42 protein-coding genes and 1 tRNA gene (1 of these 43 only partly in view) are annotated in these 54,165 nt (G+C 42.4%); 23 read left to right on the top strand and 20 right to left on the bottom strand.

Going from position 1 to position 54,165, the window contains the following annotated elements; translation table 11 throughout:
- Positions 1-340: 340 nt before the first annotated feature.
- The 3 genes from ACSX1H_RS10540 to ACSX1H_RS10530 all read left to right on the top strand — a co-directional run bounded on the left by ACSX1H_RS10540 (position 341) and on the right by ACSX1H_RS10530 (position 3,696).
- Entirely contained in the window at positions 341-1,228 is an 888-nt protein-coding gene (locus ACSX1H_RS10540) for a hypothetical protein (RefSeq protein WP_439183833.1), read from the top strand.
- A 127-nt stretch (positions 1,229-1,355) separates the two neighbouring features.
- On the top strand, positions 1,356-2,054 hold the full coding sequence (locus ACSX1H_RS10535) for a hypothetical protein (protein WP_439183832.1): 699 nt from the start codon (positions 1,356-1,358) through the stop codon (positions 2,052-2,054).
- 331 nt (positions 2,055-2,385) lie between these two features.
- The gene (locus ACSX1H_RS10530) at positions 2,386-3,696 is read left to right on the top strand and encodes a DUF2254 domain-containing protein (RefSeq protein ID WP_439183831.1); all 1,311 of its coding nucleotides are present in this window, start codon (positions 2,386-2,388) and stop codon (positions 3,694-3,696) included.
- A 518-nt stretch (positions 3,697-4,214) separates the two neighbouring features.
- On the opposite strand, the gene ACSX1H_RS10525 is transcribed toward ACSX1H_RS10530, so the two are convergent.
- The 4 genes from ACSX1H_RS10525 to ACSX1H_RS10510 form a co-directional block, all read right to left on the bottom strand.
- Complete coding sequence (locus tag ACSX1H_RS10525) at positions 4,215-5,708, bottom strand: glycoside hydrolase family 130 protein (protein ID WP_439183830.1); 1,494 nt, start codon at positions 5,706-5,708, stop codon at positions 4,215-4,217.
- 12 nt (positions 5,709-5,720) lie between these two features.
- The gene (locus ACSX1H_RS10520; protein ID WP_439183829.1) at positions 5,721-6,734 is read right to left on the bottom strand and encodes a glycosyltransferase family 4 protein; all 1,014 of its coding nucleotides are present in this window, start codon (positions 6,732-6,734) and stop codon (positions 5,721-5,723) included.
- Between the two features lie 151 nt (positions 6,735-6,885).
- Positions 6,886-7,812, bottom strand: coding sequence for a glycoside hydrolase family 130 protein (locus ACSX1H_RS10515; RefSeq protein ID WP_439183828.1), 927 nt, complete (start codon positions 7,810-7,812; stop codon positions 6,886-6,888).
- A 48-nt stretch (positions 7,813-7,860) separates the two neighbouring features.
- The gene (locus ACSX1H_RS10510; RefSeq protein ID WP_439183827.1) at positions 7,861-10,083 is read right to left on the bottom strand and encodes a glycosyltransferase family 4 protein; all 2,223 of its coding nucleotides are present in this window, start codon (positions 10,081-10,083) and stop codon (positions 7,861-7,863) included.
- Positions 10,084-10,632: 549 nt separating this feature from the next.
- Here ACSX1H_RS10510 and ACSX1H_RS10505 point away from each other — a divergent pair.
- The 3 genes from ACSX1H_RS10505 (at position 10,633) to ACSX1H_RS10495 (ending at position 13,143) form a co-directional block, all read left to right on the top strand.
- Positions 10,633-11,193, top strand: a complete 561-nt coding sequence (locus ACSX1H_RS10505) for a helix-turn-helix domain-containing protein (protein ID WP_439183826.1) — start codon at positions 10,633-10,635, stop codon at positions 11,191-11,193.
- A gap of 194 nt (positions 11,194-11,387) precedes the next feature.
- Positions 11,388-12,875 (top strand): B12-binding domain-containing radical SAM protein, encoded by a 1,488-nt coding sequence (locus tag ACSX1H_RS10500; protein WP_439183825.1) that lies wholly within the window; start codon positions 11,388-11,390, stop codon positions 12,873-12,875.
- Positions 12,853-13,143: a cupin domain-containing protein gene (locus tag ACSX1H_RS10495; RefSeq protein ID WP_439183824.1), complete on the top strand. Its 291-nt coding sequence runs from the start codon at positions 12,853-12,855 to the stop codon at positions 13,141-13,143. Before ACSX1H_RS10500 ends, ACSX1H_RS10495 begins: the two co-directional genes overlap by 23 nt.
- A gap of 59 nt (positions 13,144-13,202) precedes the next feature.
- On the opposite strand, the gene ACSX1H_RS10490 is transcribed toward ACSX1H_RS10495, so the two are convergent.
- The gene (locus ACSX1H_RS10490) at positions 13,203-13,676 is read right to left on the bottom strand and encodes a universal stress protein (protein ID WP_439183823.1); all 474 of its coding nucleotides are present in this window, start codon (positions 13,674-13,676) and stop codon (positions 13,203-13,205) included.
- A gap of 153 nt (positions 13,677-13,829) precedes the next feature.
- Positions 13,830-13,988 carry a hypothetical protein gene (locus ACSX1H_RS10485; RefSeq protein ID WP_439183822.1) on the bottom strand — a complete coding sequence of 53 codons (159 nt, stop codon included), beginning with the start codon at positions 13,986-13,988 and terminating at the stop codon, positions 13,830-13,832.
- Positions 13,989-15,058: 1,070 nt separating this feature from the next.
- Between ACSX1H_RS10485 and ACSX1H_RS10480 the strand changes: the two genes are divergently transcribed.
- The 8 genes from ACSX1H_RS10480 (at position 15,059) to ACSX1H_RS10445 (ending at position 25,780) form a co-directional block, all read left to right on the top strand.
- Positions 15,059-16,102, top strand: coding sequence for a winged helix-turn-helix domain-containing protein (locus ACSX1H_RS10480; RefSeq protein WP_439183821.1), 1,044 nt, complete (start codon positions 15,059-15,061; stop codon positions 16,100-16,102).
- 53 nt (positions 16,103-16,155) lie between these two features.
- Complete coding sequence (locus ACSX1H_RS10475; protein WP_439183820.1) at positions 16,156-17,691, top strand: LuxR C-terminal-related transcriptional regulator; 1,536 nt, start codon at positions 16,156-16,158, stop codon at positions 17,689-17,691.
- Positions 17,692-17,832: 141 nt separating this feature from the next.
- Positions 17,833-18,084: a DUF8691 family protein gene (locus ACSX1H_RS10470; protein ID WP_439183819.1), complete on the top strand. Its 252-nt coding sequence runs from the start codon at positions 17,833-17,835 to the stop codon at positions 18,082-18,084.
- Positions 18,085-18,105: 21 nt separating this feature from the next.
- Positions 18,106-19,779 carry an amidohydrolase family protein gene (locus ACSX1H_RS10465; RefSeq protein ID WP_439183818.1) on the top strand — a complete coding sequence of 558 codons (1,674 nt, stop codon included), beginning with the start codon at positions 18,106-18,108 and terminating at the stop codon, positions 19,777-19,779.
- Between the two features lie 68 nt (positions 19,780-19,847).
- Entirely contained in the window at positions 19,848-21,269 is a 1,422-nt protein-coding gene (locus ACSX1H_RS10460) for a DcaP family trimeric outer membrane transporter (protein WP_439183817.1), read from the top strand.
- Positions 21,270-21,329: 60 nt separating this feature from the next.
- Positions 21,330-22,997: a M81 family metallopeptidase gene (locus ACSX1H_RS10455; protein ID WP_439183816.1), complete on the top strand. Its 1,668-nt coding sequence runs from the start codon at positions 21,330-21,332 to the stop codon at positions 22,995-22,997.
- A gap of 155 nt (positions 22,998-23,152) precedes the next feature.
- On the top strand, positions 23,153-24,154 hold the full coding sequence (gene bla / locus ACSX1H_RS10450) for a class A beta-lactamase (RefSeq protein ID WP_439183815.1): 1,002 nt from the start codon (positions 23,153-23,155) through the stop codon (positions 24,152-24,154).
- A gap of 117 nt (positions 24,155-24,271) precedes the next feature.
- Positions 24,272-25,780, top strand: a complete 1,509-nt coding sequence (locus ACSX1H_RS10445; protein ID WP_439183814.1) for a serine hydrolase domain-containing protein — start codon at positions 24,272-24,274, stop codon at positions 25,778-25,780.
- A gap of 106 nt (positions 25,781-25,886) precedes the next feature.
- On the opposite strand, the gene ACSX1H_RS10440 is transcribed toward ACSX1H_RS10445, so the two are convergent.
- Both ACSX1H_RS10440 and ACSX1H_RS10435 read right to left on the bottom strand, forming a co-directional pair.
- Positions 25,887-25,960: transfer RNA gene (locus ACSX1H_RS10440), tRNA-Arg, on the bottom strand.
- A 411-nt stretch (positions 25,961-26,371) separates the two neighbouring features.
- Complete coding sequence (locus ACSX1H_RS10435) at positions 26,372-27,124, bottom strand: NigD1/NigD2 family lipoprotein (RefSeq protein WP_439183813.1); 753 nt, start codon at positions 27,122-27,124, stop codon at positions 26,372-26,374.
- A 169-nt stretch (positions 27,125-27,293) separates the two neighbouring features.
- Here ACSX1H_RS10435 and ACSX1H_RS10430 point away from each other — a divergent pair, with 169 nt between their 5' ends.
- The 3 genes from ACSX1H_RS10430 (at position 27,294) to ACSX1H_RS10420 (ending at position 33,294) form a co-directional block, all read left to right on the top strand.
- A complete protein-coding gene (locus tag ACSX1H_RS10430; RefSeq protein WP_439183812.1) occupies positions 27,294-29,039 on the top strand; it encodes a M23 family metallopeptidase in 1,746 nt (581 codons plus the stop codon).
- A 127-nt stretch (positions 29,040-29,166) separates the two neighbouring features.
- Positions 29,167-31,290 carry a tetratricopeptide repeat protein gene (locus ACSX1H_RS10425; protein WP_439183811.1) on the top strand — a complete coding sequence of 708 codons (2,124 nt, stop codon included), beginning with the start codon at positions 29,167-29,169 and terminating at the stop codon, positions 31,288-31,290.
- On the top strand, positions 31,291-33,294 hold the full coding sequence (locus ACSX1H_RS10420) for an AAA family ATPase (protein WP_439183810.1): 2,004 nt from the start codon (positions 31,291-31,293) through the stop codon (positions 33,292-33,294).
- A 37-nt stretch (positions 33,295-33,331) separates the two neighbouring features.
- Here the strand turns inward: ACSX1H_RS10420 and ACSX1H_RS10415 are convergent, their stop codons facing one another.
- Positions 33,332-33,970, bottom strand: coding sequence for a trimeric intracellular cation channel family protein (locus ACSX1H_RS10415; RefSeq protein WP_439183809.1), 639 nt, complete (start codon positions 33,968-33,970; stop codon positions 33,332-33,334).
- Positions 33,970-34,569 carry an HAD family hydrolase gene (locus ACSX1H_RS10410; protein ID WP_439183808.1) on the bottom strand — a complete coding sequence of 200 codons (600 nt, stop codon included), beginning with the start codon at positions 34,567-34,569 and terminating at the stop codon, positions 33,970-33,972. The genes ACSX1H_RS10415 and ACSX1H_RS10410 overlap by 1 nt, the downstream gene beginning before the upstream one ends.
- Before the next feature lie 154 nt (positions 34,570-34,723).
- Here ACSX1H_RS10410 and ACSX1H_RS10405 point away from each other — a divergent pair, with 154 nt between their 5' ends.
- The gene (locus ACSX1H_RS10405; RefSeq protein WP_439183807.1) at positions 34,724-35,551 is read left to right on the top strand and encodes a mechanosensitive ion channel family protein; all 828 of its coding nucleotides are present in this window, start codon (positions 34,724-34,726) and stop codon (positions 35,549-35,551) included.
- Positions 35,552-35,615: 64 nt separating this feature from the next.
- The gene (locus ACSX1H_RS10400; RefSeq protein ID WP_439183806.1) at positions 35,616-36,506 is read left to right on the top strand and encodes a DUF3078 domain-containing protein; all 891 of its coding nucleotides are present in this window, start codon (positions 35,616-35,618) and stop codon (positions 36,504-36,506) included.
- A 114-nt stretch (positions 36,507-36,620) separates the two neighbouring features.
- Here ACSX1H_RS10400 and ACSX1H_RS10395 read toward each other — a convergent pair whose 3' ends face one another.
- Positions 36,621-36,827, bottom strand: a complete 207-nt coding sequence (locus ACSX1H_RS10395; protein ID WP_439183805.1) for a DUF3820 family protein — start codon at positions 36,825-36,827, stop codon at positions 36,621-36,623.
- Positions 36,828-37,012: 185 nt separating this feature from the next.
- Here ACSX1H_RS10395 and ACSX1H_RS10390 point away from each other — a divergent pair, with 185 nt between their 5' ends.
- Both ACSX1H_RS10390 and ACSX1H_RS10385 read left to right on the top strand, forming a co-directional pair.
- The gene (locus ACSX1H_RS10390; RefSeq protein WP_439183804.1) at positions 37,013-39,427 is read left to right on the top strand and encodes a S9 family peptidase; all 2,415 of its coding nucleotides are present in this window, start codon (positions 37,013-37,015) and stop codon (positions 39,425-39,427) included.
- A gap of 59 nt (positions 39,428-39,486) precedes the next feature.
- Positions 39,487-40,239, top strand: a complete 753-nt coding sequence (locus ACSX1H_RS10385; protein WP_439183803.1) for a creatininase family protein — start codon at positions 39,487-39,489, stop codon at positions 40,237-40,239.
- 54 nt (positions 40,240-40,293) lie between these two features.
- Here the strand turns inward: ACSX1H_RS10385 and ACSX1H_RS10380 are convergent, their stop codons facing one another.
- On the bottom strand, positions 40,294-41,343 hold the full coding sequence (locus tag ACSX1H_RS10380; protein ID WP_439183802.1) for a nucleoid-associated protein: 1,050 nt from the start codon (positions 41,341-41,343) through the stop codon (positions 40,294-40,296).
- 152 nt (positions 41,344-41,495) lie between these two features.
- Positions 41,496-41,822: a hypothetical protein gene (locus tag ACSX1H_RS10375; RefSeq protein ID WP_439183801.1), complete on the bottom strand. Its 327-nt coding sequence runs from the start codon at positions 41,820-41,822 to the stop codon at positions 41,496-41,498.
- A 177-nt stretch (positions 41,823-41,999) separates the two neighbouring features.
- Between ACSX1H_RS10375 and ACSX1H_RS10370 the strand changes: the two genes are divergently transcribed.
- Both ACSX1H_RS10370 and ACSX1H_RS10365 read left to right on the top strand, forming a co-directional pair.
- Positions 42,000-44,987, top strand: a complete 2,988-nt coding sequence (locus ACSX1H_RS10370; protein WP_439183800.1) for a TolB family protein — start codon at positions 42,000-42,002, stop codon at positions 44,985-44,987.
- Between the two features lie 183 nt (positions 44,988-45,170).
- On the top strand, positions 45,171-46,457 hold the full coding sequence (locus tag ACSX1H_RS10365) for a metallophosphoesterase (protein WP_439183799.1): 1,287 nt from the start codon (positions 45,171-45,173) through the stop codon (positions 46,455-46,457).
- Between the two features lie 22 nt (positions 46,458-46,479).
- Here ACSX1H_RS10365 and ACSX1H_RS10360 read toward each other — a convergent pair whose 3' ends face one another.
- From ACSX1H_RS10360 to ACSX1H_RS10330, 7 genes are all read right to left on the bottom strand, one after another.
- The gene (locus ACSX1H_RS10360) at positions 46,480-47,346 is read right to left on the bottom strand and encodes a patatin-like phospholipase family protein (protein WP_439183798.1); all 867 of its coding nucleotides are present in this window, start codon (positions 47,344-47,346) and stop codon (positions 46,480-46,482) included.
- 3 nt (positions 47,347-47,349) lie between these two features.
- A complete protein-coding gene (locus ACSX1H_RS10355; RefSeq protein WP_439183797.1) occupies positions 47,350-48,621 on the bottom strand; it encodes a hypothetical protein in 1,272 nt (423 codons plus the stop codon).
- 167 nt (positions 48,622-48,788) lie between these two features.
- Positions 48,789-49,466, bottom strand: a complete 678-nt coding sequence (locus ACSX1H_RS10350; RefSeq protein WP_439183796.1) for a hypothetical protein — start codon at positions 49,464-49,466, stop codon at positions 48,789-48,791.
- The gene (locus ACSX1H_RS10345; RefSeq protein ID WP_439183795.1) at positions 49,466-50,272 is read right to left on the bottom strand and encodes a metallophosphoesterase family protein; all 807 of its coding nucleotides are present in this window, start codon (positions 50,270-50,272) and stop codon (positions 49,466-49,468) included. Before ACSX1H_RS10345 ends, ACSX1H_RS10350 begins: the two co-directional genes overlap by 1 nt.
- Positions 50,273-50,633: 361 nt before the next feature.
- Complete coding sequence (locus tag ACSX1H_RS10340) at positions 50,634-52,541, bottom strand: pyruvate carboxylase subunit B (RefSeq protein ID WP_439183794.1); 1,908 nt, start codon at positions 52,539-52,541, stop codon at positions 50,634-50,636.
- Between the two features lie 87 nt (positions 52,542-52,628).
- On the bottom strand, positions 52,629-52,814 hold the full coding sequence (locus ACSX1H_RS10335; RefSeq protein ID WP_439183793.1) for a hypothetical protein: 186 nt from the start codon (positions 52,812-52,814) through the stop codon (positions 52,629-52,631).
- A gap of 12 nt (positions 52,815-52,826) precedes the next feature.
- A protein-coding gene (locus tag ACSX1H_RS10330) for an acyl-CoA carboxylase subunit beta (RefSeq protein WP_439183792.1) crosses the window boundary here: on the bottom strand, positions 52,827-54,165 show its 3' portion. The gene runs 218 nt beyond the window's last position; only the last 1,339 of its 1,557 coding nucleotides appear in the window; the start codon falls outside the window, past its right edge; the stop codon is at positions 52,827-52,829.

Genomic DNA, 54,165 nt, shown 5'->3' with positions numbered 1-54,165 from the left:
AATATCCTAAAACCAAAAGAAATACAGAATTAACACAGAAAAGAATAAAACACGGGTACTAACAAGCCGCAATAATGCATAGCAGGGCGCAGCTCACTTTGGGTGGGCAGATTCTCGCCTCGATTGTCTGTCCTGCCGGACGGACAATCAGCACCGTGAATCTGCTACTGCATCATGCGGCAGGCCGTTAGCAACAATTCCCCTTAAAAAACCTACAGTATTGACTTTAAGGCAAGGTACTCAATCCCTATTAGGTTTATTTATTTCGTTTACTTACATGCATTTTCTCAAGAGAATGTAATTTATGAAATTTGAGTTTAATCAGAACAAAAAACGTATAATGAAGAAAGTAAAATTATTTGGACTCCTCTTAATAACATTAGTTTTTAATGCTTGTGAGTTTAATAAATCCGTTAATAAAGATTTGACAACTGGAGCATATTCTAGAGGAGATGGAATCGGTTGCGATGAAATTAAAATTCAAATAAATGGAAAAATTGAAAATAGAAATAAATTTATTTATGGCGAAAAATTAAATATCATTTTTAACAATATATCAGGATTGACTAAAGAAAATGGAAATGTATTTCCTGGTCTTTCAATGTTCATAATAAAAAATAAAATAGATACAGTTTTGCAGCACCAAGACTTGTTATCTAAAATGGAAAATGGAATAGACTTATCTCCTTTACAACTTCAAGCAAATTTTATTACTGCATTAACAAATAAAAACAATGAGAAATACCAAGTCTATATCAAGATTTGGGATAAAAAGGGAAAAGGAACATTTCAATATGAATTGCCTTTTTCGGTAAAGAAGAGCGAACTTTTGAAAATAAATGCATCAAATATTGACTACACTAACATTTACCTTTGGGATAAAACTCAAAAAATGGTGGTTATTAATAAAGAAGTTAGTGTTAAAAGCACTTTAATGCTGATTTTAGAAGGACTAAATGGACTAGAAATAGTGGATAATAAGGTGTACCCTTCCCTCTCCATAAACATTACCGACCAGAAAGGAAATCAGATTTTATCCAATCCTAATATTTTAGAACAATACAAGAATGAGGGAGTTAACTATAGAGCATTTAAAAATGGACAAATACCAGTTACGATAACATTTACTTCTGGACAGATAAATAATCCATGTCAAATAAAGGCCTCTTTAACCGACTTAAATTCAGAAAGAAGGATAGACATAACTGGCGAATTAGAAATTAAATAAAGTTGCTTACAATGGGTGCTTGAGGAAAGACCGAATGCGGTGGATTTTTCATTTGATATGATGGAAAATATATTATTTATTTGCGGCCGAAAGAACCTTTATTATGTATGAATTAAATCATTAATTGATGACTCTAAAAAATTATTTTCCATTTTTCTTAATACAATTATTATTGTGTTTTTCAAGTATTGCGTTTGCTCAGGACGGAAATAACTCATTCAACCATGAATTGGCTGCTGAAGGATTAGAGGAGATACAGACGAAATTAAAAGCAGGTGAGTCATTCGAGCTAAGTCCAAAGTTATTCGAATATATTTATTCTAATAGCGCGACTTTTCCTCAGATACCAGAGGATGCAGTAATCGAAGAAAAGATTAAGATTTTTTCACCTGTATTTAATCAACTAACTTCTATTTTAAAATCTCTAGTCATTGAATCTCGTGATTCTGTTTCCATTGAACATGCAATGATTATGGCTACTTTAGGATATCAATCTGAAAAATTATTATCACTTTCTAATGATTATATGTCAACTCTAGATAAGAATGACCCCACTTATTCTATCAGAGTAAACGGTTTTAATCAAGCTCAAACAGGAATTCAAAATTATTTATTAGGATATGTATCAACAACTTTAGTAGAAAATAAATATGAAGGTGTTGATGCTATTCTCACTTCAAGCCTGATTGAATTTGCTCCCAAAATTATGGATGCGCTCCCAAAGGATAAGAGGAAGTCCACTATTAAGCTTATAAAAAAGTATGTTGGTAATAAAAATGACATTCGTTTAAAAGATAAATATGAAGAATTACTCAATGTGCTATAAGAAGTACTGTGGCTAAAAATATACGTAATGCGGGGTTGTTGGGTAAATTTGAAGTTTAAAGCTATAAATAAACAACGTAGCGATTTGAAAGGGAAGTACTTTGAAATGCCCAACACCACATACACCAACAGTTAACGAACATTCACCCTGTCCCACCCTTAGCTCGACTGACTTCCCAAGCTAACGAAGAGGTGGAAAGCAAATAAAAAAAGAAAAATGACTCAGAAAATAATTTTCTACTTAGCTCATCTTCCGTATATTATAAAACGTTAGTAATAATTAACCCAACTGTAAAATGAGATAAGGTTTGGATTAACAATTTCCCTCTGATATGAAAAAAATACTGTTTTTCTTTAACGAATTAAAAGCAACTTTTTGGTTCGTTCCCGTATTGATAATCTTAATCACAATCCTTTTTGCAATTGGGTTGGTATCTTTAGACGAAATAATCGAAATGTCACAAGATGGCTTAGGTCGCTTCTTTTTTGTGAATAGTGCAGATTCTGCCCGAATTATATTATCTACCATATCCGGGGCAATGATTGGAGTTGCAGGGACCGTTTTTTCGGTTACACTAGTGGCACTGACTTTAGCTTCTTCGCAATTTGGTTCAAGGTTGATTAAGAATTTTATGTATGTAAGGCTTAATCAGATTGTATTGGGTTCATATATTTCTACTTATCTATATTGTCTTTTTGTTTTAAATTCCATAAAGGAAAGCGATGGATACACCTTCGTACCGGCACTTTCCATTTTCTTAGCAATATTTGCAGCTTTTGTTAATATTATACTTCTCATTGTTTTTATCCATCAAATTGCTATCAGCATTCAGGCAGATAAAGTAATTTCTGATATTTCAGAGATTATTTCTAAACAAGTCAAAACCTTATTTCCCAAGAAAATGGGCGATGAATTGGATGATGAAAATGCCTTTTCTGTTGATACAATCAGGTCAAAATATACTATTACCAATACCCTGAAATCACCAAAAAGTGGATACCTCCAATATATTGACAGTGAATCGCTATTAAAGGTAGTCTGTTCATGTAATGGTTTAATTGAATTACATTTTAGGCCAGGAGACCATTTAGTAGAAGATATTGAAATTGGGAAATTATACGCAAACGACAAGTTAACAAAAGAACAGATCGAAAGCATCCTTCGTCAGTTCGTTATCGGAAAAACAAAGAATGCACAACAAGACCTTGAGTTCTCCATTCATCAAATGGTTGAAATTGCTGTGCGAGCACTCTCACCCGGGGTTAATGACCCTTATACTGCCATTGCTTGTATTGATAACTTAACCGCTACTATGTGTCATCTTTCGCAAATAAGCTTTCCTTCACAATACAGGATTGATGATGAAAAAAGATTAAGGGTAATTGCCAATACTTTGGACTTTGAAGGTGTTTTGGATGCGTCATTTAATCAAATTCGTCAATTTTCAGCCGGAAGTCCCGCTGTTATTATACGATTAATGGAAGCAATGATAACTATAAATGGGTTCGCTAAAAAAGAAAGTTACAAAAAGGCAGTTATTAAACATGCAAAAATGGTTTTAAATGTTGGAAAAGAATCTATAAAAGAAGAAAGTGACCTAAAAGATTTACTGGAGAAGTCGAAAAATATTGTGTCTGAATGAAACCCACTGGCTACAACAATGTATATGCAAAATAGCCGGTACAATAGTAAGTTAAAGGGTTAAAGCCCAATTCAGCTTTTTTGTAATTTGACAGGAATGAAGCCCGCAATCGGCTACTATTCTTATACTCTCCGTTGTGGCCTAAGTCAAATAGACTACTTGTGGTTTAAGCTAAATAAGAACTTCTTGAAGTGATATAAATAAGACGAAAAAAGCCAAACTAAAATCATGAACAATTTGACACCAACTTTGACGCCCTAAAAATACAAAAGCCTGCTAGTAAAAAAGTAACAGGCTTTTCTGTGATACAAAGGGAGTCTATATATTTCTATAATTTACTTATTTTAAGAACACTACAGAGTCACTTTAACCCAAGGTCTTTATATAGTCTCGTCTGATATTTTATCGTTTGCGCAAAAAGTAATAAGATTTTGAAAGTACATGGCTAAGTACGAACACTATTGATTCTTTAAAACGATTAATAGCGTTAAATAATGCCTTGTTTAGATATGAAACTATTATGCTTTATTGCTCATATACGTCATTGACTCCAGTAAATCATTTACATTGATGGTAGCAATACCGGTTGAAATATCCGACATGGCATAGGGAATAATTAATTGTTGATGAAATAATAGGCCGCCACAGGAATAGATTACATTGGGCACATAGCCTTCCCGCTCTGTTTTTGTTGGTGTTATCAGGGGTTCATCCAGTCGGGCTATCATTTTTGTGGGAGTATCCAAATCAAGTAATATCGCCCCAATGGCGTATTGACGCATGGCTCCAACGCCATGGGTGAGCACCAGCCATCCTTTATCAGTCTCAATAGGAGACCCACAATTACCAATCTGTATGAATTCCCAGGGTTTTGTTGGTTCCTGAATAACCTGGGATGATTGCCAGAAGTGCAAATGATCAGAAAACATGATGCGGTTGTTTTCGCCATCCTGCCGCGATAACATCACATACTTCCCATTGATCTTGCGCGGAAACAGAGCCATCCCTTTATTCTGAACAGCCTTTCCGTTCAAGGTCATCACTCTGAAGCGCAAAAAATCTCTGGTTTCTATTAACTGAGGTAGGATGCTGAACCCATTATATGCCGTATAAGTAGCATAGTAGGTCTGTTCACCATTGTCATCCTTAAACTGCACAAACCGGGCATCTTCAATTCCCCGGCTTTCGTTATCCGATGATGGAAAAATGACCCGTTCCGAGATGTTACTGGTTTCATCAAACTGAAGCGTATAATTGGAGTTGGCCACCCAGTAAATGATCTCAATAACTTTATCATTGCATACAAAATCAGGGTCTAAGTAAAGCACACCGATGCTGACCTTAAGCTCCTGATAAGAAAAGGTATCCGGAATCTGGTCAAATATGCGCATGCTGGTTTTGTTCCAGGCGTCCAAATCCTGCAGTTTCTTCCGAAACAGGTGCCTGTCGTAAGCTGAATTGTGGCACACAGAGGCTTGCTCGACATACCTGCTGGTTTCGTCAAATGAGAATAAACCATCTGCATTGATCACACCACTGCGAAAAACAATGGAGGAAATATGGCCTTCACCGGTGGCCCGCAAGCTCATAATAAACCTGAGGCAGCCATCAACCACATATTTCTGATCTGGATGGGCCACAATAGAAGGGTTAAATAAAGCGGCTGATTCAATGGAGTATTCCATGGTTAAATAGGCGCCAATAAGCATGCGGGTATTATGACGTAGCTGCACGGAAGCTGGAATATACTCCGAAACTTTATTAAAATGCTTAATCAATTGATGCTCCAGGTTTCTATGTCGGCTTTCAAAATCACGATACACTTTGTGTAATTCCCGCTCAACCTCATTATTAGTAAGGTTTAGCACCCTGTTGATGATATTGTCGATACGCGTTAGTTCACCTGGGATATGAGCGCGAGTAATCACACGTGAATCGTCTCCACGAATAATTATCTTTTGCCTTTTTACCAGCTCCGAAGCGTTTTTGTCCTCTATTTTAAATACTGTCATGATCTTGTGTATTTATTTATGACTCAGAATCTTTTGGTAAACATCTATATAGCCTTCAACCATTTTGTCCTGCGAGAAATTAGAACTAGCCCACTGCTTGCAGTCCCATCGATTGATGCTCGAAATCTTGTCAACGGCAGCAACGCCTTCATCGAGAGTATTCACCAAAAAACCGCTGTTACCATCAAGTATGATTTCGGGCATTGCCCCCCTGTTAAAAGCGATGACAGGCGTTCCGCAGAACATGGCTTCTACCACACTAAGTCCAAAAGGTTCATTGAAACTAATCGGATGTAACAGGGCAAATGCCTGCCCCAGTAACTCGTCCCGTTGCTTAGGGCCTGAATTACCAACATAAACAATGTCTTCATTATTGACATGAGGCTGGACAAAGCTGTTAAAATAGGCCTCATCCTGAACCAGGCCGGAGATAATAAGCTTGCGTTTTGTTCTCTTGGCTATCTGGATGGCCTCATAAGTGCCTTTTTCAGGATGTATTCTGCCAAAAAAGAGCAAGTAGTCATCGGGATTGGCATTGAAGGTAAAATCAAGCGGATTAATACCATTGTAAACTGTGGCGATATACCTAAGTTCAGGACTTCGATCAGCGTAGCTAATCGAAACATAAAAATTATGATCGTTGTACCGCTTAAAAACCGGTATAATCTTGGCCGTTGAAAAACCATGAATGGTCGTAACCATGGGTGTATTGATGAGCCTGGAATAGCTCAGCGGCAGGAAGTCGAAATGGTTATGGATGAGATCAAAATCACCGGCCTGCTCCATTAAATAACTGATGTGAAGACATTCCCATACCTTTGGCGCTATCGAATCATCTTCGGCATAAGCGGTAGGTGAGATTGATTGCAATTTACCGCTGGTGCATGAGTTACCGGTTGCAAATAAGGTCACATCCAGCCCTTTGGCAACCAAGCCTTCGGTGATGTTTGAAGCAACCTGTTCCCATGGGCCATATTTTAAGGGAGGTGTTCTCCAGGCTATTGGTGATAATATGGCTATTTTCATGGCTGTACACTTTAAATTTCGGAGGCATCATCGATTTAAATAGTTACTATTCTAGTCCTTAGAGTGCTATTGCAATTCAAAAAATAAACTTTACTATTTGCCAATTATCACCATCTACGAAACTTGACATCAAAGCTATGCGTCTATTGGCTTATAAAGCTTGTCTGAGATTATTGAGACAATGGTCAACCAAATCGTCAATGAGGGCTGTTCCCACACACATCACCTTATCAGCACCACCCCAATATAGTTTTAATGTCCCATCGGGTTCAGGTATGGCACCACAGGTGAAAACAACATTGTGCACATAGCCTGTTATCTCATACTCTTCTTCGGGCTGCAGAATCCATTCATCGCCAACGGCAATAATAACTGACGGATCTTCAAGTTTGTGCAAAGCAACGCCTAAGCGGTAAACACATCCGTCCATGGTTGGAAATACGCCATGGTATATGTTTAGCCACCCACGGGATGTTTTGATGGGACTGGCTCCCGGCCCTATTTTCATTTCATCCCAATGGTATTGCATTGGACGCATAATAATTTCGGATTGACCCCAATGAATTAAGTCAGGTGAATAGGATATCCAGATGGACCAGGGTGATATTTCAGAGTGCGGACGATCTAAGCGGGCATAAAGGTTATTGAACTTTTCGGGGAAGATAACCACGTTCCGATAGTCGGCTTCGGTTATTAGAGCAATGCGCTGGATATGATCAAAGTCTTTAGTTTTGGCCAGTCCAATCCTAACTCCATATTGGGAGTAGGCACTGTAAGTAATCAAATATTCTCCCTCTATTTTTACAATGCGCGGATCCTCAATGCCATAAGCTTCGTACTTTTTAAATGGTTCCTCCAGAGAGGGCACCATAAACGGCTGCTTCTCAACCACGAAGTTAAAACCATCATCACTCACGGCTTTTCCCAATATGCTGCGCCCATTCAACTTGTGGGATCTGAAAATCATGATGTAGGTATTCTCATGTTTAACCATGCCGGCATTATGCACTGTTGCAACAGGATAGGGCACATCATCTTTCTGAAGAATCGGATTACCAGAATATCGTTTTATTAACATGTTTAATAATTTAAAAGGTAATAGTATGGCTTGCAGCCACTATTAACATCACTTAACGCTGTAAAAATCTTCATGTGCTTTTAGCACCGTTAAATGTGAAATGAGGTAGGCCAAAGTGCTTTCGGCACCTTGGTTTCGATTGATTCCGTCGCGCTCTAATCCGTCGCAACACCCATGGGTTTCAAAATCATACAGTCGCATTCGCAAATCATTTTCGCCAAGAAACCACATGAAAGAGGTGAATAATTTGCTTAGGTATTCTTTGTTTTTGGTTAGGCTATAGGCCTGATGAAACATCAGAATCATGGCCAAGGCATCAACCGGTTGCTGGCTAAACATAGCTTTGCTACCGTCTTTGTTAAACCATCCATCATTGCCTATCAGAGAAAGGTAGCCATCACTCAGTGTGTGTCGAACTAAAAAGTTCATCGACGAAAAAGCAACACTCCTGATGCGTTCATCGTTAAGTCTTTCAGCCGCATGCAAAAGGGCAAGAGGAAGCATGGCATTATCATAGGTTAATGATTCTTCAAACCAACTCCAGTCAGCAGACTTGTTGTTGTCATAGTGAGCAACTAACTTATAAGCCAGTCTTCTTAATACGGCCACCATACTGTCGTTATCAGGCGAGTTGCTTAAATAATGGCTTATGCCTATTATAGTGTTGGCAATGCTTCGGATCGATTTCAGTTCTTCAAAAACAGGTACTGCTTTAAAAAACAAGGAGTAACTAACCTGGTAATAGGAATCATTGGGTGCATTAGCCATCAAGTAGCCAAGAGCCCAAATGGTTCGGCCAAATGAATCTTCTGAACCCACATTGTCTATATAATTGCGATTAAAACTCAGTAAGTTTCTAAAGGAACCGTCCTCGTTTTGCATGTAATGGATATAGCTCAGATATACATGACACAAATTCAGTGCTTTTTTGCTTTTCTTCTGGGTATAGGTCATGAGTGCCATTAGAAGTGCCCTGGCATTATCATCGAGGCAATAGCCATGTTTCAAATTCGGTATGCCATATTTAGCATGCTGAATAATCCCGGTATCATCTGTTAAACGTTTAATATGCTTTAGTGAAAATGCAGGTACCATCAACAAATCAAACGGCTGCTCACTGGCATCGTCTTCTTTAATACATTCATGAATAACCTGAACCAGCAATTTACTGTACTTGACACCGGTTATTGGCCAGGTAATTTCCTTACCATACTCACCTGCATTTTTTCTCAGGGCGTTCAGTTCCTCTGGGTGCTCTAATAAATTATTTAAGATGTCGCCCAGCTGTTCTGAATTGCCAAAATCAAACAAAAGCCCCCGGTTATTGGCCAGCAGCTCAACCGCGTGCCAGTAGGGCGTAGAAATAACACCCGATCCAACACCAACAGCATACGATAGGGTTCCGCTGGTTATCTGCGCCTCGTTATTGTAAGGAGTAATATAAATATCCGATGCATACAGGTACATAAATAGCTCATCCTGACTCATATACTTATGGGGAATAACCACATGATTCTCCAACCCTAAAGTTTTAACCAATTGCCTCAGGTAGATAAGATACTCCTCACCTGAATAGCGCAGCACATTGGGGTGAGTCTTGCCCAATACAAAGTAAACACTATCGGGATGCCGTTCAATTACCTTTGGCAATGCTTTAATGGCTACATCAATGCCCTTGTTACGGCCCAGGAAACCAAAGGTGAGTATAATATTTTTATCCTGAAGCTTTAAGGCACTTTTCGCCTTAAAATGGTTGAGTTTATATTCCGGCACACCATGTTCAATCAATTCAATTTTGTCTTTAGGCACATCATAAATACTAACCAGAAAATCAATTGCTTTTTGAGTCATGACAACTATTTTGCATGCCTTTTTACATATCTCCTGAAGGATTAACTTCTCACTGTAAGAGGGCGTATTGAGAATGGTGTGAAGCGTTACGATAAGTGGTATTTTCAGGCGGTGTATCAATGGAAGAATATACACACCATTCTTGCCGCCAAATATACCAAACTCATGCTGCAAAATGCAGATATCGGTTCCACTGTGGTTGATGAATTTTGCGGCATCAATGTAATCACGCTGGTAATCCTGACGGATAACCTGTTCCACTTCATTCGGATACGAAAGCAATTTATCTGAACTGTTTAAAGCGATAATGCTAACATGATTATCGCGGTTTGCCTTAATGATAGACTCATAAAGGTGGTGGGTAAATGTGCCGATGCCACATTCTCTTGGGGGATAGGTTCCTATTATCGCTGCTTTCATAATCTCACTCTTATTATTATCATTCATTTATCAATTAGCTACAACAACTAATTGTTACTACATGAGGTTATGGAAGTGCATTTCGAAGTATAACAAGTTAGTGAAATAATAATGGAATAGATATAGAAAGAACATCTTTTGCAGACTTTATTAAAACCGGCAAGCCGTCTTCTCTTCTTCTGTATGAAAAAACCTGTTTAGACTAATACAATGTCACAAACTAAAAATTTTTCAACCGGATATTGGCTTCACTTATGGCTGTAAGGTGCATAAAACTGCTTTATAAAGATTCGAAATATCCTTAACTTTATTAGGCTGTAATAATGCTTCAATATCTTGTTTAAAAGGAGCATGAAGTGACGGTGTGTAAAGATGAAAACTCAAGAGGTTTCTGGTGTTCTGCTGATGATTGGATGTATTTGAGAACTCCACCTGACCTATATAAAGCAAAATTCAATCTGGTATAATCAGTTAATAAACAATCTCTTACAAGAAAGAAACAACTAAGATGGCGAGTTGCATGTAGTACTTGAAGCAAATTAGAATCGTATGAAAGTTCACATCAAAAATATGGTATGTATTCGTTGCCAGATGGTGGTAAAAAGTGAGCTGGATAAACTCGGATTGGAATATACAGATGTAACAATAGGCGAAGCCAACATTATTGGTCCAGTACCTGACGAAACATTAAAAAAGCTGGATGCCGCATTAAGAAAAGCAGGGCTGCAGCTCATGAGCAATAAGAAAAGTATCCTCGTTGAAAAGATTACCAATGCAATTATTGAATTGGTGCACTATACCGAAGAACAAATAAAAGTGAACCTGTCAGACTACCTGAGTGAAAAGCTGTGCTACGACTATACCTATCTGTCCAATCTGTTTTCGGAAGTAAAAGGCACCACCATCGAAAAGTTTTACCTGAAACATAAAATTGAGAAAGTCAAAGAGCTGATTGTCTATGATGAGCTAAACCTTTCTGAAATTGCGTACAAAATGCACTACAGCAGTGTTGCACACTTGTCCAACCAATTTAAAAAGATGACCGGCCTGACGCCTTCTCACTTTAAAATGCTTAAAAATAAAAGACGCGACACACTCGAAAATGTGTGAATTTTGTAAAATTTATCAAGAAAAATGTAAGGCCATTTTTTACTGTTTCGACGAAATTTGCACCAATACCATTGTAGCAAATTGGCAAATACCCGGCCTGGTTGCAAACACTAAATCTGTCTGGGGAAAAACACATTGGGGAATGGAGATCTTAAGCCATAATGCGGGCTTAACGAATTTGAAAAAACGTAATAATGAACATATTACTCATCTATCCGCTGTATCCCGACTCCTTCTGGAGTTTTAAACATGCGCTTAAATTTATTTCCAAAAAAGCGGCGGTACCTCCCCTTGGCCTCATAACGGTATCGGCTATGCTGCCAGAGAAATGGAATAAAAAACTGGTTGATTTAAATGTTAGTGAACTGGAAGCTAAGGACATTGTGTGGGCCGACTATGTTTTTATTAGTGCCATGCATATTCAAAAGCAATCGGTCAGTAATATTATTTCGGAGTGCGTAAAACTGGGAACGAAAATAGTGGCCGGCGGTCCGCTCTTTACCCAGGAGCATCAAAACTATCCACAGATTGACCATTTTGTTTTAAATGAAGCAGAAATCACCTTGCCCCTATTTCTGGCTGATTTAGCAAATGGCCATCCCGCCAAAATTTACAAAACGGATCAGTTTGCCGATTTATCCCTTACTCCAATGCCTCATTATCACCTGTTGCAGATGAAAAAGTATGTTTTTATGAACTTACAGGTATCCCGCGGATGCCCATTTTCATGCGACTTTTGCGAAATCACCTCCCTTTTAGGGCATAAGGTAAGAATGAAAAATACCCGCCAGATTCTGCATGAACTAAAAGAATTATACCATTTAGGCTGGCGTGGACCTGTTTTAATTGTGGATGATAATTTTATTGGTAACAAACACGAAATAAAAAACCGCTTGCTTCCTTCAATGAGACAATGGATGCAACAGCACAATTACCCCTTTGTGTTCAATATTCAGAGTTCGATTAATATTGCCGATGACCATGAGCTTATGTCATTAATGGTTGAAACGGGCATAACCTCCACCTTCATCGGCATTGAAACACCCGATGAAACATCGCTTCAGACCTGCAATAAAGTTCAAAATAAGGGCAGAAACTTATTGCAATCTATTAAGGTCATTCAAAATACAGGATTAACCGTTTCGGGCGGCTTTATTGTGGGCTTTGACAGTGATACGCCCAGTGTCTTTCAGCGGCAGATTGACTTTATACAAAAAAGCGGCATTGTTTCAGCTATGGTGGGACTGCTAAATGCTCCTAAGCATACGAAACTATATAAACGCCTGGAAGCCGAACAACGCTTAACAAAGGAAACCTCAGGGAACAATACCGATTTATCAATGAACTTTATCCCAAGAATGGATTACAATCAATTAATGGAAGGCTATAAAAAGATAATCGCAGCCATTTATACTACCAAGCCATACTATAAGCGAGTACGTCAGTTATTTTTAAATTATAATCACACCTACAAACAACATCAGCGAATCAACTTGTCGCTGGTTGTTGCCTTTCTTAAATCCATGTATATCATTGGCATTATTAAAAAAGGCCGTATCGAATTTTGGAAACTGTTGTTCTGGACCTTATTTAAAAAGCCTGCCCTATTGACCGAAGCCATTACTTTTGCTGTTTATGGCTATCATTTTAGAACGGTGTATGGCCTCAGTTCGAGTGAGTAAAACCATCATTAAAAAAACGACAGGCAATGTGAGTATGTTGGCCATTGACACAGGTGAAGCACTTGCTGAAAAAATCTCACCTTTTGACACCTTTATACAGGTTATTGAAGGCCAGGCAGAGGTGGTCATTGACCATCACGCTAATTTCCTTAAAACAGGCGACGGCATCATCATACCGGCCCATACATCCCATCATGTAAAAGCCAACGAACGGTTTAAAATGATTTCTACCGTTATTAAGAGTGGTTATGAAGATTTAGCCATTTGAAAGAATCAATGACCAGAATATTAACTGCCTGACAAAGAGATAAAAGATTCAGCAAACAATCAATCAAAGTTTTTATTGGTTGGTATTACAAGCACCGGAATGGTTGAGCTAAGCATTACTTTTTGGGTAACGCTGCCAATGGTGGTGTTTTCAAACCACTTACGACTGTGAGAACCTATAACTATTAAATCGGCTTTTAATTGATTGACCGTTTTTATCAATGAATCAGCACATGTTCCATTGACTACCAGAATTTCTATATTCTTGTCTGCAAGATGTAACATCGCTTTTTTCAGAAATTCTTGCGAAATCGCATCCGGGTCTATTGCATCAGAAGGAATAGAACCCGCATCTTTTTGGTGACCTGAGAAGCCTATAACAACAACCTGACCAAGGGAACTGTAATAATCTGCATCAGCTTTTACATGTACTAAAGTAACCTTAGCTTCTAAAGCTTTTGCTATGGCATAGCCTTCCTCAGCCACCTTTTGGGCGCTGGGATCAAAGTCGAGTGCAATAATAACCCGTTTCATCAGATGGTTGTTTAACATTAAATAATCTGCAGCAATCTATAGCCAACACGAATAGTTGTACAATCAATAGGTTCGTTAAAGCCAGATAAAAGATCCCTTTAAGGAACCCTCATCACTAACTTTAATGACCATTCGCTTAGGTTTACTACCTGATTAATCTGTCAGTTGGTTATTGAAAATAATCCTAATAAAGATGACTAATCCTGCAAATACTAATAACCAGTGTACTGCTCCTGAAGAATGAAATCCAAAAAAGATAATTCCCCAAATGATTATCAAAAGTCCTGCTATAACATACAATAAATTTTTCATGACATTCTTTTTAAAAGGTTTATAAATGAACCAAAGCCCACTGGTGCTGTGATGGATTCATTCAAATAATCTGTGTAATCTGATTAACGCGTGCCTAACATCTCTAGATTCACTAACACCAATTGGTTTTGTCATATCCTTAAGTCTCACCAGCCCATATTGAAGCCATCACCGCCAGAGGAACCTTTTAATATTAGTAATCAATCATAGCTCATGAGTATTTATCTTGTATACCATGGGGCAAAACGCATTGAAATAGTCCTTAATTATTGTCTGGTTTTTCCGGCCTACAATACGCACGAGTAACAAGTTACAACACAACTGTATCGCCTGCCTTACATAACTATAGAAATATGTTACATGATTCACACATTGAAGGTATTCACCAGTGTATAATCCTTACTTTAAATCATTTAATGCTAGAATGAAGAAATCTCGAAGACAATGCCAGCGGTGCAAGGAATGTGAAGTTTTCCTTTTCAGGTTATGCAAAATTCATGCGTAGACCCGGAAATAGGAACGGGTCCATCAAGATTATTTAATTCCAATATTCCTAAAAATACCATAGGTCACAGAAAGGCATTAGGCTATTCGCATTAATTTAACCTTAAAACAATCAGATATTTAATCAGGATTCTTTAAATTTATACAAATTACGACATATCAAATATGGTAGAATCATGTTTTCTTGGGAAAAAGGATAAAAAACTTCGGGACGAAAATAGCTTACCTCAACGCCAAATGGTCTATGGTTTAGATATTGATACACCTCTTTATAGTAAAATAGAGAGAGGAGACAGACGAGCTAAAAAAGAACAGTGGATAACCTGTTGATTGGGAATAGACGGGCAATTTGGATTACTTGTAATGAAGAAATAAATAACTTACAGTTTTTTTGAGCTATATTGTATATGCTTTTGCGGAGGCTGATATTAACACTTTTCATATACAAAACTACTATTATGTCAAAATTAAAATTGGTGAAGCTTTTTTTAAATAAGTCAATGCACCAGTGTTATTGTGAATATAAAAAATAATTGACTCTACCTAACCTATAGATAAATCACTTAATGCTGCATACCAAACTAAATAAACCACAAATTTCGAATGATCTTCTTTTAAGGTCACAACTGATTAGAAAGCTGGAAGATAACAGTCATTTACCACTTATTTTAGTGTCGGCACCTGCTGGTTATGGTAAGAGCATCCTTATTAGCCAATGGCTTGAACAGCATGAAACAAAATACGGTTGGTTATCCCTAAATCAGGCAATGAGTGATTCATCTTTGTTCCTGACTTATTTCATCGAAAGCCTTGAAAGATGCAGTGCAATAGATTGGGATGACCTAAAAGATTTAGCTCAACAATACCACTTTCTTGAATGGGATACAATAATAGATTTAATTATTAATAAAATTAACACTCTTAACAAATACGCCCGACTGATTTTAGATGACTATCACTTAATCCGGAATCAGGAAATCCATCAGTTAATTGACGCTATTATTAAGGAAAATATCAATTATTTTCAGCTAGTTATCATTACCCGTCATGATCCGCCACTTCAATTCCGCCAATTGCGACTCTATCAAAGGATACTGGAGCTCAGGATGTACGACCTCAGATTTGATAAAAATGAAATTAATGAGCTCCTAAAAATGAAGCCCACTGTTTATTTCAGTCAAGAGGAAGTCAACGAACTTTTGTTCCGAGCTGAGGGCTGGATACTGGGCATAAGGATGATGCTGATGGCAAGGCCTGTTCCAAAAACAGAGGGTAAAAAGGTATCTTTCGATTATCTGACAAATGATTTGGATATTCTCATCGATCACATTGGTGATAATTTTAGCCCCGAGTTTTTCAGACAGATACAACTCTGCTCACTCTGCGAACAATTCAACAAAGAGCTTCTAGACTCAATCTTCAGCTTTTCTTTCAACGAATCAGGTGGCGCAAATAATTTCCTCGCACAATTAATCGATTCAAACCTTTTTCTCATTCCTACCGGAGATGAGTTTAGCTGGTTTCGGTTCCATCATTTATTTGGAGATGTTTTAAAAAGGCGATTGAAAATAAAAGAACCAAACTCATCAATCCACTTTACATTCATATAAGTTCGTGGTTTGCAGGCAAGGGTCTTATTGATGAAGCAATTCATTATTTGATCATGGCTCAAGATTACAATAGGGCTGCCAATCTGATTATAGAGCATACTACCTCAAAATTTGAGTCAGGCGAATGGTGGGTTGTCAAAAGATGGTTAGAAAATATTCCTGAGGAAATACGAATGAGCAATGTAGATTTGTTATTAATAGAATTATATTTCTGCCAGGAAACTTATGAAGTTAAGGAATTTTCTTTTTTATTGGATACGCTTGAGGCCGTTGGTGTTAAAAACTCTAGCATAAAGAACCAATCTCTTTACCTATATCATTTGGGCTACTATTTAACCTATATTAGGCCCAACCCTGAAAAAGCTTTAGAATGCCTGGAACAATCCAAAGCTATATATCATGACGAAACAGGTATGTTTGGCGGACGCAGAGAATTAATAACCGCAAACACAAGACAAATGTTGGGGAGGTCAACTTTGGCTTTAAAACTTCTTGATGATCATGATAAAAACTTTCAGTACGGTTCTGTTATGCATATGCGCTCATTGCATGCCAGGATATATGTTCATTTACAATCTGGAAATTTTAAAGAATCAGAGGTTGAATCTGAAAAATTCCACTTTATCGCCAGGAAGGGTGAATTGAAAATTATGAGAGCGTGGAGTTTGTATTTGCTTGGCAATAGTGCATTTCAGACAGCTAATTTGGACCTGGCGTCTCAATCACTTAGAGAGGTTATAAGCTATGACAAAGTATTCAATTATCGGGTCTATTTTGATGCTTTGGCAGGATTAGCTTTGTTGCATTCGCTAAAGGGGGATACCAAAGAAGCTGATTCAATGCAGCTTACAATGGAACAGGTATCTGAAAAATTTAAAAATCCAAAGTTTCAATCCTATGCACGCTCTGTAAAAGCAAGAATTAATCTACATAAAGGATTGGGAAAAATGGAGTTAGAATGGGCTCAAATGGATTGGACTAAGCAATCTAATGACCCGTATTTGTTCCTGATAGATGTCCCAAACTTAACTAAAATCCGTATCATGGTATGCCATGGATCAGTCTTGCAAGTCGAGGAAGCACTAAACATACTTGCTGAAGTGGGAGTCTTTCTGGATGGCATTCACAACAGATATCATGTTTTAGATATCCAGCTTCTGAAGGCAATAGCGCTATTGCGGATTGGAAGAAAAGAAGATGCTAAAGAGTCGCTTAATAAAGCTATAACACTTGCTGAACAGAACGATAATATCCGACCAATTATTGAAGCATACCGGATTATGCCATCTTTGTTCCATCTGGTCAATCAATCCCCGAATTCTCGCAGGCTCTTGTCCAGAATAGGTTTAGACACTTCACATTCTGACCTCCCCCCTATCTCACATTCTAATTTTTATGAGTTATCCTTTCGCGAGCAGCAAGTAATCCGGCTAATTGCAGCTGGTCTGCGAAATAAGGAAATTGCTGATGAGCTAAACATCTCTGCCGTTACTGTAAAAAGTCATCTTACCAACATCTATCGCAAACTCGATGTTCCCAATCGAACTTCCATGCTCAATAAAGTAAAGAGTATGGCAATATTATCGTAACAATCATACCTTTTTGCGACTTTTAGACGATGCATTGCCCCTTTGTGTTGTCGTAACTTGTGCTGCGTTAAAGTATTATTAAAGATGCCATGTCTAGCTTCTCAAAAAACTAATTAATGGCGTTGTAAACTGTCTTGTAACATGAGTGAGGAAATGTTTGCTCAAGAAAAAACCATATCTGATGATGCAGCCATTTATCAGATCAGATTAAAGGGTAAGATCACTACTACTCTGATACAAATGACTGATGACATGCAAGTTCGGCAGGAGACCGACTCTGAAACCATTAGCCTTATCGGCTGGTTGCCAGATCAATCGGCGTTAATGGGGCTATTAAATACCTTACATGATATTCGCTTTACGATCAAATCAGTTCAAATAATCAATCAATAGATATCAACTAAACTTTATACCATGAAAAGAACAATTTTCATCTTATTTATTTTAGCTCTAGTTCATATGAGCTGTCATCAAACGGCTACCCAAAAAGCTGCCGATCCGAATCAGGAGTTTGATGTGGTTATCTTAAATGGCCGGGTAATGGATCCCGAAACCAATTTTGATGGGGTTCGGAATGTAGGTATTAAAGATGGTAAAATTGCCATTATCACTGAAGGGGAAATCAAAGGTAAAGAAACCATAGATGCTACCGGACATGTTGTTGCTCCCGGATTTATCGACGAACACCAGCACTGTCTTGAGCCTTATATGTACCGCCTTATGCTTCGCGATGGTCGTACTACCATTATGGATTTGGAAGTTGGAGCCTATGGGCCCAAATTAGATGAGTGGTATAAACGCCGTGAAGGGAAGGCTCCTGTAAATTATGGTGTGGCCGTTGCACATGAGTTGGCACGTGCAGCTGTACTCGATGGTTTCAATGAGTGGGAATACTTCTATACAATGGATGCTTTAAAATCCCGTGTAAAACAAGGTTGGTCGAAAACAAGACCAAACCTGGAGCAAGGGAACGAAATTTTAGCACAAATGGATGAAGGTTTGCGTCAGGGAGGTATTGGCATTGGTTCAACGGTTGGCTATATGCGCGAGGGTGTGTCAACACGTGAAATTTATGAATTGCAAAAATTGGCGGGCTTATATGGCCGTCAAATAGGTATGCATTTTAGAGGAACTCCGGGTAACGATGTGGCCGAGGTAAATGGTATACAGGAAATGTTGGCCAATGCGGCTGCCCTGGGTGCACCAGCTATTGCCATCCATTTCAATAATCCCGGATACAATTTGGTACACGAATTATTGGTTAAAATGCGTGAACGCGGCTACAATGTATGGGGCGAAATATATCCTTATGCGGCCGGTTCTACCGCTTTAAATGCCGTTTTTCTTGAGCCCGATGTTTGGGTAAAATCTTTAGGCAACAAATACGAAGAAACCTTGCAAGATGTGGCCACAGGAGAATGGTACACAGAGAAAAGCCGTGAGGAAATGTTGAAAAAAGAACCCACAAGAGCTGTTTTAGTCTATAAAATGCCTGTGGAAGCCATTGTTGACTGGCTAAAAATGCCGGGTGTGGCCATTGGTAGCGATGGCATGCCTTTAATTCCTGATACGGGTCTGACCAGAAATACACCTTTTGAAGACATGCCGAATGTTCACCCTCGTACTTGCGGCGCATTTGCTAAAACATTGCGTTTAGGACAAGACAATAACATTCCATTAATGCAATTGGTTTCTATGACCAGTTACAATAGCGCCAAACCATTAGGCGACATGGGTTTAAAAGCCATGCAGGTGCGTGGTCGTATGCAGGAAGGTATGGTGGCTGACATCACCATCTTCAGTCCTGAGAATGTAAAAGACAATGCAACCTATGCGAAGGGAACCGCTCCATCGTCCGGGATTCCTTACGTTTTAGTGAATGGAGTTATTGTTGTAAAAGATTCTGAATGCATGCCCGATACTGTTAATCCGGGGCAAGCTATCCGTTTTGAGCCTCTGGCAGAGAGTAAACTTGTGCCTTTGAATATTGATAGTTGGCAAAAAGAATTTTATACTGTTCCTGAGGACTTTGGCGGAGCAGGCTTAAAGTGCTGTGACCTTACTGATACAGAAGGACATAAGCACTAATATCACTGCTTTATTACACAGTTATACACAGAAACAGCCATAATATCTCAAATAAAAACAAAATGATTATGAGACTAGTCTCCCCCTTAAAAATTAATAGCCAACAAATATCCCATTTAAGTATTGTGAGCCTGTTATTCATGCTGTTTTTTTTACCCGTTACAGTGCTCTCTCAAGAAGCCGATTCCCTTAGAAAAGAAAATCAACTTCTCAAAGAGCGACTAAACCGGATGGATGAACTGGAAATGCGAATTGCAGAACTGGAGGGAGACAAGCAAAAGCTGCAGAAAAAACTAGCGCCCGAACAGCCAGGCGACACTACTGCTTCACAAATGGTGGACATTCCTAAATCTGAATTAAGAGAATCACACCAGTTATTAACCGGTAGTGAACTGGTGGAAGATAATTTTCCGGCTTCGTGGCCTATGTTTGGCTCAGAATACCGCATGAAAATTGGCGGAAGGGTTAAATTGGACATGCTGTATGACATTAATGGTTCAGGCGACCGGTACAATTTTTTAATGTCGCAAATACCGGTGGAGGGATCACCTGAAGATGCCAACCGTGGTTACTTTAATATGTTCGCTCGCGAATCAAGGATTAACTTCGACATGCGGCGTACAACTCCAGGCAAAGTCCCCTTGAATATTTTTATTGAAGGGGATTTCTGGTCAAGTGCCGGTAGCTCATACTATCGCTTAAGACATGCCTACATTGTTGCCGGTAATTTCATTTTCGGCCAAACATGGACAACAACGTCTATTATGGAGTCGATCCCCAATTTAATTGATTTTGCCGCCGGTGATGCTTTATATGGTGGAAGAGCAACTCAAATAAAGTACCAGAACCGTATTAACGATAAATGGAAGTGGGCACTGGGATTAGAGATGATGGATTATATAGGCATAGATAATGCCTTTAACCACCCAGGCAGCTCAAGCCTCGGCCTGCCTGCTTTAGCTGGTCGAGTTGACTACAGCTGGAAAACAGGAATGGTTGCACTGGGTGTTAACCTGGCACAAATGCGCTGGGATGGCGGAGATAGTCTTTACACTACAGCCACGCAGCTTGCTGCTGTAATTGGAGGACGCCAGTATATCGGTAAAGACTATTTTACCTTTAATGTGGCGCTAGGCATGGGTTCCGGAGATAATATCATGGCCCTTACCGGCAGTAATTCTAATGCGATCCTTACTCCTGACGGCGAGCTTGAAACCATGCCTGCCGCCGCAATTGTACTTGGTTATGTCCATAAATGGAACGACAGATTTATTACGAATGCATCCTTGGCTTATACTGCACTCGATCCGTCAGTATACCGCGCTCCTGAATCGATGAAAGCAGCAGCTATTGCGCACATTAATCTTATCTATCAGGCAACCGCACGTTTTTATACTGGCATCGAATATATGTGGGGCGAACGCAGAAATAAAAACAGTGATTTTGGCCGTGCAAATCGCTTACAGGCCATGGTAAAATTTGATTTCTAGTGTCGTAATTATTTAACAAGAGCTATAAAAAAAGCATTTTTTTGATTTAAATCAAACCTTATGAAAAGAAGAAAACTTATTACACTAGCTGTTTTTGTAGCTCTTGCTGCAGCAGCAGTATCTTTGCTGTCCTTCAACATTGGAAAAGGAGAACAAATGAAAAATTCCAAAAAATTAAGAGTCTCCTATGTTGGTTTTTTCCATGAAACCAACACCTACCTCACCGAAGGAATGGGCGAAACCACGCTCGACCGAATGCGCACATTCCGGGGCGATCAGATCAGGAATCAGTTGAAAGGGACAGCCATTGGCGGGGCTGTGGATGTGTGCGAAGAAAAAGGCTGGGAGCTGCTCCCGGGTGTTTTGTACTATATAGACTGGTGCTTTAGCACGGTGAATGATCAGGCCTGGAAAGATGCCAAAAAGGAGATCCTGGACACACTGAAATCACAGTTACCTATTGACATCGTCTACCTTGGTGTTCACGGTGCCGGTATGGTGAACAGCACACACGATCTTGAAGGAGACTTAGCAGAGTCGATCAGAGAAATAGTCGGAAAGGAGACCATGATCGTCTGGAGTGGCGACCTGCATGGCAAGATCACAGAGAAAATGAAGGACAATATGAATTTCTTCAGTGCCTGCAAAGAGTATCCTCATATGGATATGAATGCATGCGCACGTGATGCGATGTATCGTGGCGCTGCAATCCTGGCAGGAGAATCGCATCCTACCCCCGCCTATCGCAAAGTGCCACTGATGATGGGGATGAGTAATACCGAAGAGAAGGGCACCTTTGCAAATCGACTGAAAGAAAAGTGCATTGAAATAGAAAAGCGGCCCGGTGTTATCAACTGCTCTGCTATGCATGGTTTCCCATACCAGGACAGCGACTTTTGTGGCGTGTTCCCGATGGTCACTACCGAAAATAACTCCAAACTGGCGAACGAACTGGTGGACGAACTGGCACAGTGGATATGGGATCACCGGAAAGAGTCCATCCTACCATTGGAAACTTTGGACAAAACTATGAGTACTGTGCTGGCCACACTCGAGAAGGACGGTCACTATGTACGTAAACAGCCAACAAAAGGCGATATCATCGACCATACACCCATCGTGATAGGAGACGCTGCGGATAATCCCGGTGGCGGAGCCGGAGGTGGTAGCACCCACCTGCTGAAGGCTCTTATGGAGACCAAAGGCCTGGGAAAAGTCACTTTCATGTCTATACACGATCCGGAAACCGCAAAGGCAGCAGCCGCTGCCGGTGTCGGAGCAACCATCGATGTGAGCCTCGGTGGCAAATTTGAGAAATTGGCGGGCGAACCGATCAAGACCAAAGCCTATGTCAAGTCCATTTCGGATGGGAATGAGGTTGTTCGTGGAGGGACCGCTTTCAACGGCCCATTCCAGCTTGGCCCTACCGTTAGGTTGGTCATCGAAGCGGAGAATACGGTGGATGTCATCGTTATTTCCGGCCTATGCCAGACCTATGATGATACGCAGGGACGGCCGCATGGCATCATCATCCAGGAATATGACGTTATAGGTGTTAAAAGCGGAATGCACTTTCGTGCATTCTATAAAAACTTCACCGACAAAATACTGATCGCTGATGTTCCCGGAACCACCAGTCGCGATATTACCCTCTTCGAGCATACCCAGCTAACATATCCTATTTACCCTCTAGACGAAAACGCGACTTTTAGTATTAACAATAAGTGAAAATCTACAAAAACACTTTACTCTTGAATACTTATAAGGTTCGTTATGCTTCGAACCTTGTAAGTATTAAAAAGAGGAATGGAAATCCTGACGAAATAGATAGTCAGGCACTCGAATAAGATAAACTCAATTATTAAGGTTTAAAATTAAACAGTATGAAAAATAATTTTGCACCATTTTTAATGGCAGTTTTCTCAACATTTGTTGCAATTCAACCAACATTTGCTCAAAAACAAAATGCTGAAGCTATTTCCAAGAAGATTGAAAAAATTTCAGAGGGGCTGGTTGGCCGCATTGGTGTGGCCGCACAGGAAATTGGCTCTAAGGAGATGATCACAGTAAACGGCGATGAAGCATTTGTAATGGCAAGCACCTATAAAGTGGCCATTGCTGTCGCTTTGCTGGACCGTGTTGATAAAGGTGAACTTAAACTTACCGATTTAATTGATGTTGAACAAGAAACCATGGTTACAGGTGACGAGGCGATCGCAGTGAACTTCGTGCACCCTGGCATTAAGTTATCTGTAGCCAATTTAATTGAACCCATGATAACCTTAAGTGACAATACCGCGACGGACGCCTGTCTAAAACTAGCGGGTGGTCCGGAAGCGGTAACGAAAATGATGCAAAGTATTGGAATAAAAGGTCTACGAGTCGATCGGTATACCAGCGAAATTTTAAGGGACTTCTATGGTTTACACGATAAGGCTTATGCATCCGTACTTGCAGAGGCCTTAGCCAAAGATCCAACACTAGCGGCAAAGCAACCACTTCGAAACCTTAAGTTCGAACAAGAAGACCCACGTGATCAGTGCTCACCAAATGCCATGCTGCAATTGCTTTTGGCTATCGACAGCGGAAAGGCCTTGAGTAAGAACAGCCGCGAATTTCTGCTTGCTACCATGTCGCGCACTCGTACAGGTAATGGAAGGCTAAAAGGTCTTTTACCAAGGCGAACCCCGGTTGCCCATAAAACAGGAACGATTGGTGGTGTTGCTAATGACGTGGGGTATGTAACGCTACCCGACGGCCGACGTTTTGCCATCGTGGTATTCACCAAAAGCAGTACAACCTCGGAAGCTGATCGTGATCGGGCCATTGCTGAAGTTACCCGGACTTTATACGACTTTTACTATTTAAAATCACAAAACAAATAGGCTTAATCGGGCCTATCCATTGGTTGTAGCGGACGGCGCCTTGAGTCGCCACTGAACCAAGCTCTTAGGTATTCAAATAAACTAGACTCAATGATTAATATTTAAAAGAAGAGAAAGATGAATAGAAAGATGAAACTATTATTTACTGTAATAATCTCGGTATTATTTGCAGTTCAACCGGCATTTGCTCAGAAAAAGCAGCAGTCCAAAAAAACAATGACAAAGAAGCAGGGGCAGGCGGCCTTTGATGCGGTTGTCGCCGAAACTGCTGAACTGATCAAGGAAATGAACATCCCGGGGCTTGCTGTCGGTGTTATCTACGGAGACAACTCCTACAGCGCCGGACTCGGTGTCACCAAGGTAGGCACCGACGAGGCCGTTACCCCTGATACGAAATTTCAAATTGGCTCTGTGACAAAAACCTTCCTTTCGACGGTGGCCATGCAGCAGTCCGAACAGGGCATTCTGGATTTGAACGCGCGTGTCGTGGATATTCTGCCGTGGTGGAGGGTTTCGGATCCCGACGCGACGTCGAAAGCGCGGGTCGTTGACCTGTTTCACCATCGCGCTGGCTGGTATGGCGACCATGGTTTCCTTCGTGTTCCTCCGGGTGGGTCCATCAGCGAGAAGGTCATGCTCCAGGCGGCTTACGTCGAGCAGCTCTATCCGTTTGGTCAAACCTGGATGTACAACAACACCAGTATCACCTTCGCTACCCATGTGGTGTCGCATGTCGGCGGAAAGCCGATCGAGACCCTGATCGAAGAGAACCTGCTCGCCCCGCTCGGCATGAATGCGACATCCTTTAATTACGAAACCACCCCTCCGGCTGAAAATTATGCATGGGGTCATCCGCCGATCTACGGGGAAGGCAGCATCAGTGATCTCAAGCCGTACTACATTCCGATGATAAGAGAGTCCGCAGCCTCCGGCGGGATCCGGTCTACAGTTACCGATATGCTTAAATACGCCCGCTTTCAGCTGGACGGCAAGGACGCCTCCGGGAACCAGCTGCTGTCTAAAAAAGCACTGGACTATGCCCACGCTCCGGCAGTCGAGGCTGAGGCCGGCGACTTTACCGGGCTGACATGGTTTGTCCACGACTACGACGGGGTCACCAGCCCCAGCCACGGGGGTAATTGGCCCGGCACACGTTCTTTTCTACAGCTGATCCCGGATCACAACTTTGCAGTGGTGGTGCTGGTCCACAGCGATCGCGGAGTCGAGGCCTACAAAAAAGTTGCGAACGCAATGGTCAAAGCCTTCACGAAAATCGAGGCCAAGTCTCCGGTCGCAGCGGGCGTTGATCCGGCTGTGCTTGATCCCTTCGTCGGCGTCTTCAAGGGTAATTCCCAAAACATTGAGATTAGGAAAGAAGGCGACAAATATGTGTTTGTCCAGTTCTCCGCATTGACCAAGGGAAAGGATCCCGCGCCGGCCAATGTGGCCAACACAGCTGAGGGCTATTTCATCATCACCGAAGGCCCGAACAAGGGATCCCTTGGCGAATTGCTCAAAGATCCGTCTGGCGAACTCAATTACGTGCGATTCAACCACCGGATCTTTATTCGGGGCGAAGGGGCGGTCAACGAATTCTCGCTCTCCGGATCGGTATTCGACAAATAACCGGGTCGGCATAGGATAATGCCTAAACTTGACACTTCCACAAAATAAAAAAGCACCTAAAGTATTAACTTTAAGTGCTTTTTGTTTGAAATAACTTTTCAATCAGTGATCCCGAAGGGACTCGAACCCCTAACCTCCTGGGCCGTAACCAGGTGCTCTATCCAATTAAGCTACGGAACCTTTTTTTGTGCTTTGTTTGTGAACCATTGTTCTCAAATGCGATGCAAATATAGGGATAATGCGGGCAAACCACCAAATTATCAAGTGAATTTTTTCATATTTTTTTCTCTACTTTCCTTCAATAGCAAGGGATACAGCGCATTAAGCCTGTAAAATTTTCTGCATTTTTTTTCCTTATCCAAACACCCACTGGAGGTGTTAGCCCAAAAAAGTCTTTATCGATTTTGCTTTGCCCGGAACAAGTCAAAAGAAGCGTCTGCGGAGGCACTAATGTTTCCGTAAAGGGCATAAAAAAACGCCAGGCAGGCAAAGGTTGAACAAACTATTCCCCGTTGCATGCCTGGCGTATATCTTAGCGCCGCGTCGTAAAACTTATTCTACACAGCGGCTTTCCGGCCGTTTAGGAATGACCTATTCCACCATCTCGCGCATTGGCGTGGCCGAAAACTGCTTGGATACCAGCTCCGCCTCTACCTGATCATAATTATAGGTCAGTACTTTATTGTAGCTGTAATTGCCTTCTTTATCGATACTGCGCACAAATACATCAACAGAGTTTTTCCCTTCCTCCTTTAACTGGGAAATGTCGAAAGAAGCAATGCCCCACTGCAAGTAATTATAAGGATCTCCATTCTTGTTGTGCTTCAGTTCAAGAATAATTTCGCCGTTTTCTGTTGTTAAATCCTCGGTATCTTTCACCAGATTAATAAAGTGAATGTAGCCCGGGCCACCGCCATACTCAAACTGCACATTCAAATAATCACCTGTAAACCAGGTGTCGGCAATGGTCACCGCATCATTTCCAATCGAATCCTTCACCGCTTCGGTAGTGGTTTCGTCAAAATTAAACACCGGCTTGGTCAACAGCTCACTGATGCCATTTACCTTGACAAGGTAATCGTATTGCTTATCCGGATCTTCGCCCAGTATGGTATAGTTAATTAATACGCGCATACCATCGTCTAAACTTCCGGGCGATACATTACTTGCCGAAGGCCAAAGTTGCTCGCCTCCATCAGTCACTACATAATAGTAATCGCTTGTCTTCACCACCGTACCTGTTGTTACCCAGTAATCACCCAATGAGTAACCATCATCATCCGAACAGCTAAACGTGATTAATGCTATCAAGCCTAAAAGGAAACTAAATTTAAACTTTTTCATGCGTTATAATTTTAATTGTTTTGTTGTTTTACATTATAAATATTGTGCCACAACGGTTGCTTTTACATTGATTAACTATTTAGAGGGAAAATTAAGAGACAGGTTGCGTGCTTCCGGCTATTCATAGCGCTTTTTGATTGGTTTTGTAAAGACAGAAAGCTATTTTTGGATGGATTTTATAAATTTTCAGGAGGGGATAAACATGAGGCATTTCGCTTTAGTTATAATATGTATTGCAAGCGTCTATCAATGGTCAACAGCACAGGCGCCAGATTTAGAGCGTTTTGTAAAACCAATGAAAATAAGCCCGTGGGTGAGCGGCAGTTTTGGAGAGCTCCGTTCTAACCATTTTCACTCGGGACTTGACTTAACGACAAACCGCAAAACAGGCTACCGCATTTACGCTTCCGACCGGGGACATGTTTCCCGCATTAAAGTCTCGCCTTACGGCTATGGCCATGCCCTTTATATCGATCACAAGGGCGGTTACACCACTGTTTATGCGCACCTCGAACGCTATTCGGAAAGAATAGACTCACTGGTAAAAGCTGAGCAGTACAAACAAAAATCCTTTGCAGTCGAGCTATTCTTCAAAGCTGGTGAAGTTCCTGTGGAGCGTGGCGAAGTCATTGCTTACAGCGGCAATTCGGGCAGTTCAGGCGGTCCTCACCTCCATTACGAAGTGCGCGAGCAGGCCACTCAAAAACCCATCAACCCACTTTTTTTCAGAGATGACATTGTTGATAAGGTTCGCCCCCAGATTCAGGGCCTGAAGCTGTATTGCCTGTCGGATGATGCCAGCATCAATGGTGCACAGGAAGACACCTACATGCCCACCGTGTTTTACAACCAGGCTTTTCATCCCAAAGGCACCAAAACCTTTAGCGCTCATGGAAAAATAGGTGTTGGCGTTCAGGTGCTCGACTATTTTTCGGATAGCTGGCGCAAATGTGGCATAACCAATATCGACCTGTTTGTGAACGATACACTGGTGTATAATTTTAACATCGACAAATTCAGTTTTGCCGAAACACGCTACATCAATTCCCACATAGACTATGCCGAAAAAATCAGAAGCGGCAAAGTGATACAAAAGAGTTTTGTTGAACCCAATAACCGCCTCAGCCTCTATGGTAAAAAAAATACCTATACCACAGAACTTAAACAGGGCGATGAGCAACAACTCAAATATGTTATTGTCGATTATGCCGGTAACCGTTCGGTACTCGAATTTACCCTAAAAGGTGAGGCGGCACCAGCACCAGCACCACAAAAAAACGAGGCCTTGGTAAAAGTTCACTACGACCAGTCGTTTTCGCTCGATACGCTCGGCTTCCATTTCTCCATCCCTGCTAACTCATTGTATACCTCCACCCATGTTTTTGTTCACAAGGAAGAACAGGAGGGGTTTATTGCTCCTGTCTATTACATTGGCGACAAGCACATTCCGCTGCACCGTTCCATGTCGGTGAGCCTGCCCGTTCCTGATTCTCTGCTGACCTATGGAGACCAGCTTTGCATAGCCGGTGTCAATACGGCCAATAAAACCTATTCGCTGGGTGGCACTTTAAAGAACAAGCAACTAAGCATCTCCACCAGAGGGTTTGGCAAGTTTACATTGGCGGTGGACACCATTGCGCCTGTTATCAAACTCAGAAGCGTCCCCGAAAACAACAATTACACGGCGCGTAAGGAAATAAACATCAGGATAGATGATGACTTTAGCGGCATTAAAGACTACGAGTGCCTGATTGATGGGCAGTGGGCCCTGTTCGAGTACGATGCTAAAAACAAGCTGATAAGCGGTCAGTTCAAGCACATGCCATTTCTGACCAAAGGCCAGCATACACTGGAGGTAAGAGTAACAGATAACAGGGGCAACACGGCTACCCGGAGCTACCAATTCACAAAATAGCACTGGCGTAATTTTTGTACAGAAAGCCAACAGTAACAATTATTTTAGAGGACATTAATTAGCAATTGATGGCGGCAAAAAAGCGAAGTATTGTATATTTGTTGGCCTTGTTTCACACAAAATTAGTATGACAAAGAAATTTACGCTCTTCATATTACTCCTTAAATGCCTGCTCATTTCCAATGTCAGCGCGCAAATCAATACTGATCGCATGCTCACCATTGGGAAGAACGCGCTGTACTTTGAGGACTACGTGCTGGCTATTCAGTATTTTAATAAGGTGATTAAGGCCAAACCCTACCTCTCCGACCCCTACTTTTTCAGAGGGCTTGCCAAATACTACCTCGAAGACTACAATGGGGCCGAACTGGATTTGAATACCTGTTTGAATAAAAACCCATTTATGGTGGACGCCTATAATGTGCGCGGCATCATTATGAACAAAAAAGATAACCACCTGCTGGCTATTGAAGACTACAGCAAAGGCCTGAACATTGATCGTAACAACATCAACCTGCTCATCAACCGGGGCAACAGCTATTCGGCCATAGAAGACTACAAAAATGCCATTGAAGACTTTAACCGCATCATTGAGCAAAACTCAGGCATGCTAAGCGCCTACCTGAGCCGCGGTGCCGCTAAAGTGCACGCCGGCGATACAATTGGTGCCTTAAGCGATTTCAGTAAGGTGGTTGAACGTAACCCTTATATGTCCGACGGGTTTGCATCCAGAGGTTTTTTATACTACCAGCTGGGCCGCTACGAGGAGGCTAAAAAAGATTACGACCAGGTGATTGAGCTGAAAAATGACTATGCCAACTACTACCTGGTGCGCGCTGCCATTCTCTATCAGCTGGATGACCTGCGGGGCACCATGAGTGATTTTGATAAAGTCATTGAGCTGGATCCGAAAAGCAGTCTGGCCTACTATAACCGAGGCATACTAAGGGCACAGGTAGGCGATAAAAACCGGGCTATTGAAGATTTTTCGAGAGTTTTGGCGCTGGAGCCATCCAACCTGCTCACGCTTTTCAACCGGGCCATTCTATACAACGAACTGGGCCAAAACAAGGAAGCACTGCGAGATGTCAATATCATTATCGATAACTATCCGAAGTTTGACCAGGCCTATGCCATACGCGCCGATGTTAAAGAGCGCATGGGCGATGGCAACGGAGCACAAATAGACCGCATGACGGCCTATAAGCTTCACAGCGACCGGCAGAATAAGCAACTGGCTGAAGCCTCCGAAACCAAGGATTCGGAAAAGAAAGAAGCGGGTAAAAAAGCCACCAGAAGGAAAGGGGACAAAGATATTCGCAACTACGACAAGATTGCCGTGCTGGACGATTTTGACAACAATGAGCAGGAAGAACAGGTGGTTGAAAGCATTCGGGGTAAAGTACAGAACCGCAACATATTTATTGATTTGGAACCGGTGTTCGGTCTAACGTACTATTCGGGCGATACCTTGCTGCACCGCCCATCCTACTACGAAAAGGAGGTACTGACTTTCAACAAGAAAGAGCTGTATAAGAAGCCTTTAAAAATCACCAATCAGGAGTCGGAAGTTGAAGGATTAAGATACATCCGCTTAACCAACGACATCAATAATATCACGCAGGAACTGCAGGACGAGGAAACCGACCGGGACATACTGATTGCAAGGGGCGCATTGTACACCATGGTAATGAACTACAGTAACGCCATGGCCGACTATAACGAAATACTCAAGTCAAAACCCAACCACGTGGTGGCCCTGTTTAGCCGCGCCTATGCCCGCCACAAAATGGTTGAAGTTATTACTGCGCTGGAGGAAGAAACACAGGTCCCCGACAACATCATGCTGCAAGGGCCCATCAAGACCAAAAACAACCTTCAGCAAGGTCCACAAGAGAAAGAAGTATCGCAAATACTCGACTATGAGCTCATAATTAACGACCTTAACAAGGTGATTGAACTGGCGCCCAATTTCGAGTTTGCCTACTACAACCGGGCTATCATCCACTGCCTGAAAAAGAATTTTGAGCAGGGAGTAAAAGATTTCACCAAGGCCATTGAGCTCAATGGGGATTTCGCCGAGGCATATTTTAACAGAGGCCTAACCTTGATTTACCTGGAACAGGAGGCCAAAGGCACTGCTGACTTAAGCAAGGCCGGTGAGTTGGGCATTTACAAAGCCTACAACGTTATTAAGCGTTATGGCTCAGAAGAATTAAGTAGTAAAGAAAGAATTGCAGAAGTAGAGTAAATGAACGTCTTACCCGATAACTTTGACACGGATAATGCTGAATTTCAGGATGCCCTCAAGCTCATTCAGCATACCAGCTCATCGGTGTTTCTCACCGGACGTGCCGGAACCGGTAAGTCGACTTTTTTGCGCTACATCTGCCAGCATACACATAAAAAGTTTGTGGTTGTGGCCCCAACCGGTATTGCCGCCATCAATGCCGGGGGCGTCACCATCCATTCATTTTTCAAGGTCCCTTTTCGCCCCATTTTGCCCGACGACCCGGATTTATCAACCCATAAAGGGCGCATCTTCGACTTTTTAAAATACCGCAAATCACATACCCAGATTATAAAAGAACTGGATCTGCTTATTATTGATGAAGTATCTATGGTAAGAGGAGATGTATTGGATTTTATCGATCGGGTGTTGCGGGTTTACACCAAAAATATGAACCTGCCCTTTGGTGGCAAGCAGCTGCTGATGGTGGGCGATGTATTTCAGCTCGAACCGGTGGTTAAAAGAGATGACTGGCAGATTTTGCGACGTTTTTACCAATCGCCCTACTTCTTTTCGGCCCGTGTATTTAAACAAATACCGCTGGTGCAGATTGAGCTGAAAAAAGTGTACCGACAAAACGAAGATACCTTTGTTAACCTGCTCGATCGCATCCGCTTGAAACAAGCCGGCAACCAGGACATAGCGGCCATCAACCAACGCTTCAATCCCGCCTTTCAGAGCCCGATAGATGAATTTTTCATTACACTGGCCACGCGACGCGATACAGTGGATTACATTAATGACACTAAGTTGGAGCAGCTGGAGGGTGATGAACATGAATTTACCGGTCGCATCTCCGGCGAGTTTCCCGAATCGGGCTTGCCGACACTAAAAAACCTGGTGCTAAAAGAGAATGCACAGGTTATGTTCGTTAAAAACGACATGGAAAAGCGGTGGTACAACGGAAGTCTTGGACGAGTTGAGGAGATTGATGAGCATGGCATATACGTGCGCCTTCAAAACGAAGAGATCCATCTGGTGGAGAAAGAGGTGTGGCGTAACATACGCTATAAATACGACGAAAAAAACAACCGCATTCTGGAAGAAGAGTTAGGCTCGTTCACGCAATACCCCCTTAAATTAGCCTGGGCCATCACCGTTCATAAGAGCCAGGGCCTCACTTTCGACAAAGTAATGCTCGACTTTTCAGGAGGCGCTTTCGCAGGTGGCCAGCTGTATGTGGCCCTTTCGCGTTGTGTATCTCTGGACGGCATCGTGCTGAAAACCAAAATATCGCCGCGCGATGTAATTGTTAACCACGAAGTAGTCGCCTTTTCGAAGGCAGCTAACAACAAGGTGCTTATTGCCAATGAACTAAACAAAGCCGAAGCCTTCGATTTATTTAGAAATGCGGCCACTCTGTTCGACAAGGGAGACTTTGCAGAGGCAGTTCACGCCTTTGCCCTGGCCAACGAAAAGCAGGAAGCCCTCTCGGCCAGGCCGGTTCAGCGACTGATTGCCGGTAAACTATCAAAAATAACAAAGCTCGAGAAAGAAGTGAAAGAGCTGCACGCAGCCATCAAACGACAACAGAAAAATGTGGAAGACTTTGCCCGCGAATACTTCCTGATGGCCAATGAATGCTTATTAAAATTTAAGGATAAGCCATCGGCCATGGGCAACCTCAATAAGGCTCTTCAGCTAAAACCACAATTTTTTGATGCCTTGGTGAAAAGAGCCGGTTTACATGTTGAAATGGGTGATTTAGAGCGGGCTGAAAAAGATTATTCGAAAGCCGATAAGCTAAAAAACAAATCCTATAAGGTAAAATACAACCGTGGACGCACCCGCCTGGTCCTGAAAAAGTACGAGCAGGCCTACAACGATCTGCTGCAGGCTACACGCATTAAAAAGGATAAGGCGGAGGCCTATTATTACCTGGGTGAAGCCTGCGAGAAACTGGGAGATATGGATAAAGCCTCTGAATACAAAAACATTGCACAGCACCTGGGCTTTGATGAATAAGCCCGGTTATGCGGAGTAAGTAGCAAGTTATAACTACCTACTCCTCCTCTCCTAACGAAACATGTGGCATGGTAATGTTGTATTTGACCGCCCACAAGCGTATACTAATAATGCTAATTACGGTCACACTTTCACAAATCACTTCCGGAACATTTAAATAATGCATAATCAGAAAAATGATGGCGCCCACAATACAGGCTGTCGCATAGATTTCTTTATGAAAGATAAGCGGCACCTCATTTGTCAGGGTATCCCGAATGATGCCCCCCACCACTGCAGAGGAAAGTCCCATCATCACAGCGATAGGTGCCGAAATACCAAAAGCCAGAGCTTGCTTCAGACCAATTACTGTGAAGACCCCGATTCCAATGGTGTCGAACAGAAAAAGCGTATTTCGAAGCTTGTTTACCACCGTTTTAAATACAATTGTTATGACTATACCGGCCAGTATAATAAAAAAATAGTTGTAGGATTGAATCCAGGTCACCGGCAGGTTACCCAGCATAATATCCCGGACGGTTCCGCCGCCAATAGCTGTTACAAAACCAATAAAAATAGCTCCGAAAACGTCAAGCCGCTTTTGAGCCGCTGTTAAAGTTCCACTGATGGCAAACACCATGGTGCCGATATAGTCGAATAACAGAAGTAAGTCAAATGAATGCATCATCAGCTTCATTAGTAATAAGTTTTAACATCAACAACACTCATGCCGGCCGCGTTGGCTGCATCTATTCCCAAATGGCCATCTTCAAACACCAGGCAGTCGGCAGGCGAAACATTGATGGCTTGCGCTGCCTTTAAAAAAGTAGCAGGATGCGGCTTATACTGCTCCACATCGTCAGAAGTAATCACAGCATCGAAATAGTCAATAATGCCACTATCCTCCAGTAAGCGCATCGCTCTTTGGCGACTGGCACCAGTACCCACAGCCATCGGCAGCCGTCCTTTAAAGGCCGTCACCACCTCAAAAACCGCTGGTATCACCTCCACATTATGCAGATTTTTCTCCACCAGCTGCTCTTTTGCTGCAACAAGCTCCCCTGCCTCAACTGGCATATTAAAAGCCGCAATCAGATCTTTACTGAGCTCAATAACCGGACGACCAGTCAGGGTGATGAAATACGCATAGGTAAAATCAACACCAAAAGGCCGGCATGCCTCCAACCAGGCTTTATAATGAATAGGTGTACTGTTTAAAAGTGTTCCATCCATATCAAAAATTAAGCCTTTAATACGCTCTGGCACACTGATGCTTAAAATCTGCTTATTACTCATGATTATTGTTACATATTTAGCGGCGCGAAAATAGGTAATAAGAATGTAAAAATGAATATCAAAAAACTAACAATTCATAACTTTGTGAAAACATAAGCATCATTAGAAATGTTTTAATCTGGAATGTGTTTTTTTAACTTAACTCGTGAATAGTATGGAAGAATTAGGTATTAACAACTTTAACTGGCAACCGGTTTACGACTGGGTGATTGCCAATGGCATTAAGCTTTTAGTAGCCATACTCATAGCAGTCGTTGGCCTCTGGATAATTAATAAGATAGTTAAAGGGTTTAAAAAGCTGTTGGTAGCGCGGAGCATTGATGAAACACTCGTTCCTTTCATCATCAGTCTCACCTCAGTGACTTTAAAAATACTGCTGTTTATCAGTGTGATTAGTTATCTGGGTGTTCAGATGACCTCCTTTATTGCCATCCTGGGTGCTGCCGGTTTGGCTGTCGGCATGGCTCTTTCCGGTACCCTGCAAAATTTTGCAGGAGGCGTTATCCTTCTCATCTTAAAACCATTTAAGGTGGGCGACTACATTGAAGCACAAGGCCATGCCGGTGTTGTAAAGGAAATTCAAATATTTAACACCATCCTCACCACTCCTGATAATAAAGTGGTGATTATCCCGAACGGGGGGCTTTCTACCGGCGCCATGACGAACTACTCAAGATCAGAAACACGGCGGGTAGATTTTGTTTTTGGCATTGGTTATGACGATGATATTGACAAAGCCCGAAACATAATTATTGAGGTGGCCGGCAGGCAGGAGCTGATTCTTAAAGACCCACAACTATTTGTTGGCGTACTGGAACATGGAGATAGCTCCATTAACCTGGTAACCAGAGCCTGGGCTAAAACCAGCGACTACTGGACCGTCTACTTCTACATGATGGAGTTTGTTAAAAAAGAATTTGATAAGCAGGGCATCAGCATCCCATTCCCACAAAGAGATGTGCACCTGTTCAACGAAAAGTAATTATTAAACCAAATACAAAGCTCTGCCCATTCACTGGCAGAGCTTTTCACCTAGCAGTTATCCTATGAAGAAAATACTAGGCCTTGTCCTCACCTTTATCACCGTTCATGCATTTAGTCAGCCGGCAGACAACGACAGCATCAAGCTGTGGAAGATAGGAGGCACTTCCTCGTTTACATTTAACCAGGTATCACTAAACAACTGGTCAGCAGGAGGTAAAAACTCAGTGGCCGGAACCTTTTTGCTCAACTCCTTCTTCAATTACACAAAGAAAAAAATCAATTGGGACAACACTCTGGATTTGGGCTATGGCTTAACCAAACAGGGAAGTGATAACCTGATTAAAACAGAAGATAAACTTTACTTCTCATCTAAACTTGGGTACCAGGTTGATGGTAGTAAATGGTATTATACCGGCCTGCTCGATTTTAAAACGCAGTTTGATGCAGGATACAGCGACCCACCGGAGAACACCAGTAAGGTGTCTGAATTTATGGCACCTGCCTATATGAATTTCTCACTGGGTATGGACTATAAACCCAATGACAACTTTTCGCTTTACCTGTCGCCCTTAACCAGTAAAATGACCATTGTACTGGACGATTCTTTATCGGCAGCGGGTGCTTTTGGCGTGAAGGAGGACAAAAAACTGAGAAATGAATATGGTGCCTCAGTGAAGCTCATCGCCAAAAAAGCGAACATCATTAAGAATGTAGACGTCAACACCCGTTTAGACCTCTTCTCCAACCTGGGCAATAAGCCTCAGAACATTGACGTGGACTGGGAACTGGCCTTTAACATGAAGGTAAACAGCTTCCTGAGTGCCGTAGCATCATTCAACCTTATCTACGACGATGATATTAAGTATGTTAATGCAGACAAAGTGGAAGAAGGACCGCGGGTGCAGTTTAAGCAACTCTTTGGTTTTGGAATCAGCTATAAATTCGGACAGTAACACTGAGCTGCAAAAAAAATAAGCCTTGATAACACCAATTATCAGGGCTTTTTTAGGATGACCGTCGCCCAGGCCGACAGGTGGTTTGCTCCTTTACTGAAGGTGAAAGAGCAATTAGCGTAAGGGCTTTAATAAATACTCCAGTCCATTGAGCTTAATCTCATAAAGCGTATGTAGCAGCATGCCCAACTTTCCCTCAGGGAAGCCTTTATTATGATACCATACCAGGTAGGGTTCCGGCAAATCGCACAATACCCGCCCCTTGTATTTGCCATAGGGCATCCTCATTTTTGTTAATAATACCAGCAGTTTTGGATCCATGTTTTCCTATTATATCAGCGAAAATACACTTTTTCAACCGTTCTGCTCAAAGTTCCTTTACAACATGTATTTATTATACCCGAAGTTGTGCAGATTAATTATAAATATTAACTTCTGTGCTTTATAGTTACAGCTAAATTTAATCTACCCTAAATACAGGGACTAATTTGAAAAAATCTTTGCAAATGAAACACCTCAATTTAATTCTATCAATGCTGTTCATGCTTAGCCTCACAGCAACAGCACAAATTGATCTCACCTATCAGGAACCCTCCAAAGAAATACTCGATCTGGCAGATGTGCCGCTGCCCCCCCGCACAGCCATTAATGATGATGGATCAGTTATTGTACTGCTTTACCGCAGTCAGTACAAAAGCATTGACGAACTATCGGAGAAAGAGATCAAACTGGCTGGTATACGCACCAATCCGGTAACCAACGTATCGTCCAGAACAAGGTTCTCAAACAACATAAAACTTCTTAAAAAGAAAGAGGGCGTGATAGAAGTAAAAGGCATGCCTCAAAAAGCCCGACTTGCTAATTTCTCCTGGTCGCCCGATCAGAGTAAAATGGCCTTTACCAATACTGTTAGCAACGGCACCGAATTATGGTACGTTGATATTCAAACCAGTACCGCCCACAAACTTACGGAGGCAATACTTAACGGCAACCTGGGCAGCCCATTTAGCTGGATGAAAAACAGCAACGCTTTAATTGCAAAAACGATGCCTGCAAACCGAGGTGACCTGATTGATAAAGGCAATGCCGTCCCAGCTGGTCCTGTTGTATCGGTGAATGAAGGCCAGAAAGCTCAAAACCGCACCTACCAGGATCTGCTAAAAGATAAGCTGGATGAAGAAAATTTTATCAGACTGGCCGAATCAGAATTAAAGCTGATTACACTCGACGGACAGGCAAGCACCTGGGCGCCCAAAGCAATCTACCGCAGCATCAACTTTTCGCCCAATGGCGATTATGCAGTTGTATCTATCGTTAAACAGCCATTCTCCTACCTGGTTCCTTACCAGCGCTTCCCCACTGACTACGTATTAAAAGATAGGGAAGGCAAAACACTGCAAACAATTGAAGAGGTGCCACTTATTGAAGAACTTCCTAAAGGGTTTATGGCCGAACGAACCGGCCGACGCAGTATTTCATGGCGCGCCGACAAGCCAGCCACCTTGTTTTGGGCAGAAGTACTGGACAAAGGCGACCCGGAGGTGGAAGCGGAATACAGGGATGAAGTTTACGAATGGGTGGCTCCATTTACGGAAGCCCCCAAATCCATACTAAAAACAATTAACCGGTTTGGCGGCATCATCTGGGGCAACAACGAGGTAGCCATTGCCAGCGATTACTGGTGGAACACACGCAACACCAAAAGCTACCTTTTCAACCCTTCAGATGCTTCGCAAAAACCTGAGATACTGTTCGATCGCAATTACCAGGACCGCTATAACGATCCAGGTAGTTTCATTACAGAACGGAACGAATTTAACCGCGAAGTACTGGTTATTGATAAAGACAAGGCTTACCTCGAAGGAGATGGTTTTTCCAAGGACGGGCAAAAGCCTTTTATCGATCAATTCAACCTGAATTCAAAAGAGTCTGTGCGCTTATACCAGGCTGAAAATAAAGATCGACTGGAAACCATTTCTAAAATCGTTGATGTCCGAAAAGGAGAAATCATTACACGCATTCAATCACCAACCGAATACCCCAACTACTATTCACGCAACATTAAAACGCGCAAAGCACCACGACCGATTACTCAATTTGAAAACCCATTCAAAAGTCTGGCAGGCGTCCATAAAGAGCTGGTGGAATACAAGCGCGAAGATGGCTTACCGCTATCGGGCACCTTATATTTACCTGCCGGCTACAACATGAACAACAAAGAGCGGTTACCATTAATTATGTGGGCCTACCCTACCGAATACAAGGATAAACAAAGTGCAGGCCAGGTTACCACCTCTCCCAACGAGTTTATCTACCCCTGGTATGGTTCGCCTGTATTTTGGGTGATGAAAGGCTATGCCGTTCTCGATGATGCGTCCTTTCCCATCGTTGGAGAAGGCGACAAAGAACCAAACGACACCTTTATTCCACAGCTGGTGGCCAATGCCAAAGCAGCCATCGACTATCTGGATGAACAGGGCTATATTGACAGAGAGCGCGTAGCGGTGGGTGGCCATTCCTACGGCGCGTTTATGACAGCCAACCTGCTGACCCATTCTGATTTATTCGCAGCCGGTATTGCCCGCAGTGGGGCCTATAACCGCACTCTAACACCATTTGGTTTCCAAAGCGAAGAACGTAACTACTGGGAGGCTCCTGATATTTATAATACCATGTCGCCCTTTATGAATGCCAGTAAAATGAAGCATCCTTTACTATTGATTCATGGCGTTGAAGATAATAACTCAGGCACCTACACCATGCAAAGCGAGCGCTATTTTAATGCGCTGAAAGGTTTAGGCGCCACCGTGCGTTTGGTATTATTACCTTCTGAAAGCCATGGTTACCGCGCCCGGGAATCGGTACTTCATACACTTTGGGAACAAGACCAATGGCTCGAAAAGTATGTGAAAAACAAATAATAAACGAGGTAAAAGAGCTGCTCCCTGCGGGGTAGCTCTTGAGCTTTAAAGCCCATAACATGGAACTCGCACAACTTAACCTCCAGGATATCAAAAAACAGCACTTTGACCTGGTTATTCTGCCTTGGGGAGCTATCGAGGCACATAATCTTCACCTGCCCTATGGAACCGATAACTATCAGAACGGTGTAATTATTAAGCAAGCGGCACAAATTGCCACTGATAAGGGGGCACGAGTATTGGTTTTACCGGAGATACCTTACGGTGTCAATACGGGGCAAACCGATATTCCGTATGTGATAAACATGCTGCCCGAAACCCAAAAAACCATTCTCAGGGATATAGCTACATCGGTTTTTAAGCAGTGTGATAAACTGCTGATTTTTAACGGACACGGCGGGAACGATTTTAAAACCATGATACGGGAACTGGGCCTTCTGTTTCCAAATAAAAAGCTGATGACCTGCAACTGGTTTCAGGCTTTAGACGCCGAAAAGTACTTCAGCCAACCCGGCGACCATGCTGACGAAACAGAAACCAGCCTGATGCTCTATCTCTACCCCGAGCTGGTTCGCCCATTGAACGAAGCCGGCAATGGTCAAAACAAACAGTTTAAAGTGCATGCCCTTAATCAAAGCTGGGCGTGGGCCGAAAGAGAATGGACAAAAATTAGTAATGATACCGGTGTGGGAAATCCATCGAAGGCGACTGCCGAAAAAGGGGAACGCTATTTTAATGACCTGTGCCAGGTAATCAGCCAATTTCTGGTGGATCTGGCATCAGCTTCGCTTGATGATTTTTACGGCTATTAAAAGTTGAGCTTAAGATAACAAGCTGTTGGCAAAGTACCTGCGGCCAATGGCTTGTTACTCTTCGTATTCGAAATACAGCTTGTAAAACTTAAGGCCCCGCTGGCTGTCAAAACCTTTTTCCAGATACTGACGTTTTCCGTGGACATAAACATGGAAGTTCTTATCCAGCTTCAGTACCGATTTAAAGTGCTTCTTTTCGGATTTAACAGCATCTTTGGAAATATCAAAGCTATCCTGCAAAGGCATGTTCTTTTCCGACTCAAAAAATGTTTTATAGTCCTGAAAAGCATCCACGACCTCCGGCTGACGAATCACCTCCTTTTCAAACTCCCGCTCATCAAAGGCGGCATGCTTCCCAAAATACTCCATCGACCGGTTTAACAGATCCACCTGATCAGGGCGCTCCACCTCATTTTCTTCATTAAACACCTCATCAACAAAGCCCTTGCACATCTGCAGGTAATTATTAGTAAAGTAATAGTTGTCTTCACGCGGCTTTAAGCCCAGAAAATCATCTTTCCAGAAATGGGCTTCATTCCCTTTATTAATGTTATCGACCGAACATATTTTATACCCCAAATTCTTTTCGGTATTAAATATCAAGCAGCCCTTATCGAGTCGTTTAATATTGATTCCTTCCTGTGCGCCCAACTCAAAGTTATTATCGCGCAACATCACCTTTAAAAAAGTATCTTTATTCTCTGACTTAAAAATACCCAATGCGTCCACTATTTCACCATCTACCACACAATTATTGAACAGCACCATGTAGAACTCACCGCCCTTAATTTTCGGATGGTTGGATTGCTCGTACAAATGGTTGGCAATGGCAATTGAATTATCGTAAAATGACGCGGGACTATTAAAAATAGTATCCACCAAACCAAACATCAGGTTTTGCTCCAGGCCCTCCTCGTGATGAAAATTAAAATAGGCCTCGGTTTTAAATGGCTTAAAGAAGTACTGCTTTAACACATCTACCACCATTTCATCGTCATTCAACTGCAGCTCGCCCTTGGAAAAACGCAACTGCTCCGCCTCGGCTCTACATCCAATATGATGAATAACAATATTTTGTATGGTAGTTTGTGTAAAGTCAATCATTTTATAAAGATTTAATAATTTCGCTTGATTATTCCAGCTCACGAAAATAGTATTTTTTGCGCAGTTATATTTTATATCGAGGCATATACCGCAACAAAAAACAGCTGGGATAATCAAATACCACAGCTGTAAACACGTATGAAAAGTCAAACTTAATTTAATATGCAATGCTTTGCATACCACGAAACCGGATGACTGGCTCCAGCGATTAGTTCTTGTAATATTTTTCGATCATCCCATTTGCGCTCAAAACTGCACGATTGGTCTAATGCTTTTGAAAGTAACAGCCACTCCTCCACCATTGGCTGCTTCAATTTCCCCTCAAACTCCTTAAGTATTTTCAGACAGCACTTGTCGATCACATGAATTTTGGGCTCTTCGCGCAGTAAAGAGCTGCGGGTCGTGTACAAATGTTCATCGATACGGATGAATTCATTTTCGTCCAGCAAAATGGTGAATGTAAAGTTGACTTGTGACATGGTAAACCTCCTTTTTAATTAGGTATAAGCAAATTACAACATCCATATTATGATGTAAAGACAGGTGGAAATTATTAAAGCAATTTATCTTCATTCTAAATAGATAAAAATCTCTTTAATTAAATTTTACTCACTGGTTCTGAATTTCTTCTTACTTTTATAGGCAAAGAATCCATCATGCAAAAAATTGCCATCCTTATTATGCTGCTGTTTACTGGTATTCAGCTCCCTGCACAATATTACAGTTCAGGCGCCGATCCGGCGAATGTTAAGTGGCGACAAATAAATTCAGAAACCTTTAAGGTTGTTTACCCTCAGGAGTTTGAAAAGGAAGCGAAACGATTCATTGGCATTCTGGATTCGCTCTACACCTATGGCGGCTATTCACTCAAGCATACTCCCAAGCCCATAAAAGTGCTCATCCATTCACGTTCGGCCTACTCCAATGGCTTTGTTTCGTGGGCACCCAAGCGCATGGAAATCTACTCCACGCCTCATCAGGATATGATTGCACAGGACTGGCTGACCCAACTGGCCATACATGAGTTCAGGCATGTGGTGCAGATTGATAAACTAAATACGGGCTTCACCAAAGCCCTGACCATTCCCTTTGGCCAACAAGCTATTGGAGCAGTGCTGGGCCTGTACGCGCCTCTCTGGTTTCTGGAGGGTGATGCTACCTTAACAGAAACGACACTGTCACAATCAGGACGAGGCCGCCGCCCCGCCTTTGAGCAGGAAATACGTGCTCAGCTTCTCGAAAAAAAAGCTTACCACTACGATAAAGCCTATTTTGGTTCCTATAAAGACTATGTGCCTAACCACTACCACATGGGTTACCTGCTAACTGCCGGAGCACGCTATAAATACGGTTCAGAAGTGTGGGAAAAAGCCCTTGATGAAGCCGGTCGCAACAGCTGGTCCATTACTCCCTTCAACAGAGGCATCAAGTCGGTTACTGGTAAAAACAAGGTGCCTCTTTATAATGAGGTATTTGAAGATTGGAAAAAACGTTGGCAAAGGCAAGCAGACACGACCCGCTATACGCCATTTCAACAAATCACCCAAAGAGATAAGCGTTACAAAAACTATCGCTACCCAACACCATTGGACAATACTTACCTGCTTGCTGAAGTTGAAGGCCCTGGCGAACTAAATCATTTTGTGAAAATCAACATTCAAACCGGCAAAGAAGAAAAACTGCTGGTAACCGGCTCAAGGGAAAGGGAGCCTTTTACCTATGCGAATCGCCAACTCGTATGGACCGAACTGGAGCAGCATCCTCGCTGGGACAACCAAAATTTTACAGTTCTGAGAGCGCTTGACCTGACCACGCTTAAACAGCGTAAAATCATTACCCGTTCGCGCTACAAAGGCCCTGCCCTGTCGCCAGATGCCCAAACAATCGCTGCCGTTCATACCAGTCTTAACAATACGCACAGCCTTCACTTGCTCAATACACAAACAGGCGCCTTAATAAAGAAAATTACACCTCCTGATAATGCCTATCCGCTAACACCAGCGTGGAATGAAGACGGCAACCAACTGGTAACCGTTCTGATAACGCCACAGGGAAAGCGCCTGGCTACTTTTTCACTTGAGCACAGCAAGTGGTCAGATGTGATGCCAGCCTCATTCACCGAAATACGTTTCCCGAAGTTCAAGGATGATTACATCTATTTTACGGGTTCTTACAATGGCATCGAAAACATTTATCGGATCAATTGGAAGGGAGGCCGTCCTGAGCGCCTGACCCAATCGGAATTTGGAGCGGCTTTTGCCAACTTTGGGCCAAATAATGAGCTTTACTATCAAGACTATACCTCCGATGGCTATCTGATTGTCAGCACCGAATTGAAGCAACTTCATCCTCACCGGAAAATAGCAGAACAACTGCCTGTTGAGCCACTAATTAACCGCCTGCAGGAAGATGAAAAAGGCTTGCCTCTACTCGACTCATTAAATACCAGCCAGTATCTATCGAAGAAATACTCCAAGTGGAACCTTTTCAATTTCCACAGCTGGGCCCCAATGTACATGAATGTGAACGATGCAGAAGTATCGACAGGTGCCAGTATCCTGTCGCAAAACCTGCTGGGCACCACTTTCACTTCCTTTGGCTACAATGCCGACAAGCAGTTCTCAAGGGAGAAATTCAGCTTTAATCTCTCCTACCAGGCCTGGTGGCCGGTTTTTGATCTCGACATCAAATTAGGCAATGAAACCGTTGAGGGCATGTACTTGAATGAAACGGATTTTATCATTGACAGCTACGATGCCAAACCCAACCATGCCCTGATTGATTTTGAAATGAAATTGCCCCTCAATTTCACAAGGGGGAAATACCTGCGTCGCCTCGAACCGTCAATCGGGCTGTCCTATCAGCTCTCGTCCGACATTGATTATACCCGCTACTACCTGGCCTTGGATGATAACGGGCAACCAATCCTGGAAGATGGGAAATATGTAGTCGCCAATTACGAAACGCGTCAATACGAAGGCATTGATATCAAATCGGTGGATTACAGCCTGTTTGCCTACAACCTGTTAAGGACCACACAACGCGATGTGGCCAGCCGCTGGGGACAAGTTGTTGAACTCAACTACCAGCACACGCCCTTTGCAGGCTGGAACTATGGAAGCCTTTTGGGGATTCACACCCGCTTGTATTTACCCGGATTTGGTCGCCACCATGCCATTCGCGTTGATAACGACTGGCAAAGCAAAGAGAAAGGTGAGGCTAATGGCCAGATGTCGGAATACAACCGGTTCAGGATGTATAGTGACTACATAAAATTTCCAAGAGGTATTGAACGCTTCTACAATGATCAGCTCTATTCATTTAAGGGCGATTATATGATGCCCCTCATCAACCCCGACCTGAATATACCAGGCCTTATGTATCTTAAACGGATTACCGCCAACCTTTTCTATGACTACTCTAAGGCACAGCAAAAGCTGCAGGTTGCAGAAACAGGCGAATGGATTAAACAAAGTGCCGAGGTAAGCTCATTGGGGCTTGAGTTAAGGGGAGAATTACACCCCTTCCGCTTCGTATTTCCGATCACGGTGGGCTATCGCTATGCTTACCTGCCCGATTCGGAAAAAAATTATCATGAGTTGTTATTATCCATGGGCGTCTCAGGCTTGGTAATTGGCAAATAAATGCACCAAGCTGCAAAACGGAAGAAATACAAGGATTAGGACCTGTTAATCAACACTATAAGTCTATAAAAAACCTTAAATCTTGTTACTGAAAGATGGTTTATTCAAACCTTTCCTATATCCTTGCGTATTAAAGTACCGGAATCGGAATTTTCCATGTATTTAGAAACCAAAGAATAACAGATGAGATATAGCTTGGAGGCGTTTGTGGGGTTTATTATTTTTACTGTTCTAATTGATTTCTTATTACATCGTTTGATACACAACAACGATGAAAAGCCCATTGGACACTTTGCCTTTCCATTGGGCACATTCTGGTTTTACAGCATTCCCACAGTGTTTATCATGGCGTTTTCCGGCATTTTTGCCACCATTAAAACGGTTGATAATCCGCAGCTTTACGTCACCTTTCAATGGCTGTTGGTGGCCTATCTGTCCATCTATCTGCCAAAGCTTTTTTACTATGTAAGCTATCAGGCCACAAAAAAAATAATCAGCATCAAGGGCAAATTTACGGACACGGGAAAGCTAAAGAAAATGAACGATGGCCGCTACCCAACCATCTCCAGAAAAAAATTCCTGAGTCAGGTGGGGATTGTAATGGCATCGGCCCCATTTATATCGCTGCTTTTTGGCGTTATGAAAGGACGCTTTGCCTTTAGCAAGCGCTACACCAAGCTCTCCTTCCCCAACCTACCCAGCGCTTTTGATGGTCTGAAGATAGTGCAGATATCCGATTTACACCTGGGCAGCCTGAATGCTAATTATGAGCAAATGGAAGAGGCTGTTAGGCTGATTAATGATGAGCAGCCCGATTTGATTTTCTTCACCGGCGATTTGGTCAATAACTTTTATGAAGAAACTATTGGCTGGGAGAAAGTATTCACAAAACTGAACGCCCGCATTGGCAAATTCTCAGTGCTGGGCAATCATGATTATGGCGATTACTCGCACTGGCCTTCAGCAGCGGCTAAAGAAGATAATCTGAATAAAATTAAGGGCGCACACATGCGCTTAGGCTTTAACCTCCTCAATAACGAATCACAGATACTGGAAACCAATGGTGATAAGATCGCTATAACCGGCGTTGAAAACTGGGGACACCCGCCTTTTCCGCAGTATGGTGATTTGAAAAAAGCGGCGAGAGGCACTGAGGAGATCCCGTTTAAGCTATTGCTTTCGCACGACCCCGACCACTGGGATGCCGAAGTGAAACAAAACTACCCTTATGACCTGACATTGGCCGGGCACACCCACGGCATGCAGTTTGGCATTGAGTTTAAAAACTTCCAATGGAGTCCGGCTAAATACAAATTTCGCCGATGGGCCGGGTTATACAACGAAGGCGAAAAGTACCTTTACGTGAATCGCGGATTAGGCTACCTGGGGATGCCTGCCCGCATTGGTATGCCACCTGAAATTACCATTATTGAACTGACAAAGGGGCCGAATAGCACCGAACCCATGTAAACAGTACATTGGCAACGTTGCTTTAGTGAGTCAACCAATACTGTAAATCCTGTACTTGCTGCTTCGCTTCGTCGAATCCCTGCTGATACAAGGCATCCAGCTTTTGTGCATTGTTCTCAATCCGTGAAACAGACATTGGCTGATCTGGACGAATAAGATATGCTCTGCCGGCCTGTTCGAGCTGTTCCAACTCATCAAGCGTTTTGTTATAACGATCGGCCCGGCTCAATATGGCTTCCACCAGCTTGGGATATTGCCGGTAACAGGCCTTGATCACTCCTCTAAACCTGGCGGGGTTCTTCCGATAGTTTTTATTGCGGGTGAGGATCACCACCACGCGCTCATATCCTTTATTTAGGGCATGCATAACCGGAACTGAATCGGCCAGGCCACCATCCATATACACTTGCTCGTGCAGTTTTGCCATTTTAGATACAAAAGGCAAACTTGATGAAGCGGTAATAGCTGCCAACAGCTCGTCTCTATTCAAATTTCTGCTGGAATAATACTCGGCTTCGCCGCTCTGCACATTTGTGACTCCAATCTCAAATTCGGTGGAAGAATTAAACAGGGCGTCAAAATCAAAGGGCACCAATTTATCCGGCACCTCTCCATACACAAAATCCCAATCGAATAAATTCCCTTTACGCAGCAGGTTCCCAAGACTCATGTAGCGCGGGTCCGCTGTATACTTAAGGTTCACCTCCTTATTGCGGCCAAACTGCTCCGACACATACGAAATACCATAGGCAGCACCCGCCGAAACACCAATCACATATGGAAACCGAATGCCATTATATAAAAAGGCATCCAGCACGCCTGCCGTATACATGCCTCTAAAACCGCCACCTTCCAATACTAAAGCTGTATTGCTCGAACCTTCTTTCACTACTTAATATTTTAAACCTTTTATTGCCGGACGGTGCAAAGCACCACTCAACTCCAACACGATGGCATCACCTTTTCGGGGCAATGACTGCCCTGTCATCAACTCCAGAGTGGATAACCCATTTTGTATACCCGGCGCCAGGTTGCTTAGAATAATTGTTGCTGTTTCAATCTGCGAATCTTTTGGCGATAGCGGTTGCCACTGTACTTCCCCATGCAAGGAAAGGTTCAACAAAGATGATTGCAGTTCCGAATCGGTAAAAACCAGCTTGTTATTGATCAGTTGCGAATGAATGGCTAGCTTCCCTATTGTCACCCGGTCGAGCTTCAAACCCAGCAAGGCCGCCTGTGCCTCTAATTCCGCTTGCCGCCTCCCGGCATACTCGATGGTAAGATCCTCCAATAAAAAGCTGCTTTTCTGTCCTTTAACCTGCGGCTTACCGCTATTAAAGGTCATTAGAGCATCAGAACTAAGGGATAGTTTGCCAAGAGTGTACTTTCCGCTTGATGCTTTATCGCCCCATTGCATGCCTTTTTCTTTCAAATCTAAACTGAAAGACGACTCTGTTTGCCTCGGCTGCCAGCCGTGCCACCCATCGCCTGAGTAGTCCACCACAGCTGTGGAATTACAAGCTAGCAAAGCAGACTCCAGCTGAAAATTGAGCAGCTGTAATTGCCTGGCTTGCGGATCGAATTTAACATCAAGCTGCACCTGTTCAATATTGGTATAACGTTCAAATTGCTCCTCTGTAAACCCTAAGGTATTCCAGCCCGGCACCTGCGATAGCTTTAATCCTTTTGCTGAAACATAAAGCCGCTGAGCCTCGTCAGGGAAACGCCTGTTTATAGTTCTTATGTCATCAGACGTTAAAACGCCATCGAAATCAATGCAAACCTCATCGACCAATAGCTGACCGCCAGTTTTATCTACAGGCACCAATAGCTGTTTCGCTTTCATCCGCATGGATTGCAGCTGATCGATTTGCTCATTATTCAACAGGCGCATCACTTCCCGGTAGGGCATATCCAACACTAGCGATGCTCCTTCGGCTAACTGCTCACCAGTTAGAGAACGGATAACTATTCCTTTGCAGGTGACAGTAGAAAAAAGCGGATTGACCCGAATGTGCTCAATTTCGACCTGCACCAAGTCATTCTCCTGAGCCAGATGAGTGATTTTAGCCTCTATTTTTTTTGACAAAATGCGTCCGTAAACCCAATTACCTGCAAAAACCAGAATAAGGAGTAAACCAAAGGCGAAGAGCTTCTTCTTCATAAAAAGAATGTTAAGAATTAGAAGCACTAAAATTAGAAAAAAGCAGCTGTAAACAAAGTGGCATGGCCTTCACTTTTAGGGCTTCACCCTAAATTTAACCATGATTAACTTTTTTTGATGTCAAATAAGTAACAACACGTAAGAGCACTCAAGAAGTGCTCGTTACTTTAATTAATATAAATAGTTATTCCCAAAGCTAAAGACAAGGCCATGTGTGGTTTAACATACTTCGTTCGAATGGCCTCAAGAAGGTATGCATCAAAAGCCGACACTTCTGTATACAATCCAACACCCTCTATATGTTTACCTTTCAGAGGAACATAAAATTCGCCACCTACAAACGGCGCAAAGTGTATCATGTTCTGAAAATAGTACTCGTCAGGATAATAGTCGGGCAGCGATTTGAAGGTGTTATTGGTATTTCCCCAGTTGATAGAAAGCCCCGCGTAAGGTTTCAGGTATTTAAAAACTGGTTGTCGGGTAAAATAAAAACTGTTTTTTACCGAAATGCTTAGCACCCTGTTTTTACTTCCACCGAACTTTTCACTTAAGTAGCCAATAAATAATACCGGCTGATAGGTAGGTGATACTTCGTACCCAAACCCAACGGACATAAAACCGATACTTCCGGCATACTGCAATTTATATTGCTGAGGCAGGTACCATCTCTTTTTACAGGTCATCGAATCACGTGCAGCAACCGAATCATCATCCTCTTCCACATTGGCAGTCAATGGACTGACCTGATTTATATCATACGCCTGCGCTTCTGTATAAAAGGTGTTCATCAGAAGAAGGGCGAAAACAACAAGCCGGCCACTAATATATTGTAATAGATTCATCATTAATAATGTATGCGTTCCACAATAACCGTATCGGCCTGAATATCCAACACTATCAGCTCATTTCGAATAGGTGCTGGTACCGACAGGTAATTCACCTCCCCATAAGGTTGCGACCAGTTGTAACTATGGCCATGCCCGTGTATAGACAAAGGAATATCGTTACTTTCCATTATTTTATTATAAAGCAACTCATTACCTAAAGAGAACTGATCGTCCCACGGAGGTATATGCGCAAAGGGCAGCACATGCTTGTAGTCTCCATCATTTTTGAGGGCCGTATCGAGCCATTTAAAATCGGGATCTACAATGTTCTTTTCCCAGATAATGTCATCAAAAATAACAAACTTCACCTCCTTGTATTCGAAGAAAAAGTTGGACTGGCCAAACATTTCGGTAAAGATGCTGTACCCATTGCCCAAACAATCGTGATTCCCAATAAGCGTTATAACCGGTATATTGATGGTATTCATAATGTCACTATACCATTCAAACTCCCGACTGTTAGCACTTAATGTAATATCACCCAGGTGGATAACGAATTTATACTCGGATTGCGCATTGATAAAAGCGACCTGATCGACAAACTCATCATAATAGGTGTGAGAGTCACTAATCAGGGCAACCTTAAAGGGTTCAAACGTATCGTTTGCTGCAGGCAATAACTCGTTATAGTTACGCACATTCTGGTTCTTCCACTTGTTGGGAACAATGTTTTGATAAGGGCTATATTCTATAATCTCCTCACAAGACGTTAACACCCCTATGGCCAAAATTACTATTCCTATCCGGATCAAATATGTATTCATAGTATCCATTCTTCAACATTATCACTAATTGACTCATAAAAATGATTGCTCTGCAAAACTATTGGATTACTTACGATTAAGTATCCAAAAGAGTATGAGCTTCAATAAACAACGAACGAAACAGACCAGCTCTTGCATGAAGTTATTTCGCCAATCCTCTTTCGCTACTTCCAACTTCACTATTTGGATGAAAGTATGACTACAAATATATTAATTTATCTAGTTATTTCTATATCTATATTATTTGATGCATTTAGATTCATTATTAATCGGATGATATCCAGCCTAATAAATTTACAAAAAAAAAGGCAGACCGTACGGTCTGCCTCAATTTTTGGAGTATATTGTATTTCGGAGTTGCTTACGCTTCTTTTGGTTCAATCACCATTAACACATCTCCTTTGGCTACAGAGTCACCTGAGTCGAATTTGATTTCCTTCACAACGCCATCAACAGCTGCGTCAAGGTTGTTCATCATTTTCATAGCCTCAAGTACTACCACTGTTTCACCAGCTTTTACCTCTTCACCTACTTTCTTCTTAAACTCAACAATCATACCAGGGATTGGCGCAATCAGGCTTCCGGTTGCTTCCACTTCCTTAGCACCACCTTTTGCACGACGTGCACGTGGAGCAGCACCTGTAGCATTTGGGTCGTTGATTTCAACAGTAAATACTTCGCCATCGACCTTTACTTCCAGCTCGCGAGTTGCACCGCCATTGCCTTTTGACGTTAACTCGCCCGACAAAGCCTTACGTACCAACTCTTCTTCTTTCTCCACCTGCTCCATAGTCTTGGCCTGGAACTCAGCAGGTACTTCTTCCTGACCATATTTCCACTTCAGGAAGCGCTTACCAGTTACCGGATAAAGAGCACACAATACTTCATCATCAATATCCTTAGCAAAGTCTTTGAACTCCTCTTTTACGGCCTCCATTTCAGGCTCTAAGATAGAACCCGGACGAACAGTGATAGGCTCCTCACCACGAGCATAACCTTTCAAGGCTTTCTTCTGCACTTCAGGATTGATAGGGTCAGTCGTTTTACCATACAGTCCGTAGCAAAGGTCTTTTACCTCTTTAGTAATCTGTGCATACTCACCTTCGTATGAGTCAAACAATACGTTGTTTACTGTTTGTACACCAACAATTTGAGAAGTAGGTGTTACCAAAGGAATGTTACCTAAGTCTTTACGAACTTTTGGTAATAAACGGAATACTTCTGGTAACTTATCTAAAGCGTTCATTGCTTTCAACTGGTTCACCAGGTTAGATAACATACCACCTGGCGTTTGGTGAAGCAATACATTGATATCAGTAGTAGCGTAGTTAGGATTGTTATCCAGGTGCTTGTACTTAGGTATGTATTTCTCCATCTCTTCTGCAATAGCAGTAATTTTGTTGATGTCCATACCAGAATCGCGGTTAGTACCTAACAACGACATGATTAATGGCTCAACAGCAGCGTGTGATGTACGGTAAGCATAAGGCCCGATACAAGTATCAACAATATCCACACCAGCCTCAATGGCTTTGAAGATAGCCAAATCGCCCATACCTGAAGTAAAGTGAGTGTGCAGGTTGATAGGAGTATCAGTAATTTTTTTGATTTCGCGTACCAGGTTGTAAATATCATAAGGGGCAATCAAACCTGCCATATCTTTGATACAGATTGAATCCACACCAAACTCCAGCAATTCTTTCACCTTGTTTACGTAGTAGTCCATGTTGTAGATATCACCACCTAAACGAGGCTGGTTCAATGTATAACATACAACGCCCTGGAAGTGCTTACCATTGTCCTTAATTACCTGAGCAGCCGTTTCGAAGTTACGGTAGTCGTTCAGGGCATCAAAACAACGGAAAATATCCATGCCGTTATCAACCGCACGCTGAACAAATGCTCTTACCACATCATCGGCATAGTTACGGTAACCTACAACGTTCTGACCGCGCAATAACATTGAAAAAGGTGTTTTTGGCATGTGCTTCTTCAGAGTGCGCAGACGCTCCCATGGATCTTCGGCCAAGAAACGGTGCATGGTATCAAATGTAGCACCACCCCATGTTTCAACAGCGTTATACCCTGCGTTGTCAATCATTTCGGCTACTGGCAACATGTCTTCAGTACGTCCGCGGGTTGCGAATAGTGACTGGTGACCGTCGCGTAAACTTACATCATTAATTTTAATTGGATTTGCCGCTTTAGGACGGTCAGCTCCAAACTCTAGTGGAGCCATCTCCAAGACTCCGTGCTTATCGTAATTCATTTTCTTCGATTTTTAAAGTGCATAGTGTGCAGTGCCAAGTGTTCGTTCACTCACTTCTGCCCTCTGCCTGTTACTACTTTTCTTACCTTAAGCGCGAGAACGTAATAAACGACCACGACGCTGTACCATAGCCCGGTTATTCATTATCACCTCTTTTCCGGCCGCTTTCCATGAATTAACAGTTGTTACTTCATTATTTTTAGCTGCTTCCTGCTCAAGGTAATAAGCTACAGCGATCATTGCCGCTCTTCTCTTTTTTTCTCTTGCTGTCATAGTACAATTGTTTTACAATGGAATGTTTCCGTGCTTCTTAGGAGGTAACACCTCAGTCTTAGTCGACATCACTTCAAGTGCATCGATCAGGCGCTGCCTTGTTTCACTTGGCAGGATAACATCATCAATATAACCACGCTTAGCAGCCAGGTAAGGCACGTTAAATGCGTCTTCGTATTCTTTAATCTTCGCATCCGTCATTGCCTGACGATCTTCTGCTTCTGAAATTTGCTTGCGGTAAGTCGAAATCACTTCAACGGCACCTTTAGCACCCATTACAGCAATCTCGGCTGAAGGCCATGCAAACACCATGTCGGCTCCCAGAGGCTTCGAACACATCGCCAAGTAAGCACCACCATAATCTTTACGGGTTACAACCGTGAACTTAGGTACGGTAGCTTCGGCGTATGACCAAAGTAATTTAGCCCCGTGACGAATAATTCCATCCCACTCCTGAGCTACACCTGGCAGGTAACCTGGTACATCTACAAATGTGATCATTGGAATGTTGTAAGCATCACAGGTACGTACGAAACGCGAAATCTTATCCGAAGCATCGATATCCAAGCAACCGGCCTGAATCATTGGCTGGTTGGCGATGATACCTACTGAACGGTTATTTAAGTGACCAAAACCAACAATAGCATTTTCAGCATAGTGTTCGTGCACCTGCATGAATTCACCATTATCAAGTACCGACTCGATAACAGCTACCATGTCATAAGGTGTTTTTGGATCATCTGGTATAATTGTATCCAGCTCTTCACACTGACGGGTCGGATCATCGCCCATAGGAATTTGAGGAGCTTCTTCTAAATTATTATTTGGTAAGAACTCTAACAGTTCTTTTATAGCTTCAATTGTATCTTCATCACTGTCGCAGGCGAAATGTGCGTTACCGCTTTTTGAGTTATGCACCATAGCACCACCTAACTCCTCCAGTGTTGTCTCCTCACCGGTTACCGTTTTAATAACGTTTGGTCCGGTAATAAACATGTGGCTCTGCTTTTTCACCATAAAGATGAAATCAGTCATTGCCGGAGAATAAACAGCTCCACCAGCACAAGGCCCCATAATGGCTGAAATTTGTGGGATAACGCCTGATGCACGCGAGTTACGCATAAAAATCTCACCGTAGCCTTTTAATGCATCTACACCTTCTTCAACACGCGCACCACCAGAGTCGTTTAACCCAACAACAGGAGCGCCTGCTTTAACGGCCAAATCCATTATTTTGCAAATTTTAGCGGCATGCATTTCCCCTAAAGACCCACCACGAGAGGTAAAATCCTGAGAGTAGGCAAATACAGGACGACCGTTTACTAAACCGTGCCCCACAATTACACCATCT

Source organism: Carboxylicivirga taeanensis (assembly GCF_051851475.1).
Taxonomy (GTDB): Bacteria; Bacteroidota; Bacteroidia; order Bacteroidales; family Marinilabiliaceae; genus Carboxylicivirga; species Carboxylicivirga taeanensis.
This window is presented reverse-complemented; position numbering and strand designations above follow the sequence as displayed.

What these genes read in the sequence shown, in the direction of transcription:
- ACSX1H_RS10540 (WP_439183833.1), top strand. Translation starts at nt 341, where the DNA reads ATGAAGAAAGTAAAATTATTTGGACTCCTCTTAATAACATTAGTTTTT.
- ACSX1H_RS10535 (WP_439183832.1), top strand. Translation starts at nt 1,356, where the DNA reads ATGACTCTAAAAAATTATTTTCCATTTTTCTTAATACAATTATTATTG.
- ACSX1H_RS10530 (WP_439183831.1), top strand. Translation starts at nt 2,386, where the DNA reads ATGAAAAAAATACTGTTTTTCTTTAACGAATTAAAAGCAACTTTTTGG.
- ACSX1H_RS10525 (WP_439183830.1), bottom strand. Translation starts at nt 5,708, where the DNA reads ATGACAGTATTTAAAATAGAGGACAAAAACGCTTCGGAGCTGGTAAAA.
- ACSX1H_RS10520 (WP_439183829.1), bottom strand. Translation starts at nt 6,734, where the DNA reads ATGAAAATAGCCATATTATCACCAATAGCCTGGAGAACACCTCCCTTA.
- ACSX1H_RS10515 (WP_439183828.1), bottom strand. Translation starts at nt 7,812, where the DNA reads ATGTTAATAAAACGATATTCTGGTAATCCGATTCTTCAGAAAGATGAT.
- ACSX1H_RS10510 (WP_439183827.1), bottom strand. Translation starts at nt 10,083, where the DNA reads ATGAAAGCAGCGATAATAGGAACCTATCCCCCAAGAGAATGTGGCATC.
- ACSX1H_RS10505 (WP_439183826.1), top strand. Translation starts at nt 10,633, where the DNA reads ATGAAAGTTCACATCAAAAATATGGTATGTATTCGTTGCCAGATGGTG.
- ACSX1H_RS10500 (WP_439183825.1), top strand. Translation starts at nt 11,388, where the DNA reads ATGAACATATTACTCATCTATCCGCTGTATCCCGACTCCTTCTGGAGT.
- ACSX1H_RS10495 (WP_439183824.1), top strand. Translation starts at nt 12,853, where the DNA reads ATGGCCTCAGTTCGAGTGAGTAAAACCATCATTAAAAAAACGACAGGC.
- ACSX1H_RS10490 (WP_439183823.1), bottom strand. Translation starts at nt 13,676, where the DNA reads ATGAAACGGGTTATTATTGCACTCGACTTTGATCCCAGCGCCCAAAAG.
- ACSX1H_RS10485 (WP_439183822.1), bottom strand. Translation starts at nt 13,988, where the DNA reads ATGAAAAATTTATTGTATGTTATAGCAGGACTTTTGATAATCATTTGG.
- ACSX1H_RS10480 (WP_439183821.1), top strand. Translation starts at nt 15,059, where the DNA reads ATGCTGCATACCAAACTAAATAAACCACAAATTTCGAATGATCTTCTT.
- ACSX1H_RS10475 (WP_439183820.1), top strand. Translation starts at nt 16,156, where the DNA reads ATGGCTCAAGATTACAATAGGGCTGCCAATCTGATTATAGAGCATACT.
- ACSX1H_RS10470 (WP_439183819.1), top strand. Translation starts at nt 17,833, where the DNA reads ATGAGTGAGGAAATGTTTGCTCAAGAAAAAACCATATCTGATGATGCA.
- ACSX1H_RS10465 (WP_439183818.1), top strand. Translation starts at nt 18,106, where the DNA reads ATGAAAAGAACAATTTTCATCTTATTTATTTTAGCTCTAGTTCATATG.
- ACSX1H_RS10460 (WP_439183817.1), top strand. Translation starts at nt 19,848, where the DNA reads ATGAGACTAGTCTCCCCCTTAAAAATTAATAGCCAACAAATATCCCAT.
- ACSX1H_RS10455 (WP_439183816.1), top strand. Translation starts at nt 21,330, where the DNA reads ATGAAAAGAAGAAAACTTATTACACTAGCTGTTTTTGTAGCTCTTGCT.
- bla (WP_439183815.1), top strand. Translation starts at nt 23,153, where the DNA reads ATGAAAAATAATTTTGCACCATTTTTAATGGCAGTTTTCTCAACATTT.
- ACSX1H_RS10445 (WP_439183814.1), top strand. Translation starts at nt 24,272, where the DNA reads ATGAATAGAAAGATGAAACTATTATTTACTGTAATAATCTCGGTATTA.
- ACSX1H_RS10435 (WP_439183813.1), bottom strand. Translation starts at nt 27,124, where the DNA reads ATGAAAAAGTTTAAATTTAGTTTCCTTTTAGGCTTGATAGCATTAATC.
- ACSX1H_RS10430 (WP_439183812.1), top strand. Translation starts at nt 27,294, where the DNA reads ATGGATTTTATAAATTTTCAGGAGGGGATAAACATGAGGCATTTCGCT.
- ACSX1H_RS10425 (WP_439183811.1), top strand. Translation starts at nt 29,167, where the DNA reads ATGACAAAGAAATTTACGCTCTTCATATTACTCCTTAAATGCCTGCTC.
- ACSX1H_RS10420 (WP_439183810.1), top strand. Translation starts at nt 31,291, where the DNA reads ATGAACGTCTTACCCGATAACTTTGACACGGATAATGCTGAATTTCAG.
- ACSX1H_RS10415 (WP_439183809.1), bottom strand. Translation starts at nt 33,970, where the DNA reads ATGAAGCTGATGATGCATTCATTTGACTTACTTCTGTTATTCGACTAT.
- ACSX1H_RS10410 (WP_439183808.1), bottom strand. Translation starts at nt 34,569, where the DNA reads ATGAGTAATAAGCAGATTTTAAGCATCAGTGTGCCAGAGCGTATTAAA.
- ACSX1H_RS10405 (WP_439183807.1), top strand. Translation starts at nt 34,724, where the DNA reads ATGGAAGAATTAGGTATTAACAACTTTAACTGGCAACCGGTTTACGAC.
- ACSX1H_RS10400 (WP_439183806.1), top strand. Translation starts at nt 35,616, where the DNA reads ATGAAGAAAATACTAGGCCTTGTCCTCACCTTTATCACCGTTCATGCA.
- ACSX1H_RS10395 (WP_439183805.1), bottom strand. Translation starts at nt 36,827, where the DNA reads ATGGATCCAAAACTGCTGGTATTATTAACAAAAATGAGGATGCCCTAT.
- ACSX1H_RS10390 (WP_439183804.1), top strand. Translation starts at nt 37,013, where the DNA reads ATGAAACACCTCAATTTAATTCTATCAATGCTGTTCATGCTTAGCCTC.
- ACSX1H_RS10385 (WP_439183803.1), top strand. Translation starts at nt 39,487, where the DNA reads ATGGAACTCGCACAACTTAACCTCCAGGATATCAAAAAACAGCACTTT.
- ACSX1H_RS10380 (WP_439183802.1), bottom strand. Translation starts at nt 41,343, where the DNA reads ATGATTGACTTTACACAAACTACCATACAAAATATTGTTATTCATCAT.
- ACSX1H_RS10375 (WP_439183801.1), bottom strand. Translation starts at nt 41,822, where the DNA reads ATGTCACAAGTCAACTTTACATTCACCATTTTGCTGGACGAAAATGAA.
- ACSX1H_RS10370 (WP_439183800.1), top strand. Translation starts at nt 42,000, where the DNA reads ATGCAAAAAATTGCCATCCTTATTATGCTGCTGTTTACTGGTATTCAG.
- ACSX1H_RS10365 (WP_439183799.1), top strand. Translation starts at nt 45,171, where the DNA reads ATGAGATATAGCTTGGAGGCGTTTGTGGGGTTTATTATTTTTACTGTT.
- ACSX1H_RS10355 (WP_439183797.1), bottom strand. Translation starts at nt 48,621, where the DNA reads ATGAAGAAGAAGCTCTTCGCCTTTGGTTTACTCCTTATTCTGGTTTTT.
- ACSX1H_RS10350 (WP_439183796.1), bottom strand. Translation starts at nt 49,466, where the DNA reads ATGATGAATCTATTACAATATATTAGTGGCCGGCTTGTTGTTTTCGCC.
- ACSX1H_RS10345 (WP_439183795.1), bottom strand. Translation starts at nt 50,272, where the DNA reads ATGAATACATATTTGATCCGGATAGGAATAGTAATTTTGGCCATAGGG.
- ACSX1H_RS10340 (WP_439183794.1), bottom strand. Translation starts at nt 52,541, where the DNA reads ATGAATTACGATAAGCACGGAGTCTTGGAGATGGCTCCACTAGAGTTT.
- ACSX1H_RS10335 (WP_439183793.1), bottom strand. Translation starts at nt 52,814, where the DNA reads ATGACAGCAAGAGAAAAAAAGAGAAGAGCGGCAATGATCGCTGTAGCT.